This is a genomic window from Nonomuraea sp. NPDC050394 (assembly GCF_044459065.1).
Classification (GTDB): domain Bacteria; phylum Actinomycetota; class Actinomycetes; order Streptosporangiales; family Streptosporangiaceae; genus Nonomuraea.
In genome coordinates, this window is sequence record NZ_JBITIO010000001.1 from 386106 (window position 1) to 441706 (window position 55601).

53 protein-coding genes (2 of these 53 cut by a window edge) are annotated in these 55601 nt (G+C 70.7%); 27 read left to right on the forward strand and 26 right to left on the reverse strand.

The window, feature by feature from the left end:
- From ACIBKY_RS02005 to ACIBKY_RS02025, 5 genes are all read left to right on the forward strand, one after another.
- Positions 1-712: the 3' portion of an ABC transporter permease gene (locus ACIBKY_RS02005; protein ID WP_397093684.1), read on the forward strand. Its footprint begins 428 nt before the window's first position; the window shows 712 of its 1140 coding nt (coding positions 429-1140); its start codon lies off the left edge, out of view; it ends in the stop codon at positions 710-712.
- Positions 709-1989 carry an ABC transporter permease gene (locus ACIBKY_RS02010; RefSeq protein ID WP_397093685.1) on the forward strand — a complete coding sequence of 427 codons (1281 nt, stop codon included), beginning with the start codon at positions 709-711 and terminating at the stop codon, positions 1987-1989. Before ACIBKY_RS02005 ends, ACIBKY_RS02010 begins: the two co-directional genes overlap by 4 nt.
- Complete coding sequence (locus ACIBKY_RS02015; RefSeq protein ID WP_397093686.1) at positions 1989-2384, forward strand: cytidine deaminase; 396 nt, start codon at positions 1989-1991, stop codon at positions 2382-2384. The genes ACIBKY_RS02010 and ACIBKY_RS02015 overlap by 1 nt, the downstream gene beginning before the upstream one ends.
- Entirely contained in the window at positions 2384-3655 is a 1272-nt protein-coding gene (locus tag ACIBKY_RS02020; protein ID WP_397093687.1) for a thymidine phosphorylase, read from the forward strand. Before ACIBKY_RS02015 ends, ACIBKY_RS02020 begins: the two co-directional genes overlap by 1 nt.
- 99 nt (positions 3656-3754) lie before the next feature.
- Positions 3755-4033 (forward strand): hypothetical protein, encoded by a 279-nt coding sequence (locus ACIBKY_RS02025; protein WP_397093688.1) that lies wholly within the window; start codon positions 3755-3757, stop codon positions 4031-4033.
- A 48-nt stretch (positions 4034-4081) separates the two neighbouring features.
- Here the strand turns inward: ACIBKY_RS02025 and ACIBKY_RS02030 are convergent, their stop codons facing one another.
- Together ACIBKY_RS02030 and ACIBKY_RS02035 are read right to left on the reverse strand one after the other, a co-directional pair.
- Positions 4082-4996 (reverse strand): AraC family transcriptional regulator, encoded by a 915-nt coding sequence (locus tag ACIBKY_RS02030; RefSeq protein ID WP_397093689.1) that lies wholly within the window; start codon positions 4994-4996, stop codon positions 4082-4084.
- A gap of 69 nt (positions 4997-5065) precedes the next feature.
- Positions 5066-5458, reverse strand: coding sequence for a MarR family winged helix-turn-helix transcriptional regulator (locus tag ACIBKY_RS02035; RefSeq protein ID WP_397093690.1), 393 nt, complete (start codon positions 5456-5458; stop codon positions 5066-5068).
- An 87-nt stretch (positions 5459-5545) separates the two neighbouring features.
- Here ACIBKY_RS02035 and ACIBKY_RS02040 point away from each other — a divergent pair, with 87 nt between their 5' ends.
- The 4 genes from ACIBKY_RS02040 to ACIBKY_RS02055 all read left to right on the forward strand — a co-directional run bounded on the left by ACIBKY_RS02040 (position 5546) and on the right by ACIBKY_RS02055 (position 8829).
- Positions 5546-6952 (forward strand): MFS transporter, encoded by a 1407-nt coding sequence (locus ACIBKY_RS02040; protein ID WP_397093691.1) that lies wholly within the window; start codon positions 5546-5548, stop codon positions 6950-6952.
- Positions 6953-7010: 58 nt separating this feature from the next.
- A complete protein-coding gene (locus ACIBKY_RS02045) occupies positions 7011-7592 on the forward strand; it encodes a hypothetical protein (protein WP_397093692.1) in 582 nt (193 codons plus the stop codon).
- A 5-nt stretch (positions 7593-7597) separates the two neighbouring features.
- Positions 7598-7948 (forward strand): cupin domain-containing protein, encoded by a 351-nt coding sequence (locus ACIBKY_RS02050; protein ID WP_397093694.1) that lies wholly within the window; start codon positions 7598-7600, stop codon positions 7946-7948.
- A gap of 62 nt (positions 7949-8010) precedes the next feature.
- Positions 8011-8829 (forward strand): NAD(P)H-binding protein, encoded by an 819-nt coding sequence (locus tag ACIBKY_RS02055; protein WP_397093696.1) that lies wholly within the window; start codon positions 8011-8013, stop codon positions 8827-8829.
- A 97-nt stretch (positions 8830-8926) separates the two neighbouring features.
- Here ACIBKY_RS02055 and ACIBKY_RS02060 read toward each other — a convergent pair whose 3' ends face one another.
- On the reverse strand, positions 8927-11854 hold the full coding sequence (locus tag ACIBKY_RS02060) for an ATP-binding protein (RefSeq protein WP_397093698.1): 2928 nt from the start codon (positions 11852-11854) through the stop codon (positions 8927-8929).
- Between the two features lie 22 nt (positions 11855-11876).
- Between ACIBKY_RS02060 and ACIBKY_RS02065 the strand changes: the two genes are divergently transcribed.
- Positions 11877-12956 carry an adenosine deaminase gene (locus ACIBKY_RS02065; protein ID WP_397093699.1) on the forward strand — a complete coding sequence of 360 codons (1080 nt, stop codon included), beginning with the start codon at positions 11877-11879 and terminating at the stop codon, positions 12954-12956.
- Entirely contained in the window at positions 12953-13567 is a 615-nt protein-coding gene (locus ACIBKY_RS02070; RefSeq protein WP_397093700.1) for a PH domain-containing protein, read from the forward strand. Before ACIBKY_RS02065 ends, ACIBKY_RS02070 begins: the two co-directional genes overlap by 4 nt.
- Positions 13568-13571: 4 nt before the next feature.
- On the opposite strand, the gene ACIBKY_RS02075 is transcribed toward ACIBKY_RS02070, so the two are convergent.
- Genes ACIBKY_RS02075 through ACIBKY_RS02085 form a run of 3 tightly spaced genes read right to left on the reverse strand, consistent with a single transcriptional unit; the run spans position 13572 to position 16397 of the window.
- The gene (locus ACIBKY_RS02075) at positions 13572-14297 is read right to left on the reverse strand and encodes an enoyl-CoA hydratase/isomerase family protein (protein WP_397093702.1); all 726 of its coding nucleotides are present in this window, start codon (positions 14295-14297) and stop codon (positions 13572-13574) included.
- Positions 14294-15769, reverse strand: a complete 1476-nt coding sequence (locus ACIBKY_RS02080) for a class I adenylate-forming enzyme family protein (protein WP_397093703.1) — start codon at positions 15767-15769, stop codon at positions 14294-14296. Before ACIBKY_RS02080 ends, ACIBKY_RS02075 begins: the two co-directional genes overlap by 4 nt.
- Positions 15726-16397 carry a TetR/AcrR family transcriptional regulator gene (locus ACIBKY_RS02085; protein ID WP_397093705.1) on the reverse strand — a complete coding sequence of 224 codons (672 nt, stop codon included), beginning with the start codon at positions 16395-16397 and terminating at the stop codon, positions 15726-15728. The genes ACIBKY_RS02080 and ACIBKY_RS02085 overlap by 44 nt, the downstream gene beginning before the upstream one ends.
- Before the next feature lie 122 nt (positions 16398-16519).
- On the opposite strand from ACIBKY_RS02085, the gene ACIBKY_RS02090 reads away from it, so the two are divergent.
- Together ACIBKY_RS02090 and ACIBKY_RS02095 are read left to right on the forward strand one after the other, a co-directional pair.
- Positions 16520-17413 carry a hemin ABC transporter substrate-binding protein gene (locus ACIBKY_RS02090; protein WP_397093706.1) on the forward strand — a complete coding sequence of 298 codons (894 nt, stop codon included), beginning with the start codon at positions 16520-16522 and terminating at the stop codon, positions 17411-17413.
- Between the two features lie 257 nt (positions 17414-17670).
- Positions 17671-18663, forward strand: a complete 993-nt coding sequence (locus ACIBKY_RS02095; RefSeq protein ID WP_397093707.1) for a FecCD family ABC transporter permease — start codon at positions 17671-17673, stop codon at positions 18661-18663.
- A gap of 16 nt (positions 18664-18679) precedes the next feature.
- On the opposite strand, the gene ACIBKY_RS02100 is transcribed toward ACIBKY_RS02095, so the two are convergent.
- The gene (locus ACIBKY_RS02100; RefSeq protein ID WP_397093708.1) at positions 18680-19993 is read right to left on the reverse strand and encodes an FG-GAP repeat domain-containing protein; all 1314 of its coding nucleotides are present in this window, start codon (positions 19991-19993) and stop codon (positions 18680-18682) included.
- 56 nt (positions 19994-20049) lie between these two features.
- On the opposite strand from ACIBKY_RS02100, the gene ACIBKY_RS02105 reads away from it, so the two are divergent.
- Genes ACIBKY_RS02105 through ACIBKY_RS02115 form a run of 3 tightly spaced genes read left to right on the forward strand, consistent with a single transcriptional unit; the run spans position 20050 to position 22238 of the window.
- Entirely contained in the window at positions 20050-20859 is an 810-nt protein-coding gene (locus tag ACIBKY_RS02105; RefSeq protein ID WP_397093709.1) for a MerR family transcriptional regulator, read from the forward strand.
- 1 nt (position 20860) lies between these two features.
- The gene (locus ACIBKY_RS02110; RefSeq protein ID WP_397093711.1) at positions 20861-21754 is read left to right on the forward strand and encodes an RNA polymerase subunit sigma-70; all 894 of its coding nucleotides are present in this window, start codon (positions 20861-20863) and stop codon (positions 21752-21754) included.
- Between the two features lie 4 nt (positions 21755-21758).
- Entirely contained in the window at positions 21759-22238 is a 480-nt protein-coding gene (locus ACIBKY_RS02115; RefSeq protein WP_397093712.1) for a GyrI-like domain-containing protein, read from the forward strand.
- Here ACIBKY_RS02115 and ACIBKY_RS02120 read toward each other — a convergent pair.
- Genes ACIBKY_RS02120 through ACIBKY_RS02135 form a run of 4 tightly spaced genes read right to left on the reverse strand, consistent with a single transcriptional unit; the run spans position 22222 to position 26963 of the window.
- Positions 22222-23883, reverse strand: coding sequence for a phospho-sugar mutase (locus ACIBKY_RS02120; protein WP_397093713.1), 1662 nt, complete (start codon positions 23881-23883; stop codon positions 22222-22224). The genes ACIBKY_RS02115 and ACIBKY_RS02120 overlap by 17 nt on opposite strands.
- Positions 23880-24683: a purine-nucleoside phosphorylase gene (locus ACIBKY_RS02125; protein WP_397093714.1), complete on the reverse strand. Its 804-nt coding sequence runs from the start codon at positions 24681-24683 to the stop codon at positions 23880-23882. Before ACIBKY_RS02125 ends, ACIBKY_RS02120 begins: the two co-directional genes overlap by 4 nt.
- Before the next feature lies 1 nt (position 24684).
- Positions 24685-25989, reverse strand: coding sequence for a M20/M25/M40 family metallo-hydrolase (locus tag ACIBKY_RS02130; RefSeq protein WP_397093716.1), 1305 nt, complete (start codon positions 25987-25989; stop codon positions 24685-24687).
- The gene (locus ACIBKY_RS02135) at positions 25986-26963 is read right to left on the reverse strand and encodes an Lrp/AsnC family transcriptional regulator (RefSeq protein ID WP_397093717.1); all 978 of its coding nucleotides are present in this window, start codon (positions 26961-26963) and stop codon (positions 25986-25988) included. The genes ACIBKY_RS02130 and ACIBKY_RS02135 overlap by 4 nt, the downstream gene beginning before the upstream one ends.
- A 174-nt stretch (positions 26964-27137) precedes the next feature.
- On the opposite strand from ACIBKY_RS02135, the gene ACIBKY_RS02140 reads away from it, so the two are divergent.
- Positions 27138-28379, forward strand: coding sequence for an MFS transporter (locus ACIBKY_RS02140; protein ID WP_397093718.1), 1242 nt, complete (start codon positions 27138-27140; stop codon positions 28377-28379).
- Between the two features lie 100 nt (positions 28380-28479).
- On the opposite strand, the gene ACIBKY_RS02145 is transcribed toward ACIBKY_RS02140, so the two are convergent.
- On the reverse strand, positions 28480-28911 hold the full coding sequence (locus tag ACIBKY_RS02145) for a gamma-glutamylcyclotransferase (protein ID WP_184957863.1): 432 nt from the start codon (positions 28909-28911) through the stop codon (positions 28480-28482).
- A 72-nt stretch (positions 28912-28983) separates the two neighbouring features.
- Here ACIBKY_RS02145 and ACIBKY_RS02150 point away from each other — a divergent pair, with 72 nt between their 5' ends.
- Positions 28984-30378 (forward strand): NAD(P)H-quinone dehydrogenase, encoded by a 1395-nt coding sequence (locus ACIBKY_RS02150; RefSeq protein WP_397093719.1) that lies wholly within the window; start codon positions 28984-28986, stop codon positions 30376-30378.
- Positions 30379-30586: 208 nt separating this feature from the next.
- Here the strand turns inward: ACIBKY_RS02150 and ACIBKY_RS02155 are convergent, their stop codons facing one another.
- The 3 genes from ACIBKY_RS02155 to ACIBKY_RS02165 all read right to left on the reverse strand — a co-directional run bounded on the left by ACIBKY_RS02155 (position 30587) and on the right by ACIBKY_RS02165 (position 34561).
- Positions 30587-31942: an LPXTG cell wall anchor domain-containing protein gene (locus ACIBKY_RS02155; protein WP_397093721.1), complete on the reverse strand. Its 1356-nt coding sequence runs from the start codon at positions 31940-31942 to the stop codon at positions 30587-30589.
- A 113-nt stretch (positions 31943-32055) separates the two neighbouring features.
- Positions 32056-33804 (reverse strand): acetyl/propionyl/methylcrotonyl-CoA carboxylase subunit alpha, encoded by a 1749-nt coding sequence (locus tag ACIBKY_RS02160; protein ID WP_397093722.1) that lies wholly within the window; start codon positions 33802-33804, stop codon positions 32056-32058.
- Between the two features lie 37 nt (positions 33805-33841).
- Positions 33842-34561, reverse strand: a complete 720-nt coding sequence (locus ACIBKY_RS02165) for an SDR family NAD(P)-dependent oxidoreductase (protein ID WP_397093724.1) — start codon at positions 34559-34561, stop codon at positions 33842-33844.
- A gap of 129 nt (positions 34562-34690) precedes the next feature.
- On the opposite strand from ACIBKY_RS02165, the gene ACIBKY_RS02170 reads away from it, so the two are divergent.
- The 3 genes from ACIBKY_RS02170 (at position 34691) to ACIBKY_RS02180 (ending at position 38454) form a co-directional block, all read left to right on the forward strand.
- A complete protein-coding gene (locus ACIBKY_RS02170) occupies positions 34691-34963 on the forward strand; it encodes a WXG100 family type VII secretion target (RefSeq protein WP_184957858.1) in 273 nt (90 codons plus the stop codon).
- Positions 34964-35149: 186 nt separating this feature from the next.
- Entirely contained in the window at positions 35150-36286 is a 1137-nt protein-coding gene (locus ACIBKY_RS02175; protein WP_397093725.1) for a S8 family serine peptidase, read from the forward strand.
- A 116-nt stretch (positions 36287-36402) separates the two neighbouring features.
- The gene (locus ACIBKY_RS02180) at positions 36403-38454 is read left to right on the forward strand and encodes a serine/threonine protein kinase (protein ID WP_397093726.1); all 2052 of its coding nucleotides are present in this window, start codon (positions 36403-36405) and stop codon (positions 38452-38454) included.
- Between the two features lie 44 nt (positions 38455-38498).
- On the opposite strand, the gene ACIBKY_RS02185 is transcribed toward ACIBKY_RS02180, so the two are convergent.
- The 3 genes from ACIBKY_RS02185 to eccCa are packed head-to-tail and all read right to left on the reverse strand — an operon-like array spanning position 38499 to position 43927.
- Entirely contained in the window at positions 38499-39584 is a 1086-nt protein-coding gene (locus ACIBKY_RS02185) for a transglycosylase SLT domain-containing protein (protein ID WP_397093728.1), read from the reverse strand.
- On the reverse strand, positions 39581-39916 hold the full coding sequence (locus ACIBKY_RS02190) for a hypothetical protein (protein WP_379630987.1): 336 nt from the start codon (positions 39914-39916) through the stop codon (positions 39581-39583). The genes ACIBKY_RS02185 and ACIBKY_RS02190 overlap by 4 nt, the downstream gene beginning before the upstream one ends.
- Before the next feature lie 3 nt (positions 39917-39919).
- On the reverse strand, positions 39920-43927 hold the full coding sequence (gene eccCa, locus ACIBKY_RS02195; RefSeq protein WP_397093729.1) for a type VII secretion protein EccCa: 4008 nt from the start codon (positions 43925-43927) through the stop codon (positions 39920-39922).
- 88 nt (positions 43928-44015) lie between these two features.
- Here eccCa and eccD point away from each other — a divergent pair, with 88 nt between their 5' ends.
- Positions 44016-45458, forward strand: a complete 1443-nt coding sequence (gene eccD, locus ACIBKY_RS02200; protein ID WP_397093731.1) for a type VII secretion integral membrane protein EccD — start codon at positions 44016-44018, stop codon at positions 45456-45458.
- A 5-nt stretch (positions 45459-45463) separates the two neighbouring features.
- Here eccD and ACIBKY_RS02205 read toward each other — a convergent pair whose 3' ends face one another.
- Positions 45464-45874, reverse strand: coding sequence for a YbaB/EbfC family nucleoid-associated protein (locus tag ACIBKY_RS02205; protein WP_397093733.1), 411 nt, complete (start codon positions 45872-45874; stop codon positions 45464-45466).
- Between the two features lie 178 nt (positions 45875-46052).
- Between ACIBKY_RS02205 and ACIBKY_RS02210 the strand changes: the two genes are divergently transcribed.
- From ACIBKY_RS02210 to ACIBKY_RS02220, 3 genes are read left to right on the forward strand one after another with little or no spacing between them, the layout of a single operon-like run.
- On the forward strand, positions 46053-46388 hold the full coding sequence (locus ACIBKY_RS02210) for a hypothetical protein (protein ID WP_397093735.1): 336 nt from the start codon (positions 46053-46055) through the stop codon (positions 46386-46388).
- Positions 46388-47290 carry a hypothetical protein gene (locus tag ACIBKY_RS02215; RefSeq protein WP_397093736.1) on the forward strand — a complete coding sequence of 301 codons (903 nt, stop codon included), beginning with the start codon at positions 46388-46390 and terminating at the stop codon, positions 47288-47290. The genes ACIBKY_RS02210 and ACIBKY_RS02215 overlap by 1 nt, the downstream gene beginning before the upstream one ends.
- A 57-nt stretch (positions 47291-47347) precedes the next feature.
- Positions 47348-47785: a YbaB/EbfC family nucleoid-associated protein gene (locus ACIBKY_RS02220; protein ID WP_397093738.1), complete on the forward strand. Its 438-nt coding sequence runs from the start codon at positions 47348-47350 to the stop codon at positions 47783-47785.
- Between the two features lie 4 nt (positions 47786-47789).
- Here the strand turns inward: ACIBKY_RS02220 and ACIBKY_RS02225 are convergent, their stop codons facing one another.
- The 6 genes from ACIBKY_RS02225 to ACIBKY_RS02250 all read right to left on the reverse strand — a co-directional run bounded on the left by ACIBKY_RS02225 (position 47790) and on the right by ACIBKY_RS02250 (position 52072).
- Positions 47790-49154 (reverse strand): hypothetical protein, encoded by a 1365-nt coding sequence (locus ACIBKY_RS02225; protein WP_397093739.1) that lies wholly within the window; start codon positions 49152-49154, stop codon positions 47790-47792.
- A gap of 8 nt (positions 49155-49162) precedes the next feature.
- On the reverse strand, positions 49163-49573 hold the full coding sequence (locus ACIBKY_RS02230) for a hypothetical protein (protein WP_397093740.1): 411 nt from the start codon (positions 49571-49573) through the stop codon (positions 49163-49165).
- Entirely contained in the window at positions 49570-50994 is a 1425-nt protein-coding gene (locus ACIBKY_RS02235) for a WXG100 family type VII secretion target (protein ID WP_397093741.1), read from the reverse strand. The genes ACIBKY_RS02230 and ACIBKY_RS02235 overlap by 4 nt, the downstream gene beginning before the upstream one ends.
- Positions 50995-51007: 13 nt before the next feature.
- Complete coding sequence (locus tag ACIBKY_RS02240) at positions 51008-51298, reverse strand: hypothetical protein (protein WP_397093742.1); 291 nt, start codon at positions 51296-51298, stop codon at positions 51008-51010.
- Positions 51299-51394: 96 nt separating this feature from the next.
- Complete coding sequence (locus tag ACIBKY_RS02245; protein WP_397093744.1) at positions 51395-51703, reverse strand: WXG100 family type VII secretion target; 309 nt, start codon at positions 51701-51703, stop codon at positions 51395-51397.
- A 33-nt stretch (positions 51704-51736) separates the two neighbouring features.
- On the reverse strand, positions 51737-52072 hold the full coding sequence (locus ACIBKY_RS02250; RefSeq protein WP_397093745.1) for a WXG100 family type VII secretion target: 336 nt from the start codon (positions 52070-52072) through the stop codon (positions 51737-51739).
- Positions 52073-52358: 286 nt separating this feature from the next.
- On the opposite strand from ACIBKY_RS02250, the gene ACIBKY_RS02255 reads away from it, so the two are divergent.
- Positions 52359-53483 (forward strand): hypothetical protein, encoded by a 1125-nt coding sequence (locus ACIBKY_RS02255; protein ID WP_397093746.1) that lies wholly within the window; start codon positions 52359-52361, stop codon positions 53481-53483.
- 9 nt (positions 53484-53492) lie between these two features.
- Positions 53493-54269, forward strand: coding sequence for a hypothetical protein (locus ACIBKY_RS02260; RefSeq protein ID WP_397093748.1), 777 nt, complete (start codon positions 53493-53495; stop codon positions 54267-54269).
- 482 nt (positions 54270-54751) lie between these two features.
- Here ACIBKY_RS02260 and eccB read toward each other — a convergent pair whose 3' ends face one another.
- On the reverse strand, positions 54752-55601 hold the 3' portion of the coding sequence (gene eccB, locus ACIBKY_RS02265) for a type VII secretion protein EccB (RefSeq protein WP_397093749.1). It continues 569 nt past the right edge of the window; 850 of the gene's 1419 nt are visible here — the last part of the coding sequence; the start codon falls outside the window, past its right edge; the stop codon is at positions 54752-54754.

Below are 55601 nucleotides of genomic sequence, written 5' to 3' on the forward strand. Positions count from 1 at the left end.
GGTGATCGCCACGATCATGCTCAACTACATCGCGATCAACCTCGCCGCCTTCCTGGTACGCGGCCCGTTCACCGGCCCCAAGCCGGAGGGCCAGCTGACCATCTCGACACCGCCCTTGCCTGAGTCGGCCTGGTTCCCCAACCTGAACTTCATCTTCGAGATGTTCGGCCTGCCCGCCCCCCGCGGCGGCGGCCTGTGGGGCTTCCTGGTCGTGGCGATCCTGCTCGGCGTGGGCCTGTGGATCGTGCTGGAGCGCACCCGGTTCGGCTTCGACGTCAAGGCCAGCGGCCTCAACGCCTCCGCCGCCCTCGCCTCCGGGGTCAACCCCAAGAAGATGGTCATCTCGGCCATGGTGTTGTCCGGGGCGATCGCCGGGCTCATCGGCATGCCGGAGATCCTCGGGTCCACCCACGCGTACAACTCCAACTTCACCCCCGGACTGGGCTTCCTCGGCATCGCCGTCGCGCTGCTCGGCCGGAACAAGCCGGTGGGCATCGCGGTCGCCGCGCTGCTGTTCGGCTTCCTCGACCGTGCGCAGGGGCCGCTGCAGTTCGCGAATGTGCCGCCCAGCGTGATCGTCATCATGCAGGGCGTCATCGTCCTCCTGGTGGTCGTCTTCAACGAGGTCACCAACCGGATGGCGCTGCGCTCTGAGGAACGGCGGGCCGCCCGCCAGCTCGGCACCGACAAGCCTGTTGAGGTGGCAGCATGACCAGGGTCCGCAAGTACCACCTGGCGCTGATCGGCGTCGCACTGCTCATCCTGGTGATGTCGCTGGTCAGGGTGATCTCCGGGCACAACGACATCACCTCGTCCGGGACGTTCGCGGCGGCGCTCGGGCTGGCCGTGCCGATCGGGCTGGCCGGACTCGGCGGGCTGTGGGCCGAACGCGCGGGCGTGGTCAACATCGGCCTCGAAGGCATGATGGTGCTCGGCACCTGGTTCGCCGGCTGGGCCGGATACCAGTGGGGGCCGCTGGCCGCCGTCGTGGCCGGCCTCCTCGCCGGTGCCCTGGGCGGGCTGATCCACGCGATCGCGACCGTCACCTTCGGCGTCGACCACATCATCAGCGGTGTGGCCATCAACCTGCTCGGTCCCGGCATCACCCGGTTCTTGTCCGAGGTCCTGTACAAGGAGGGGACCGGCGCGGCCGAGGCCGGCGCCGGCATCACCACCTCGCCCGCCATGTCGGGCAAGGCGTGGGAGGGGAGCCTGCCGTTCCTGTCGGACCAGACCGACGTGTTCGGCTGGCTGGAGCGGACCCACTGGTTCCTGATCTCCGACCTGGCCGGCATTCTCGGCGGGCTCACCCGCGACGTCAGCGTCCTGGTCATCCTGGCCGTGGTGATGATCCCGCTGACCTTCTACGTGCTCTGGCACACGGCCTTCGGCCTGCGCCTGCGCTCGGTGGGCGAGAACCCGTGGGCGGCCGAGTCGCTCGGCGTCAACGTCTACCGGCTCAAGTACATCGCGGTCGTCATCTCCGGCGCCTTCGCCGGGCTCGGCGGTGTCTTCCTGGTCTTCGTCACCACCAAGTACGTCGAGGGTCAGACGCAGGGACGCGGCTTCATCGGCCTCGCGGCCATGATCTTCGGCAACTGGCGGCCGGGCGGGCTCGCGGCCGGCGCGTCGTTGTTCGGCTACGCCGACGGCCTGCAACTGCGCAGCCAGGGCGCCATCACCACATTCTTCCTGTTCGGCGCGATCCTGCTGCTCATCTACCTGGGCAACAAGATCCGGCTGATGACGCGGCCCGGCCAGCCGGCCGAGCTGGCCGGCCGTACCGCCAAGGACTACACGATCATGGCGGGCGCGGCAGCCGGCGCCTTGGTCCTCATCTGGATGTGGATGGTCATCGACAAGCTGCCGAACGAGTTCGTCTACATCACCCCGCACGTCCTCACCCTGCTCGTGCTCCTGGTCGCCTCGCAGCGCCTGCGCATGCCCAAGGCCGACGGCGTGCGGTACCGCCGGGGGGAACAGCACTGATGAACATCGACTGGGACGGTCTGCGCGACGAGGCGCGGGCCGCGATGCGCAACGCCTACGCGCCCTACTCCAAGTTCCCGGTCGGGGCGGCCGCCGTCGTGGACGACGGCCGCGTCGTGACCGGCTGCAACGTCGAGAACGCCTCCTACGGCCTCGGCCTGTGCGCGGAGTGCGGCCTCGTCTCCGCGCTGCACGCCTCGGGCGGCGGCCGGCTCGTGGGCTTCACCTGCGTCGACGGCCACGGCGAACTGCTCATGCCGTGCGGCCGCTGCCGTCAGCTCCTGTACGAGTTCGGCGGCGACGACCTCCTGGTCGAAACCCCCGACGGCCCCAAGCGCATGGCCGAGATCCTGCCGTACGCCTTCGGACCCGACGACCTGACCAAGGGAGCCTGATGGACGCCATCGAGGTCATCGTCGCCAAGCGCGACGGCCGCGAGCTGACCACCGCGCAGATCGACTGGGTGATCGACGCCTACACCCGGGGCGAGGTGGCTCACGAGCAGATGTCCGCGCTGGCCATGGCCATCCTGCTCAACGGCATGGACCGCCGCGAGATCGCCGAGTGGACCCAGGCGATGATCCGCTCCGGCGAGCGCATGGACTGGTCGATGCTCGACCGGCCCACCGCCGACAAGCACTCCACCGGCGGCGTCGGCGACAAGATCACGCTGCCGCTGGCGCCCCTGGTGGCCGCCTGCGGCGCGTACGTCCCGCAGTTGTCCGGACGGGGCCTGGGCCACACCGGTGGGACGCTCGACAAGCTGGAGTCGATCCCCGGCTGGCGGGCGTCGCTGTCCAACGAGGAGATGCTGGCCGTCCTGCGCGGCGCGGGCGCGGTCATCTGCGCCGCCGGAACCGGCCTCGCGCCCGCCGACAAGAAGCTGTACGCCCTGCGCGACGTCACCGGCACGGTCGAGTCGATCCCGCTGATCGCCTCGTCGATCATGTCCAAGAAGATCGCCGAGGGGACGGGTTCGCTGGTCCTCGACGTGAAGGTGGGCTCCGGCGCGTTCATGAAGACGGTGGAGCGTGCCAGGGAGCTCGCCGAGACCATGGTGGCGCTGGGCTCCGACGCCGGGGTTCGTACCGTGGCCCTGCTGACCGCCATGGACCGCCCGCTGGGCCTGGCCGTGGGCAACGCCCTGGAGGTCGTGGAGTCGGTCGAGGTCCTGGCGGGCGGCGGCCCGTCCGACGTGGTCGAGCTCACGGTACGGCTGGCCCGCGAGATGCTGGAAGCCGCCGGGATCACCGGCAAGGACCCTGAGCAGGCGCTGAAGGACGGCTCCGCCATGGACGCCTGGCGCCGCATGATCTCCGCCCAGGGCGGCGACCCGGACGCGGTCCTGCCGAAGGCGGCCGAGACGATGACGGTGGAGGTGCCGGAGTCCGGTGTCCTGACGAGGCTGGACGCGTACGCGGTGGGCCTGGCGGCCTGGCGGCTGGGCGCGGGCCGGGCCCGGCAGGAGGATCCGGTCTCCTTCGGCGCGGGGATCACCCTGCACGCCAAGCCGGGCGACCTGGTGCGGGCGGGACAGCCCCTGATGACGCTGCACGCGGACGAGACGGCCCGTTTCGCCCGCGCCCTGGAGGCGCTGGAGGGCGGCTACGCGGTGGGCGCGGCCGGCGAGGAGCAGCTCCCGCTGATCATCGACCGCGTCGTGTGACGATCGCACACTGACAGGTGACGGATGCCTATGGGCTCCGTCACGCGTCGCTCGTTACCGTGGCTCTGACCCTCTCGGCGCACGATGGGAAGGAGCACCATGAGAGCATCCAGCCTGGCCGCGGCCTTGAGCGCGGCGGCGCTCGTCGTCTCGGTGTCCGCCGTGCCGGCGCAGGCGGCCGTCAGCGACGCCGTGTGCTTCGACGGGCAGCGGACCGCGACCGGTGGCGGGTACTACGACGTGACCGCGGGCGGTTGCGACGGGCACAGCGGCACGACGGTCACCATCAGGTTCGGCCCCGCGGCGGGCGACTACTCGTGCGGGTGGACGTTCGTGTGGAACAGCCAGCTCGGCGCCCAGAACTGCACGCTCGTCTGAGAAGTACGTGGCCGGTCCTGCACCGCGGGCTGGTCATCTGGCGCGGGTTCATCGTGCGCTGACGCGGTGCTGGCTCGGGCGGATGCCCAGGGTGCGCTTGAAGGCCACGCTGAGCGCGTAGGCGTTGGAGTAGCCGACCCGGCGGGCGATCGCGTCCACGGTGTCGTCGGTGCTCGCGAGCAGGTCGGCGGCCTGGCAGATGCGCCACTCGGTGAGGTAGGTCATGGGCGGCCGGCCGACGAGTTCGGTGAAGCGCTGGGCGAAGGTGGCGCGGGAGGCTCCGGAGACGCGGGCCAGGCCCTCGACGGTCCACGGCCGGGCCGGATCCTCGTGGATGGCCCGCAGGGCCCGGCCGATCAGCTGGTCGGAGTGCGCGGCGTACCAGGAAGGGGCCTGTGAGTCCGGCCGGTCGAACCACTCGCGCAGGCTGGAGACGAGCAGCAGGTCCAGCAGGCGGTCGAGCACGGCCTGCCGGCCCGGCTTGTCGCGGCCGATCTCGGTGACGATCATGTCCATGGTCGCGCACCGGCCGTCACCCGCCGGGACGAGTGCCACGCGGGGCAGGGCGTCGAGCACCCGCCGCGAGACGGTGCCCTTCACCTGGAAGGTGCAGGTGAGCAGGACCGTCGAGCCGAGGTCGCCCGCGTTGCCGCACATCGCCAGGCCCTCGCCGCCCTCGGGCGTGGCGCACACCTCGGCGTTGTGGAGGACGGTCATGGGCGCGGTCTCGGGGCGGTCGGCCACCGTGTACGGGCCGCGTAGGACCGCCACGTCCTGGGTGCCCAGCCGGACCGGCGAACCGCCCTCCGGCGTCACCCAGGCCCCGCCGCTGAACATCGTCAGCAGCGTGAGCGGCGTCCAGTCCGGGAAGCGCAGCGTCCACGGGGCCGGCACGGACGACTGGTCGAACAGCGCCCCCGCGGGACGGACGCCGTGCAGCAGGCTCGACAGCGCGTCTTCCATGGGGCCGAGTCTAGACGCTCGAACATCTTTCCCGGCCTCCCAGCCATCCAGAGTCCGAGGGATCGGGTCCTAGGGGGCCGGAACGGGGGCCCCGGCGTCGGCGAAGATGTCCCGGAGAACCGCGCGATGGGTGGGCAGGGCCTCGGCGTGCCGCCGGCGGCCCGCATCGGTGATCATCACGAAGACGCCCCGCCGGTCGACGTCGCAGACGAGCCTGGTGACCAGATCGGCCTTCTCCAGGCGCGCGATCACCCGGGAGAGCGCGCTCTGGCTGAGGTGGACCTCGCCGCAGAGCGCCTGGACGCGCAGCTTGTCGTCGTGGCGGATCATCCGGTCGAGCACCTCGAACTCGCTGGCGCCCAGATCGTGCTTCTCGCCGAGCTCTCGCTCCAGCGAGCACATGGCCTTCGCGTGGTTGGCCAGGACGTAGTGCCAGGTCCCGACAACGAACTCCTCGTCCATGACGCGGAGGTTACCATCCCGGGAAATCTCATGCAACGGAATTAAATGCTGTTGCATTGAATGCAATTGCATGTAATGTTCCTTCCCATGTCCACTTCCTCTTCCCGTTGGGGCGCGCTCGTCGTGCTCTGCGCAGTGATCTTCCTCGACGCCCTTGACGTGTCGATGGTCGGCGTGGCGCTGCCCGCCATCCAGCACGACCTGGGGCTCTCTACTTCGTCTCTGCAATGGGTTGTCAGCGGATACGTGCTCGGATACGGCGGTCTTCTGCTCCTTGGCGGCAGGACGGCTGACCTGCTTGGGCGACGCAGGGTGTTCCTGGTCGCTTTGGGCGTCTTCGCGGTGGCCTCCCTTCTGGGCGGCATCGTCGACGACGGCGCCCTGCTGATCGCCGCCCGTTTCGTCAAGGGCGTGAGCGCGGCGTTCACCGCGCCCGCCGCGTTGTCGATCATCACCACGACGTTCCCCGAGGGGCCGCGGCGCAACAAGGCGCTGAGCGTGTTCACCGCCTCCGGCGCCAGCGGTTTCTCCCTCGGCCTCGTGTTGTCCGGTGTGCTGACCCAGCTCGGCTGGCGCTGGACGTTCCTGATGCCGGTGCCGGTCGCGATCATCGCGCTGATCGCCGCGCTGAAGGTGCTGCCCAAGGTCAAGGAGGAGCGGGCCGAAGGCGGCCACGACCTGATCGGCGCCGTGCTGATCACCGCCTCCATGCTGCTGCTCGTCTTCACCGTGGTGCAGGCCCCCGAGGCCGGATGGACCTCGCTGCGCACCCTCGGCTCGCTCGCCCTCGCCGCCGTGCTGCTCGGACTGTTCGTCTTCGCCGAACTGCGGATGAAGCACCCGCTGGTACGGCTCGGCATCCTGCGCTCCGGCCCCATCGTCAGGGCCAACCTCGGACTGGTGATCCTGTTCGGCTCCTACGTCGGGTTCCAGTTCGTCGCCATGCAGTACTTCCAGAACCTGCTCAAGTGGTCGGCCATGGAGACCGCGCTGGCCTTCCTGCCCGCCGGAATCCTGGTCGCGCTGACCTCGACCAAGATGGGCGACTTCGCCGACCGCTTCGGCACCGCCCGCCTGATCACGATCGGCTCGGCCGCGCTGGCCGCCGGATACGCCTTCTTCTTCGTCGGCATCTCCACCGCGCCCAGCGTGCTCGGGATGGTGCTGCCCGGCATGGTCCTGCTCGGCATCGCGTTCGCGCTGTCGTTCCCGTCGCTCAACATCCAGGCGACGAACGGCGTCCACGACGACGAGCAAGGGCTCGCCTCCGGCCTGCTCAACACCTCAGGCCAGGTCGGTGGCGCGGTCGTGCTCGCCGTGGTCACCGCGGTGCTCACCTCGGGCGGCACCCTGTCGATCGAGGCGCTGCGCGGCGGGATCGTGGTCTCGCTCATCCTGGGCGTGGTCGGACTCGGCATCGCGCTGACCGGCCTGCGCTTCCGCTCCGCGCCCGCGGTCAAGGCCGACGAGACCAAGGTGTACGAGACGGTCTGAACCAGTTCGTGAAGGGCCCCGCCGGGTGCGGGGCCCTTTCGCTGGGCATACACCGGGTATGCGGCCCACACGCAGCCTCACGGCCCTGCTGTGCCTCGCCGTACTGTGTGGATGCGGTACGGCCCGCACCGGCGGCACCACGGCCACGGCCAGCCCTCCGACCGGCGCGCCCACCACCAGCGCGCCGCCCGCCTCCCCGCAGGAGCCCGCCCCCACCGGCACCGCGGAGATCGACGTCGACCGCACCGGCGGCGAGGCCGCCATCGTGTACGGCGTCCGCTACGCCACCCACGCCAACTTCGACCGCGTGGTCGTCGACCTCAAGGGGAAGATGCCCGGATACACGGTCACCTGGGCGGACGAGCTCATCGAGGACGGCTCCGGCAAGCCGATCGACGTCCAGGGCGGCGCGTACCTTCAGGTGACCCTCACCCCGGCCGACGCGCACACCGCCAAGGGCAAGCCCACCTGGACCGGCGGCCCGATCTTCCAGGCCGACCTCGGCAACGTCAGCAGCGTGGTCAAGACCGGCGACTTCGAGGGGCGCGTGGGGGTGGGCATCGTGCTCGAACGGCGCGCCGGGTTCGAGGTCACCGAGCAGCGCCGGCCCAACCGGCTCGTCATCGACGTGGCACACTGACCTGCGTGGTCAGAAAGATCGAAGGGGCGACCCGGATTCCGGTGCCCGGCGGCAAGGTCATCGACGAGCACGTCGGCCGCGTGAACAGCGGCGACGAGGCGATCTCGATCGCCCACATGGTGGCGCCGCCCGGCTGGGACGAGCCCGCCCAGACGCCCGAGTTCACGGAGTACACGGTGGTCCTGCGCGGCACCGTCCTCGTCGAGCACGCGGCGGGCACCATCGAGGTGCGCGCGGGCCAGTCGATCGTGACGGAGGCGGGGGAGAAGGTCCGCTACAGCTGCGGGCCCGAGGGCGCCGAGTACGTGGCGGTCTGCCTGCCCGCCTTCTCGCCCGACGCGGCGCACCGCGACTAGCGCCCGCTACATCCGGTGTAGCGCCTCCCGAGTGAGAAGGAACAGCTCACCAGGAGGACACCATGACCATTCTCGTGACCGGCGCCACCGGGTCCGTGGGCCGCCACATCGTCACCCAGCTGGTCGAGCGGGGCGAGCGCGTACGCGCGCTGACCCGCGACCCGGCCCGCGCGAACTTCCCCGCGGGCGTCGAGGTGGCCGCCGGAGACCTCCAGGTCATCGAGTCGCTGGCACCGGCGTTCGACGGTGTCACCGCCCTGCACCTCATCACCGTGGGCGGCGAGGGCCTGCCCCTGCTGCCCAACGGCAAGGAGATCGTCGCGCTGGCCGTCAAGGCCGGAGTCGAACGCGTCTCGGTGCTGAGCAGCTGGGACGAGGGCAGCGTCGAGGCGGCCCTGCGTGAGAGCTCGCTGCCCTGGACGCAGTTGCAGGGCGTGGAGTTCATGGCCAACGCCTTCGACTGGCAGGACGAGGCGCGCGCCGAGGGCGTGGTCCGGGTCTTCGGCGACCACCCGGGCGCCTTGGTGCACGAGGCCGACATCGCCGCGGTGGCCGTCGCCGCCCTGACCTCCGCCGGGCACGAGGGCCGCACGTACCTGCTCACCGGTCCCGAGCTCACCACCCCCTCGGAGCGGGTACGGCTGCTCGCCGAGGCCAGCGGGCACGACCTCCGCTTCGAACCGCTGACCGAGGCGCAGCTTCGGGAGCGCATGGCCGCTTGGGGGATGGACGAGGAGACGATCGAGTTCGCCGTCATGCTCGGCACCAACCCGCCGGCCGCCGGTTCCACGATCCTGCCCACGGTCGAACAGGTCACCGGCCGCCCCGCCCGTACCTTCGCCCAGTGGGCCCAGGAAAACGCCGCCGCCTTCCGCCCCTAACCCCCCGCACGCGGGTCCCGGTCGCCGGGGCTCTGGGGGTTTCCCCACGATCTGCGGTAGCTGACGCGGTGCCGGTGGCGGAGCTCGGGTGTTGGGGCTACCAGGTCCAGGTGATGGGGTCCGGGGGCTGGTAGCGGCAGGTGGCGCCGGTGGAGATGCTGGCGCGTAGGTGGGCGGCCAGGGCGGGGTGGCGGTCGTCGAGCTGGCGCAGCGTGTTGCGGATGCGGTTCGTGACGGCCTTGCGGGCCCGCTCCGCCTCGTCGCCCAACCGGCGCGTGCGTCCGCCCAGCCCCGCCGCCTTGCGGAGCTCGGACAGCAGCGCCTCACGTTCGGCGTCGAGGGCGGTGACCCGCTGGTCGTCCCCCCGCACGGCCGCCCGGTCGATCTCGTCGTCCAGGAGCTCCAGCCGCCGCCGGTACTGGGCCTTGGCCTCGTCGTCGAGCACGGCGTCGCCGCCCATGCGCCGCGCGGCCACCGCCTCGGCCCCGCCCGCCGGGTTCAGCAGCTCCACGGCGGAGATGTCGGTGCCCGGACTGCCCATCAGGGTCCTCAGGTCGCGCAGGCCCTTGGCGTCGGGTAGGTGGGCGGTGTGCCCGGCGAAGGTCAGCGTCCACACGTCGCCGTCCAGCCGGAACACGCTGGCCGCGCGTTGCGGCAGCCGTACCCGCATCCCCAGCTCTTCGGCCTCGCGGGTCACGTCGGCGAGCAGCGGTCCCGGGTCCTCGCCGGCGGCGAGGAGGACCTCGGCCAGGCGCGCGCGGGACGTCAGCGACCACGGGCGGGCGCCCAGCCGGTCGGCCGCGCGGTAGGCGGCGGTGAAGCCGTCGGCGGCCGCGCGCCAGCGGCCCTGGGCCGCGTCGAGCACCGCCGCCCAGTGCTCGAACGGGCCGTCCACGACGATGGTCGAGGTCACCGCCCACTGCCCGAGGTGGGGGGCGATGGCCTCGCGGGCGTTCTGGCAGAGTTCGGGGTCCTTGGACAGCGCCGCCGCCTGCGCCTGGAAGCGGAGCCAGAGCGGCGCCATCCAGGTCAGCAGGTCTTCGCCGCCGGCCATGAGCCGCGTCAGGTGGTTCAGCGCACCGTGGGCGTCGCCGCGTTCGGCGGCCGTGACGCCCGCGAAGATGGGCAGGTTGGGGCTACCGGCGGCGCGCATCTCGGCCAGCAGCGCGTCGGCCTCATCGAAGCGGCCCTGGAGCAGGGCGGCCGACAGCAACTGGGTCCAGCGCAGTTCGGCGCCGCTGACGTAGGGCTGCTCGCCGAGTTCGCGAGTGGTCTCCGACAGCGCCCTGGCCTCGTCGAAGCGGCCTTGGAGCAGCGCGTGCCTGGTCCTGATCACCATGGCCTCGTGCTCGAACAGCGGCAGTCCCGAGCGCTCGGCCCGCCGGAGGAAGTCCTGGTCGGCGGCGGTGTGGGCGGGGTCGCCCAGTTCGAGCAGCGCGCTTGCCCGCCAGGACAGGGCGTGGAGCAGGTGCTGGGTGTCGTTCGCCCTGGTGGCGACCTCGGCCAGTTCTTCCGCGAGCGCGACGCGCTCCTCGGCCGTGCCCGGCCGCCAGATGGCCGACAGCCGGGCCAGCAACGTGAACCCCAGCGCCTGGGCGTCACCCGCGTGTCTGGCCCGGTCGGCGGCCAGGCCGCTCAGCTGCTCGCCCACGTCGTCCGCGGCCGCGACCTCGCCGCGCACCAGCCGCCGGTGCGCCTCGCGCACGAAGTCGGGGAAGCCGAGGTGGTACAGCTTGAGCGCCGCGTGCGCGAGCAGCCCCGGGTCGTCGAGCTCGCGGGCCGCCGCGATGGCCGCCTCGATCGCGCGCCCGCCCTCCTCGTGCTCGCCGATGCGCTGCAGCGTCAGCCCGAGGTCGAGCTCGATCCCGGTACGGCGGGCCCGTTCCGCCCCGGGCACCAGTTCCAGCGCCCGCCGGTAGTGCCCCACGGCCTCCTCGTCGGCCAGCCGTGCCTCGGCGTCCTGGGCGGCGGCCAGCAGAAGGGCGGGCGCCTCCGGCACGGCGGCCAGGTACGCGTGGTGGGCCAGCGAAGCGGGGTAGGCCACCACGGAACCGAGCGCGCCGAATGCGGCCAGCGCCGCCGCGTGCCCCGCCCGCCTGCCCTCCTCGTCCAGTTCGGCGTAGAGCGTCTCGCGCACCAGATCGTGCACGAACGCGTGCCGTCCCTCTCCCGCGGGCGCGACCAGCTTGGCCGCCACCGCCTGCCCCAGTGGTACGGCCACGCCCCGCCCCACGCTCGCCCCCAGCACCTCGTCGGCGAACTCCCGCCCCAGCACCGACGCGGCCCGCAACGTCTCCCGCACCTCGCCCGACAGCCGGGACAGGCGGCGCTCGACGGCCGCGCGCACCTCGGCCGGGATCGTGTCCAGCGGGCTGCCGCCCTGCCACAGCCGAGCGGCCTGCTCGACGAAGAACGGGTTGCCGCCGGTACGCCGGTGGATCTCGGTCACCAGCTCGTCGTCCGGCCGCAGGCCGGTGGTCTGGGCGACCAGCTCGCCGACCTCCTCGCGGCCGAGGCCGGACAGGGCGAGCGTCGTCGCCTTCAGCTCCGGTGGCAGGTCCGCCTCGCCCTCCCGGTAGGTGCCGATCACCAGGATGCGTTCGAACCAGGCGTGCCGTACCACGAACTCCAGGAGTTTGAGCGAGGCGGCGTCGGCCCAGTGGAGGTCCTCCAGCACGATCACCACGGGCCGCTCGCGGGAGAGGGCGACCAGCAGGGCGGTCACCGCGTCGTAGAGCTCGAAGGGCGTGCGCGCGGACTCGAAGACGTCGGCGCCGGGGTTCAGCCTGCGCACGACCTGCACCCACGGCCAGTAGCCCGGCGCGCCCTCGCCCTCCCAGCAGGCGGCGCTCAGCACCTGGGCGCCGGCGGCCACGGCGTGCCCGGCCGCCTCGGCGACCAGCGCGCTCTTGCCCACGCCCGCCTCGCCGGTCACCAATACCAGCGAGCCGTGGCTGGTGAGCGCGCGTCCGACCTCGCCGCGCAGAATCGCGGCGGGGTGCTCTCGTCCGATGAGGATGGCCATCAAGGCACATTATGATGGCGAGATGAGCCAGCAGCCGACCCCAGACGAGATCAGGCGCGCGCCGAAAGTCCTGCTCCATGACCATCTCGACGGTGGTCTGCGGGCCGAGACGATCGTCGATCTGGCCCGCGAGTCCGGCTACGACCGGCTGCCCACCAACGACGCGGCGAACCTGCGCGAATGGTTCCAGGAAGCGTCCGACTCCGGCTCGCTCGTGCGCTACCTGGAGACCTTCGACCACACGGTCGGCGTCATGCAGTCGCGCGAGTCGCTGATCCGCGTGGCCGCCGAATGCGCCGAGGACCTGGCCGCGGACGGCGTCGTCTACGCCGAGGTGCGCTACGCCCCCGAGCAGCACACCACCACCGGGCTCAGCCTCGACCAGGTCGTCGAGGCGGTGCTTGAGGGCTTCCGCCAAGGCTCGGAGGGCCGGGGCATCAAGGTCGGCACGCTGCTGACGGCCATGCGCCACCAGGCCCGCTCGATGGAGATCGCCGAACTGGCCGTGCGCTACCGCGACGTCGGCGTGGTCGGCTTCGACATCGCCGGGGCCGAGGCCGGGTACCCGCCCACCCGCCACCTGGACGCGTTCGAGTACCTGCAGCGGGAGAACGCGCACTTCACCATTCACGCGGGCGAGGCGTTCGGGCTGCCGTCGATCTGGCAGGCGATCCAGTGGTGCGGCGCGGACCGGCTCGGCCACGGCGTACGCATCATCGACGACATCACCGTGGCCGACGACGGTTCGGCCAAGCTCGGCCGGCTCGCCGCGTACGTGCGTGACAAGCGCATCCCGCTGGAGATGTGCCCCACCTCCAACCTGCAGACCGGCGCCGCCGCCTCCATCGCCGACCACCCGATCGGGCTGCTGCGCCGCCTCCACTTCCGGGTCACGGTCAACACCGACAACCGGCTCATGAGCCGGACCAGCGTCTCGGAGGAGTTCACCAAGCTGGTCGAGGCGTTCGGCTACGGCTGGGATGACCTGCAGTGGTTCACGGTGAACGCGATGAAGTCGGCGTTCATCCCCTTCGACGAGCGGCTCGCGCTCATCAACGGTGTGATCAAACCGGGGTTCGCGCAGCTCAAGTGGCAGTCATGAAACAGGCCTTCCGCTCCAAGTTCGCCTATGTGCTCGGGTGGGTGTGGGTGGCGTTCGTCGCGGCCAACGCCGTCGACCTGGTCCTGCGCTACTCCGGAAAGTCCTCGATGGTGGCCGGGGCGGTGCTGGGCGTGCTGACCGCGCTCATCTACCTCATCGCGCTGCGCCCGGTCACGCTGCTGCAGGAGCGGGCGCTGACCGTCCGCAACCCGTTCCGCACGACCGTGATGCCGTGGGCGTCGGTCGGCGACGTGACGGTCTCCCACGCCATCACCGTCGCCCAGGCCGACGGCGAGGAGTCCGTGCGGCTCTGGACCCCGACCGCCACCGCCCGCGAACGCGCCAAGGCCCAGGGCCGGGGCATGGCTCCGGCCAGGCGCGGCCGGTTCAGGACGGAGCCGACCGTGACCAAGGCCGAGCAGGCGGCTCAGGAGGCGTTCGCGGGGAAGACCCACGCCGACTGGGTGGGCGACCAGATCACCGAGCGCGCCGAGGCGGCCCGCCGCCGCAAGGAGGAGGCGGGCCCGGTGACCACCACATGGGCGGTCGACTCCCTCGCGGTCGTCGGCGCCGCGCTGGCCCTGGTGGTGGCCGCGCTGCTCGTCCCCTGACCGCTCAGCGGGCGCGCGTGGCGAAGCGCCGCATGCCGTCCTTGGCGATCCCCGACTCCTCCACCTCCCGCGCCGCCTCCGTCTCCCGCGCGAAGGCGCGCTCGACGTCATCGAGCGCGGGCCGCAGCAACCTCAGGTGTACGGCTGTCGCCGTCCCCGGCTCCGTCCAGCGCTCGACCAGGCCGGCGGCCGCCTCCACCAGCGTCTCCGGCGGCACGATCTCGTCCAGCAGCCCGGCGGCCAGGGCTTCGTCCGCGTCCAGCCGGGCCGTGTCCAGCACCAGCCGCAACGCCTTTCCGCCCACGACGCGGTGCAGGAGCAGGCTGGAGGCGTTGGAGATCGACAGGCCGATGCCGTTCTCCGGGAGGAAGTAGCCGGCCGAGGGGGAGCCGATGCGGGAGTCGAAGCACAGCGTCCACTCGGCGGCGCCGCCCACGGCCAGTCCGTTGACCGCGGCCACCACCGGCACCGACGTCTCCAGCACCGCCCTGGTCAGGTCGTGGAACGTCTCGACCTCCTCCAGCAGCGACTTGCCCGCCGCCTCGTGCAGGTCCTCCCCGGCGCAGAAGGCCCGGCCCTCGCCGGTCACCACGATGCCGCGGCCGCCGTGGCCGTGCTCGCGTACCGCCGCCGCCAGCCGTAGCCGCATGTCGGAGGTGAGTGCGTTGAGCTTGTCCGGCCGGCGCAGCGTGATCACCGTCACCTCGCCGCGCGTGCTGACGTCGATCATGTGGTCTCCCTCGGGGTCTCGATGGCGATGGCCCCTGCACGCTGGTCGCGTTCGGGGTGGAGCAGGTGGCGCTTCTCGATGCGCTGGGACGGCGTGTAGGAGAATCCGGTCACGAACTCGACGAAGGCCGGAATCTTGAACCTGGCCAGCCGTTCGCGGGCGTGGGCGATGACCTCGGCGGCCGTGGCGTCGTCCGGGTCGTGCCCCTCGTTGAGGTGGATGAACGCCTTGGGCAGCTCGCCCCACAGGTCGTCGGGGACCGGGACCAGCGCGGCGGCCCGGACCGTCGGGTGCTGGGCCAGGACGGTCTCGACCTCGGCGCAGGAGATGTTCTCGCCGCCCCGCCGTACCATGTCCTTCAGCCGCCCGGCGTGGTGGATGTAGCCGTGCTCGTCGCGGAAGCCCAGGTCGCCGGTGTGGAACCAGCCGTCGCGGAAGACGTGGGCGGTGGCGTCGGGGTGGTTCCAGTAGCCGCGCATCATCGGCCGGCCGCGCACCACGATCTCGCCCGGCTGCCCGTCCTCGGCCAGGACCCTGACTTCCTTGCCAGGCGGCGCGTAGCCCATGGCGCCGGTGCCGACGGTACGGTCGTCGTCCGGGTGGACGAGCAGGTCGGAGCCGCTCTCGGTGGAGCCGTACAGCTCCCGCCAGGGTGCGTCCCAGCGCTCCTCCAATGCGGCGTGCAGCTTGGCCGGGATGCCGGAGCACATCACCAGCCGCATCCGGTTGGCCCGGTCGAGCTCGTGCGGCGGCTGCTTGAACAGCAGCATCGGCATCGTGCCCAGCACGTACGTGACGGTTGCGCCGTGACGGCGGGCGGCCGGCCAGAACCCGGAGGCGGAGAAGCGCGGCAGCACCACGAGCGGCACCCCGCCCACCAGGCACATCAGCGCCATCCACTGCGGATCCATGTACGAGAACGGCTGGGCCACCATGACGACGTCGTCCTCCCGGAAGCCGACCAGATCGGCCATGACCTCCGCGGTACCCGTCCAGTAGTCGTGCGGCAGCATGCACGCCTTCGGGAAGCCGGTGGTGCCCGAGGTGTAGGAGAAGGTCGCGATGTCCCAAGGATCGATCGACACCTCCGGCGCCTTGCCGGTGCGCTCCTCCAGCACCGGCACCCCGGCCTCGCGGATGAAGGGGGCGTAGTCCGGCGAGGTCAGCGCGATCACGGCGCCGGAGTCGCGCAGCACGTGGGCCAGATCGGCCGAGCGGTAGCGGGCGTTGACCGGGACCGAGATCGCTCCGGCCTTCAGTACGGCCAGCCACCCGAGGGGCCAGTCGGGGACGTTGTCCAGCATGATGGCCACGCGGTCGCCGGGCCGTACGCCATGGTCGGCCAGGGCGCCCGCGAGCTGGTCGGTGCGCTCGTCGACCTCGGCGAACCCGAGCGTGCGGTCGGGAAAGATCAGGAACGGGCGGTCCTTATGGAGTCGTGCGGCCTGCCGGAGCAACGCGGGGATCGTCATGGGGCTCCCATGGGTATTCGGGCAGCAGGGTGAGATCAAGCCGCATGGTCACCTGGGCCGGCGAACGGACCGCGGCCAGCCCGATCGTCACGAACTCGGCGCACACCTGCTCCAGCGTGGACTCGCCGTCGGGGCGGTACCACTCGCTGGTTCCGGTGCACATCGACATCAGCGCCAGCCGGGTCAGCTTCTGGTCGGCGACGCGGAAGGCGCCCCGCTGAACGCCGTCGGCCAGCGCGGCCTTCCAGCGCTGCTCGTAGAGGTCGCGCAGGGCGATGATCTCGTCGCGGGCGCTGGAGCCGGCGGTGAGCGAGCGTAGTTCGCCGTCCATGACGCGGGTGGTCATCGGGTTGAGCGCGTGGATGGCGGTGAGCGAGGTGATGAGCGCGGCCAGGCGCTCGGCGGGGTCGCGCAGGCTCGCCAGCTGGCGGTCGGTGGCGTCGATGAGGCCGAGCTGGCTCAGGCGCATGAGGTCGGCGAGCAGGGCCTCCTTGCTGGCCACGTGGTGGTAGATGCCGGCGTTGGTCATGTCGACGGCCCGCGCGAGGTCTCTGATGCTCGTCGCCGCGTAGCCCTGGCCGGCGAAGAGCCGCATCGCGGCGGTTCTGATACGTAGTCCTGTGTCCATGTCTCCTACCGAACGTTTGGTAGGAGCCTAGCCGACCGAACGATCGGTAACCAGTGCCTTTCTTGACCTCTTCGCGGCCATCTGCTTAGGTAAGGCTTACCTAAGCAAGGGAGTGGAAAATCGTGAAGCGCGGACTTGTGGCACTACTCGGAGTGGCGGTGATCGCGCTCGCGGGCTGCGGAAACGCGCAAGGCTCCGCGGCCGCCCCCGCCACTTCGGCCGCCGCGCCGTCCGCGCGCATCGTCCCGCTCACCGGCGACGTCGCCGAGATCGTCTTCAAGCTCGGCCTGGCCGACAAGGTCGTCGGCGTGGACCTGTCCGCGATGGGACTGCCGGAGGCCAAGGGCAAGGCGCAGATCGGCTACCAGCGGGCGCTGGCGGCCGAGGGCATCCTGTCACTCAAGCCCACCGTGCTCGTCGGCACCGAGGACGCCGGCCCGCCGCCGGTGATCGAACAGCTGAAGGGGGCCGGGTTGCGGATCGTCCTGGTGCCTACCGGCGCCGCCTCGGTCGACGAGGTTCCGGGCAAGATCGAGCAGGTGGCCGAGGCCGTGGGCGAGCCCGGCAAGGGCGCCGCGCTGGCCGCCACGACCAAGGCCGAGATCGACGCCGCCAAGGCGAGCGTACGGGCCGGAGCCAAGAAGCCGCGCGTGGCCTTCCTCTACCTGCGCGGCCAGTCCAAGACCTACCAGCTCGGGGGCGCGGGGACACGGGCCGACGCCATGATCCTCGCGGCGGGCGGCGAAGACGCCGGGACCGCCGCCGGGGTGAAGGGCTTCAAGCCGATCACCGCCGAGGCCATGGTGAAGGCGGCGCCCGACGTCATCCTCGTCATGAAGATGGGGCTGGACTCCGTCGGCGGCGAGCCTGGCCTGCTCAAGCTGCCGGGCGTCGCGCAGACCCCGGCGGCCAGGAACGGGCGGGTGGTCGCCCTCGACGATCTGGAACTGCTCGGCATGGGCCCGCGTACCGGGCAGGCCCTCGCCAAGCTCGTCACCGCCTTCCAGCAGCGGTGACGACCTCGAACGCGGCCTCGCGGGCGTCCCACAGCTCCCGCGAAGCCGTAACCCCGGCGTCACGGGACCATTCCCATGAGGCCGACACTCCGGTCGAGCGGGACCATTCCCGCGAGGCCGACACTCCGGTCGAGCGGGACCATTCCCGCGAGGCCGACACTCCGGTTGAGCGGGACCATTCCCGTGAAACCGTTGCCGCACGCCGGGACGGGGCATCTGAGGCACCGCGGTTCGCCGCGTCCCGTCCCGGCCGGGCGGTGCTCAAGCTCGCGCTGATCCCCGCTCTCGCGGTGCTGCTCGCCACGCTGTGTGTCGCGTCGGCGGGGATCGGCGCGGTTCAGGTGCCCTTCGGTGAGGTACTGGCGGCGCTGGTCAGGCCGGGGGAGCACGAGGTGCTGTGGCAGATCCGGTTCCCGCGCGTGGTGCTCGCGGTGCTCGTCGGCGCCGCCCTGGCCGTGGCGGGCGCGGGCATGCAGGGCGTCTTCGGCAACCCGCTCGCCGAACCGGGCGTCATCGGCGTCTCCTCCGGCGCGGCGGTCGGCGCGGTGGGCGCGATCGTCCTCGGCGTCAGCACGTTCGGAGACTGGTCGGTGGCCGTCTGCGCGTTCGCCACCGGCCTCCTCACCACCTTCATCGTGTACGGCATGGCCAGAACCCAAGGCCGCACCGAAGTCGTCACCCTCGTCCTGACCGGCATCGCGATCAACGCCATCGCCTGGGCCATCGTGGGAGTCTTCACCTTCCTGGCCGACGACCAGCAACTACGTTCCATCACCTTCTGGAACCTCGGCACACTCGGCGGCGCCACCTGGCCACTGGTGGGCGCCGTCGCCCCGTTCGTCGTGGCCGGGCTCGCGCTGACCCCGTTGCTGTCGCGCCCCCTGGACCTGCTGGCGCTGGGCGAGCGCGGCGCCCGCCACCTGGGCGTCGAAACCGAGCGCGTACGGCTGGCCGTCATCTTCCTGGCCTCCCTGCTGACCGGCGCCTCGGTCGCCGCGGCCGGGGCCATCTCGTTCGTCGGCCTGGTCGTACCGCACCTGATCAGGCTGGTCGCCGGTCCCGGTCACCGGATCCTCCTGCCCGCCTCCGCGCTGGCCGGGGGCTGCGTACTGCTCCTGGCCGACCTGATCGCCAGGACCGCCGGGGCACCGGCGGAGCTGCCGATCGGGGTGCTGACGGCTTTGCTGGGCGGGCCGTTCTTTCTGGTGCTGCTCCGCCGTACGCGCAGGAAGCAGGGCGGCTGGGCCTGACGACTCAGGAGACGGCTCAGGAGGCGTCGAAGGATGCCACGATGCGCTTGCCGTCGGTCACCTGGATCTTTCCCTCGTCGATGAGGACCACGTCGCCGTCGCCGTCCCCGTCATAGTCGCCGCTGGTCAGCGGGGTGCCTGACGCGCCGGGGAGCGGTTGCCCGGGGCCCAGGCCGTCGGGGCCGCCCCAGTGGACCCTCGGGGGCGAGTCGCCGTCCGCCCGGCCGAAGACCAGGTCGTCGTGGCCGTCGCCGTTCAGGTCGGCCGCGGTCGCCCGGCCGTTGGCGCCCTTGAACCGGCGCTCCCGCCCGTCGCCGTAGTAGACGGTCAGCGTGCGGTCCACCTCGGGCGGCTCGGTCTCCTCGCCCGGCTCGTTGTTACGCGAGCCGTCGTCACCGGCGGCCAGATCCCTGACCCCGTCACCGTCGAAGTCCCCGAAGGCCGCCGCCATGCCGGGCGTGAGCTCGCGCGCCCGCTCGGCGGGCCCGCCGCGGCGTCCGGCGAGCAGCCAGCCTGACCGCTGCTCTCCGTCGTCGCCCTCGAAGGCCACGAGCCCGCCCGGCCACGCGCCGATCCGGTCGGCCGTCATGCGCCAGAACTCCTGCCCGGTGGGCGAAGCCCGGACGACCCGCCGAGCGGGCCTTCCCGCCCGATCGAACGGCCCGAACAACAAGGCCAGCCCCGGACCGGCACCCCTCCCGCCGGACGGACTCGCGCCAGGGCCGGAGGGGCTGGGGCTTGTGCCGAGGTCGGGTGCAATTTCGGGCGGCAAGGCCATGGCGACGTCGGCGGTGCCGTCGCCGTCGAAGTCGCCGGTGGTCGCGCGGTGCGCTCCGGCGCCGGCGGTGACCGGCGGCACGATCGGGGTGGGCAGCGCGTCCGCCGCGATCCCGGCCCTGCCGCCCCAGAACACGCCGGGCACCATCGGCTCGTCCCGCCCCTCCGGCGCGCCGAAGGCGAGCACGTCGCCGAAGCCGTCGCCGTCGAGGTCGGCGTGGAGGCCGCCGTCGATGATCCACGGGACGAACCGGCTGAGCACCGTGCGTCGCGCCGGGTCGAGGCCGCGGCGGGAGCCGTACAGGATGACCAGGCGCTCGCGGTCGGCGATCCGGACCTGGAAGGCCAGGTCGGAGAAGCCGTCGCGGTCGATGTCGTCGGGCCGCGCGGACGCCTGCCGCACGCGCGCGGAGGGCGGCGCCGACGACGGCGCGGCGCTCGTCCGGGCGGGGACGGAGGGCGGCGCGGCGCTCGTCCGCGTGGGGGCGGAGGGCGGCGCGGCCCCGCACCCCGCGAGCAGCAGGATCACGACGAACAGGGAGGTTCGGGGCATGCGGGCATCGTAGTGTTGACCCTGACACCGTGTGAGGGGCTACATCTGGGGGCGTCATGTTCGGCATCGGAGACTTCGCCAGGCTGGGGCTGGTGTCGGTGCGCATGTTGCGCCACTACGACGCGATCGGGCTGCTCAGGCCCGCGCACGTGGACCCGGCCACCGGCTACCGCTCCTACCAGGCCGCCCAGTTGTCCAGGCTCAACCGGATCGTCGCGATCAAGGACCTCGGGTTCACGCTGGAGCAGGTGGGCGCGATCCTCGACGACAAGGTGAGCACGGAGGAGCTGCACGGCATGGTACGGCTGCGCCGCGCCCAGCTGGAGACGCAGATCAGCGCCGACCTGGCCAGGCTGCGCGGGGTGGAGGCGAGACTCCGCACGATAGAGAAGGAAGGGCACATGCGCACCGACGAGGTCGTGCTCAAGAAGGTCGCCTCCATACGGATCGCCGAGCTCAGCGGCCGGGCGGCCAGCTACGACGGCGAGGACATCGGCCCGGTCGTGCAGCCGCTCTACGCCCAGCTCATGAAGCGGCTCTGCGAGGCGGACATCAAGATCACCGGATCGGGCTGCGCCTACTACCTGCCGGAGGACGACGGCACCGTGATGGTCCACGCCGCCGTCGAGGTGGGGGTCTCCGAGGGCGCCGACGTCGACTTCCTGACCCTGCCCGGCATCGAGACCGCCGCCACGATCATCCACACCGGCTCCATGGAAAACGTCGGCCCGACCATGCAGGCTCTCGCCCACTGGATCGAGGACAACGGCTACCGCGCCCTGAGCCTGTCGCGCGAAGTCTCCCTCCACTGCCCCGACAACCGCGACGAATGGGTCACCGAGCTGCAGATCGAGGTGACTCGCTGACGTGGTCGAACTGGAGCGCCACCGCAAGGAACTGGCCGGGTACTGCTACCGCATGCTCGGCTCCGGCTTCGAGGCAGAGGACGCCGTCCAGGAGACCCTGACCAGGGCGTGGAAGACGTTCGACCCCGAGCGCGGCGCGCTGCGCCCCTGGCTGTACGGCATCGCCACCAACGTCTGCATCGACATGCTCCGCAGCGCCCAGCGCCGGGCCCGCGCCATGGACCTGGGCCCGGCCGCCGAGCCGGGCGATGGACTGGGCGCGCCGATCGCCCACGAACGCTGGGTCTACCCGATGCCCGACCAGCTCATGGACCCGGCCGAGCTGGCGGTCTCCCGCGAGTCGGTACGGCTGGCCTTCGTGGCCGCGCTCCAGCACCTCCCGCCCAGGCAGAGGGCGGTCCTGATCCTGCGCGACGTGCTGGCCTGGTCGGCCGCCGAGGTGGCGAACCTGCTGGAGACCAGCGTGGCCTCGGTCAACAGCGCGCTCCAGCGGGCCAGGGCGGCCCTGCCGGCCACGGCCGAGCCGCGCCTGGAGGTGGACGAGGACCTGCTGGCCCGCTACGTGGACGCGTTCGAACGTTTCGACGTGGACACGCTGGTCGCCCTCACCCACGAGGACGCCGTCGAGTCGATGCCGCCGTTCGCCTGGTGGCTGTCGGGCCGCGCGGCCATGCACGAGGTGCTGGTCGCCTCGGGCGGGGAAGGCTGCCGGGGCAGCAGGCTGGTGCGGGCCGGGGCGACCACGTTCGGCCAGTACCTGAACGGGGAGGCGTTCGCGATCGTGATCCTGGAGACGTCAGGCGGCCTGATCAGGGGTACGACCACCTATCTCGACCCGAGCCTGTTTCCGTTGTACGACCTGCCGATGAGTTTCGGGGGTCCCGGCCGTAAGTAAGAGCATGGACATCATCGAATTTCCCGAACGGCACTACGTGGCCGTCCGCAGGACCATCACCCTGAACACGTTCGGGGTGGTCGGCGACCGCATCCCGGAGATCTACGGCTGGCTGGTCGCGAAGGGCGTGGCCATGGAGGGCGCGCCGTTCTTCCGCTTCCACGTCATCGACATGGAGGGCGATCTGGACGTCGAGGCGGGCGTGCCGGTGGCCGGGCCGGTCGAGGGAGAGGGCGACTTCGTCGCCGCCACCCTGCCCGCCGGACGCTACGCCAGCGTCCGCCAGGTCGGTCACCCCGACCAGCTCTTCCCGGTCATCGAGAAGCTGCGCAACACCCCCGGCCTCGACTTCGACATGACCGAGGAGGCCGACGGCGAGCACTGGGGTTCGCGCCTGGAGATCTACCACACCAACCCGGCCGAGCAGCCCGACATGAACAAGTGGGAGATCGAGCTGCAGTTCAGGCTCAGAGACCCAGCGTGACCTTGAGGTCGGCGGCCAGGGCGGCCAGCCCCGCGGCTGCCCTGGTCCTGGCCGCCGCCACCTCATCCTCGACCGGCACCACCACTTCGAGGTAGCACTTGAGCTTGGGTTCGGTGCCGGAGGGGCGCACCACCACCCGCGCCCCGCCCGCCAGCCGGTAGCGCAGCCCGTCGGTCGGCGGCAGCCCGCCCTCGCCCTTGGCCAGGTCGTCGATGCCCTCGACCACGCGCCCGCCGAGCTCCTTCGCGGGCTCGGCGCGCAGCCGCGCCATCGCACCCGAGATCAGCGACACGTCCTGCACGCGCACCGACAGCTGCGAGGTGGCGTGCAGGCCGTAGCGTCTGGCCTGGTCGTCCAGAAGGTCCAGAAGCGTACGCCCGGCCCGCTTGGCCTCCGCCGCGATCGCGGCCACGGTCAGCGCCGCCCCGATCCCGTCCTTGTCGTGCACGGGCAGGCCGGCGTCGGAGCCGACGCTGTAGCCCAGCGCCTCCTCGTAGCCGTAGACCAGGCCTTCTCCGGCCCGCATGATCCACTTGAAGCCGGTCAGCGTCTCGGTGTAGCGCACCCCGTGCGCCGCGGCGATCTTGCCGAGCAGGGTGGAGGACACGATCGTGGTCGCCACCAGCCGGTCGCCGGTGGTGTTGGCGATCACGTACTCGCCGAGCAGGGCGCCCACCTCGTCGCCGGTCAGCATCCGCCACGAGCCGTCGCCCACCGGCAGGCCCACCGCGCAGCGGTCGGCGTCGGGGTCGTTGGCCAGCACGAGGTCCGCGCCGACCTTGCCGGCCAGCGCCAGCGCCAGGTCCATCGCCCCCGGCTCCTCCGGGTTGGGGAAGGCGACGGTCGGGAAGGCCGGGTCGGGGTTGCGCTGCTCCTCGACGGCCATCGGGCTGGCGAACCCCGCCGCCAGGAAAGCGCCGGTCAGCGTGCCCGCGCCCACGCCGTGCAGCGGCGTGTAGGCCACCTTCAGCGTGCGCGCCGTGCCCAGCGGCAGCGCGGTCACCGCCTCGATGTAGTCGTCGAGCAGGTCCTCGCCCAGCTCGGTGAAGGTTCCGGGGGCCGCGTCGAGCCCCCTCTCCTCGTACGGCGCGCCCAGCGGCAGCCCGTCCACCCGGCCCACCGCGTCGATGGCCGCGGAGATCTGCCCGTCGACGGGCGGCACGATCTGGGAGCCGTCGTTCCAGTAGACCTTGTAGCCGTTGTCCCTGGGCGGGTTGTGGCTGGCCGTCACCGTGACCCCGGCGTCGGCGCCCAGGTGGCGTACGGCGAAGGCCAGCACCGGCGTCGGCAGCGGCCGGGGCAGCAGCGAGGCGTGGATGCCCGCGCCGGTCAGCACCGCCGCGGTGTCGCGGGCGAACACGTCGGACTTGTAGCGGGCGTCGTAGCCGATGACCACGTGCTTGCCGGGGCCCAGCACCGCGGCCAGGCCGGCGGCCGCGCGCATGACCGTGACCCGGTTCATGCGGTTGGGTCCAGCGCCCAGTTCGCCGCGCAGGCCGGCCGTACCGAACTCGAGTTTGGCGCCGAAGCGGGCCGTCAGCGTGCCGAGGTCGGCGCGCTCGATGAGGTCGGAGAGCTCGGCTCGGGTGTCGGGGTCGGGATCCTGGGCCAGCCACGCGCGGGCCTGCTTCAGCAGGTCGCTCATACCCGGTCGACCACCTTGGCCAGCAGGCCGCCCATGCGCGCGGCGGTGGCCTTGCCGACCTGGAGTACTTCTTCGTGGTTGAGCGGCTCGCCGGCCAGGCCCGCCCCGGGGTTGGTGACGAGGGAGACGCCGAGCACCTCCAGACCCGCCTCGCGCGCGGTGATCGCCTCCAGGACGGTGGACATGCCGATCAGGTCGCCGCCCATCGTGCGCAGCATGCGGATCTCGGCGGGCGTCTCGTAGGTCGGGCCGCGGAAGGCGACGTAGACGCCTTCCGCGATGGCCGGGTCGATCTCGCGGACCAGCGCGCGCAGCCGCTTGCTGTAGACCTCGGTCAGATCGAGGAAGGTCGTGCCGGTCAGCGGATTGGCGCCGGTCATGTTGATGTGGTCGCTGATCAGGACCGGATCGCCCACGTTCTGCGTCTCGGGGCGCAGGCCGCCCGCGGCGTTGGTGAGCACGACCGCCCTCACCCCGGCCGCGGCGGCCGTGCGGATGCCGTGGACCACCTTGTCGACCGGGCGGCCCTCGTACAGGTGCGTGCGCCCGAGCAGGACCAGCGCGTGGCGCCCCGCGTCGGTGCGGACGACCCGGATCTTGCCGCCGTGCCCGGCCACCGCGGGTGGCGCGAAACCGGGCAGGTCGGTGAAGGCCACCTCGGTGACGGTCTGTCCGAGCGCGTCGGCGGCGGGAACCCAGCCGGAGCCCATCACGAGGGCCACGTCGAAGGTGTCGACGCCCGCCGCGCCCTTCAGCGCGGCGGCGGCGTCCTGTGCCAGGGTGTAGGCGTCGTTGCTCACCTCAGTAGTTTAGGAGCAGCCTGTCGAGCACCCTCACACCGAACTGCAGGGCCTCGACCGGCACCCTCTCGTCCACGCCGTGGAACATCGCGGCGAAGTCCATGTCCTTCGGCAGCCGCAGCGGCACGAACCCGAAGCCCCGGATGTTCAGGTCGGCGAAGAAGGTCTTGTTGTCGGTCCCGCCCGACATGCAGTACGGCACCGCCCGTGCCGTCGGGTCCTCGGCCTTGAGCGCCGCGATCATCGACTCGACCAGCGCCCCGTCGAACGTGGTCTCCAGCGCGATGTCGTGGTGCACGAACTCGCGGCGTACCTTCTCCCCGATCAGCGAGTCGATGGTCTTGAAGAAGTCCTCCTCGTGGCCGGGCAGGAAGCGCCCGTCGACCACGGCGGTGGCCTGGCCGGGGATCACGTTCGACTTGTAGCCGGCGCCGAGCTGGGTCGGGTTGGAGGTGTGGCTCAGCGTCGCGCCGACGAAGCGGACCAGCGGCCCGATCTTGTCCAGCACGTTCTGCGGGTTCGCCGGGTCGAACGGGATCTGGAAGGCGTCGGCGACTTCGGTGAGGAACGTCCGCACGGTCGGCGTCAGCGTGATCGGCCACTCGTGGGCGCCGATCCTGGCGACGGCCTTGGCCACCTCGGTGACGGCGTTGTCGGAGTTGAGCATGGAGCCGTGCCCGGCGGTGCCGTCGGCGATCAGCTTCATCCAGGCCAGGCCCTTCTGGGCCGTCTCGATCAGGTAGAGCCGCAGCGACGGGTCCACCTCCAGCGAGTAGCCGCCCACCTCGCTGATCGACTCGGTGACGCCCTCGAACAACTCGGGGTGGTGGGCGGTCAGGTACTTGGCGCCGTAGACGCCGCCGGCCTCCTCGTCGGCCACCCACGCGAAGACGATGTCCCGCTTGGGCTTCCTGCCCTCGCGCTTCATCTGCCGCAGTACGGCCAGCATCATGGCGTCCATGTCCTTCATGTCCACCGCGCCACGGCCCCAGATGTAGCCGTCGCGCACCTCGCCGGCGAACGGGTCGACCGACCAGTCGGCGGCGTTGGCCGGCACGACGTCCAGGTGCCCGTGGACCAGCAGCGCGGGCAGGCTGGAGTCGCTGCCCTCCACGCGGGTGACGACGTTGCCGCGGCCCGGCTCGCTCTCGATGTAGGTGGACTCGATGCCGGCCTCGTCCAGCCTGGCCATGACCACTTCGGCGGCGGCCCGCTCGCCGGGGCCGCTGCCGTCACCGTAGTTGCTGCTGTCGACGCGGATGAGCTCCACGCACAGGTCGGCTACTTCCTTCTCAGCGGGCGTCATGTTCTCTCCAATGTGAGCAGACCGGACTTGCGGAGGTGCCCGCGCTTGTGGGCGCGGGTGATCAGCGTGACGTTGACGTCGGTGACGTCGTCGATCGGGCCGACGACGTTCGTGAGAAAACGGTAAAGGTCGGCCTCGTGCGCGGCGACCACCTGGACGATGACCGAGTGGGTGCCCGAGGTCGCGGCGCAGTAGCGCACGTCCGGGTGGGCGGCCAGCGTCAGGCCGACCTGGTCGAGCCCGTGCGGGCGGACCTTCAGCCAGATCTGCGCCTCGACCTCCAGGCCCAGCAGCGCCGGCTCGATCTCGGCGCGCATGAGCAGAAGCCTGCGGTCGAGCAGGGACGCGGCCCGCCGGCGCGCGGTCGGCAGCGAGACGTCCAGCCGCTCGGCGATCGCGGTGAACGCCGCCCGGCCGTCGGCGACCAGCAGTTCGGCGATCTCCTTCTCCAGCGGCGAGAGCCCGTCCTGGTCGGGCAGCGGCCCCGCGCTGTAGACGGGACGCAGCTCGGCGACCTCCTCGGGGGTGAGGAACGGCGCGTGCCACTCGGCCACGGTCGTGAACGTGTGCAGGACGACCTGGGTGCGCGTCTGCAGGACGCCGCTGATGTCGGTGACCTCGGAGGAGACGATGTCGTGCAGCATCTCCCTGCTCGGGGCGACCAGCTCGCAGCCGAGATCCGCCTCGCCGGTCAGGGAGTAGACCGAGCGGGTGTCGGGGCGCTCGCTCAGCGCCGCCGCCACCTTGGCCGAGGCGCCGGGCCGTACCTGGACGTGCAGATGGACCGGACGGCCGTGGCCGGTGCGCAGATCGTCGTAGATCGCGGTGACGCGGACCATGCCCTCGTTGATGACGCGCTGGAGCCGGCGCGCGACCGTGCGCTCGTGCTCACCGACCACCCGGCCGATCTCACCCCAGGACGCGCGCGGGCTGACCTGCAGGGCCGCGATCAGGCGCCGGTCGAGAACGTCCATTGAGAACCGTTTCTATGTCGGGTTTGTAAATAAATCTCTGGATGTTTGACTATTTCGGTCGTCCACTTGCACAGTAGGGCACCACCTGACCTGTAAGCAAAGGAGCCCCTGGTGGCTATCTCACCTGCGACTGAGTCGCCGCTTGGCATCCCCAGAAGCCGTGTCCGCCAACTCATGGCCGCCAGCATCGGCAACGTGGTGGAGTGGTACGACTGGTACGCCTACGCCGCCTTGGCCGCATATTTCTCCGTCCAGGTCTTCCCCAAGAGCGCCGACGCCTCCCTCGTGCCCCTGCTGGCCACGTACGGGGTCTTCGCCGTCGGGTTCTTCATGCGGCCACTCGGCGGCCTGCTCGTCGGCTCGTTCGCCGACCGTTTCGGCCGCAAGGCCGCGATGACCTTCACCATCGTGCTGATGGGTGTCGGCTCGCTCATGCTCGCTGTCACTCCTACCTATGAGGCGGCGGGCGTCCTCGCCCCGATCATTCTCACGCTGGCCCGTCTCATCCAGGGCCTGTCGGTCGGCGGTGAGTTCGCCGCCGCCACCACCTTCCTCGTGGAGTCGGCCGGCCCCGGCCGCCGCGGCCTGTTCTCCAGCTTCCAGTACGTCAGCACGACCATCGGCCAGCTCCTCGCTCTGGGCCTGGCCGCCGGGCTGGGAGCCATGCTGGCCGAATCCGACATGAACGGCTGGGGCTGGCGCATCCCCTTCGTGATCGGCGCCGTGCTCAGCCTCGTGGGCCTGTGGATCCGCAAGGGCGCCGACGAGACCTCGCACGTCGCCCAGGAGATCCAGGAAGGCAAGGTCGAACGGCCCAGGCTCTTCGACTTCCTGCGCAACTACCCCAAGCAGGCCGCCCTCATCGTCGGCATCACCATCGCCGGCACCGTGGCCTACTACACGTGGACCACGTTCCTGCCCACCTACGCGAACATCACCGTCGACTTCTCCAAGACCGAGGCGCAGCTCGTCGGCACGATCTCGCTCGTCTTCTTCATGATCCTGCAGCCGCTGCTCGGCATGCTGTCGGACCGGATCGGCCGCAAGCCCCTGCTGATCACCTTCGGCGTCGGCTTCACCCTGCTGCCGGTGCCGCTCCTGGGCATGCTGGACAACACCTTCGCCAGCCTGCTGCTCATCCAGTGCGTCGGCATGGTCTTCCTGGGCTGCTTCACCTCGATCTCGGCCGCGGTGAACTCCGAGCTGTTCCCCACCCGGGTGCGGGCCGCGGGCGCGGGCTTCCCGTACTCGCTCACGGTCGCCCTCTTCGGAGGTACGGCTCCGCTCATCGGGACCGCCTTCATCGACGCCAAGAACCCCGGGGCCTTCCCCTGGTACATGTCGGCGCTGGCCCTGGTCTCGACGCTCGTCTACATCTTCGCCCTGAAGGAGACCAAGGACCAGCCGCTGCGCTGACCGTCCTCGTGACACCCGGGCGTGTTCACGCGCGCCCGGGCGTGTCGCGGGCCGGTGCGGGTCGCCGGCAGGTCGTCGCGGACCTGCCGTCGCGTACCGGTCAGAGGGACGTGCAGGGGCGGCCGCGCAGCTCCTTCACGTAGTCGTCCGGCGCGCCCGCCTTCTCGGCGGCGTCGGCCAGGAAGCCGAGGTAGCGGGCCGGCGGAAGGCCGCCCTCATAGGCGTCGAGGACGTAGAACCAGGCGACCAGCTCGCCCTCAAGCGTCTGCACCCGCAGCCGCACCTTGTGGTAGACGCCGCGCGCCGCGCCCTCCCACTGGTCGAGCGAGTCCTCGTCGAACTCGGGCACGTCGTAGAGCACCACGAAGACGTGCTCGTCGGGATCCTCGACGATCGTCGCCAGCGCCTCCGGGCCACCGAACGTCAGGCGCCAGCCCTGCAGCCAGCCCGCGCTCCGGACTGGAGAATGCGGCGCCCGCAAGGCCATCTGCCCAGGGTCCAGGTTGCTGCCGTATGCGGCGTAGACAGGCACAGCAGCTAAGACTAGCGCCCCGGCCCCCGCCCCGTTCGCCTGCTGCTCAGGACATACGGAAGAATGGGACACGTGACTAGGATCGTGATCATCGGTGGCGGACCAGGCGGCTACGAGGCGGCGCTGGTGGCCGCGCAACTTGGCGCGGAGGTCACGATGGTCGAGCAGGACGGTCCGGGCGGCGCGTGCGTGCTCACCGACTGCGTGCCGTCCAAGACGCTCATCGCGACCTCGGTCCGCAAGCAGGCGCTGATGGACGCGCCGTCGCTGGGCGTCTCCTTCTCCGGCGGGCTCGACGGCGACGCCGGTGTGGCGCAGGTCGACCTGCCGCTGGTCAACAAGCGGGTGAAGGAGCTGGCCCAGGCGCAGTCCATGGACATCGAGACCAGGGTGGCGGCCGAGGGCGTCGAGATCATCAAGGCGCACGGGCGCCTCGTGGATCCGCAGGTCGTCAAGGCGGGCGAGCGGACGATCAGGGCGGACGTGGTCCTCGTGGCCACCGGCGCTACCCCGCGCATCCTGCCCGGCGCCGAGCCCGACGGCCGGCGCATCCTCACCTGGCGCCAGCTTTACGACCTCGACGAGCTGCCCGAGCACCTGATCGTGGTCGGCTCCGGCGTCACCGGCGCCGAGTTCGCCGGCGCCTACCGCTCCCTGGGCTGCGAGGTCACGCTCGTCTCCAGCCGCGACCGCATGATGCCCAACGAGGACGCCGACGGCGCCGAAGTGCTGGAGGAGGTCTACCGCAGGCGCGGCATGAACGTCATGGGCCGCTCCAGGGCCGCCTCGGTGACGCGTACGGCCGAGGGCGTCCTGGTCACGCTGGAGGACGGCCGCGTGGCCGAGGGCTCCCACGCGCTGATGACGGTCGGCATGGTCCCCAACACCACCGGCATCGGCCTGGCCGAGGCCGGGGTCCAGCTCGACCGCAACGGCTTCATCAAGGTCGACAAGGTCTCCCGCACCTCCGCGCCGGGCGTCTACGCCGCGGGCGACTGCACCGGCGTGCTCATGCTGGCCTCGGTGGCCGCGATGCAGGGCCGGATCGCCGTCTGGCACGCGCTGGGCGAGGCCGTCCAGCCGCTCCGCCTGGCCACGGTGGCCTCCAACATCTTCACCGACCCGGAGATCGCCGCGGTCGGCGTGGCACAGCGCTCGATCGAGGCGGGCGAGATCGAGGCCAACGTCGTCAAGCTTCCCCTGGCCACCAACGCCAGAGCCAAGATGTCGGGCTTCAACGACGGCTTCGTCAAACTCTTCTGCCGCCCCCACACCGGAATCGTCCTGGGCGGCGTGGTGGTGGCCCCGCGAGCCTCCGAACTGATCCTGGCGGTCTCGGTGGCGGTCCAGCAGCGCCTGACGGTGGACCAGCTGGCCCACACCTTCGCCGTCTACCCGTCGCTGTCCGGCAGCATCACCGAGGCGGCCCGCCGTCTCATGCAACCGGAAGCGGCCATCGGCATCTGACGCGGTCTTCCTCTCACCCGGTCGAGGTGGGCCGTATCGGCGGCGCGTTCGTCCGGCGTGAGAAGCGATCCCCACGATCGGCGCCCGCGCGGGTCGGCGGGTGGCGTGGGGGCGGCTTGCCGTAACGGCTGGAAGGCTCTCAACGCGACGGGCGCGTCCTCCAGGGAGGACGCGCCCGCAGTGTCTGTCAGATGGAACGAGAGACGGGTTACCAGTCGCCGCCGCCGAAGTCGCCGCCGCCGAAGTCGCCCCAGCCGCCGCCGCTGTCGCCGCCGCCGAAGTCACTTCCGCCACCGCCGAAGTCGCCGCCGGCGCCCGCGTCGGAGTAGCCGGCGCCGTAGCCGCCCATTCCCCAGCCGCCCATCATGCTGCCCATCATCGTGCCGATGAACATGCCGGTCATGATGTCGCCGAAGCCGCCGTAGTAGCCGTAGGCGTACGGCTGGTAGGCCGGGCCCGCGTCGTAGTACGGGCGGCGCTGGCCGTCGACCATGACCTCGCGCATCTGCGGGTCGAAGCCGCGCTCGACCGCCTCGGCGTCCTGCGCGCAGGCCGGCACTTCGCGCACGGCGCCGTTGGGCGGGGCCCAGCTGACGTCGCGGACGGACGGGCCGTGCTGCGGGTTGAAGAAGCAGGGCGCGCGGCGCTCGGGCACCGGCTGGTTGTTGACCTTGGCCTTGACCACGGCCAGCGAGTAGCGGCCGTCCTCCAGCGTCTGGGTGACCTCGCGGATCTGGTCGGACCGCTCGATCGTGGCCAGCTGGGTCTTGGCCTTCTCGTAGGAGTCGAGCGCGTGCTGCCACTCGTCGATGTGCCGGCCGCCCTCACCCGCGAGGGTGACGTCGGTGTCGAGCGAGGTGATCTCCTCACCGAACTTGGTGACGTCCTCGTCGACGGTCGTCTTGACCATCGCGAGTTCCTTGGCCTGCTTCTCGGCGAGCTTCTTCTTCTTGTTCTTGGAGTAGAGGAAGTAGCCGCCGCCACCCACCAGGGCGATGGCGCCGAGACCGATCAGCGCGCCGGTGCCGCTGCCGCCACTGCTGGGCGAGCCGGACGACAGCGCGGACTTGCTCTTGCCCTCGGCCAGCAGGTTGATCCGGTTGACGAACTCGTTCATGCCTGCGGCGATGTCGGAGTTGTTGCGCGTCGACAGGTTCGCGATCTGACCGGTCCTGCCGCTGCCGAAGTTCGATCCGGCGAACAGGGTCTTGCCGTCGAGGACGGCGACGGTCACGCGGGCGTTGTTCTTCGCCGCGGCCGTCGCGTTGCCCAGGGTGGTCAGGTAGGTCTTCACGTCGGTGACCGAGCCATCGGGCAGCGCCGCGACGTAGATGTCGCTCTTGGAGTCCTTCAAGGCGGACCGGATCTCCGACTGCTGGTCGGACGTCAACGCGGAGCCGTTCTCCACGTAGAGCGGATCCTTCTTGTCCTTCCAGTGGGACAGGATGGTCTGGGCGTCAGGCGGCGCCGCGGCGTGTGCAGCGGGGGACAGCGCGAATACAGCGAGTAGACCGGCGATCAGAGCCGCGGTCGCGGCCCCCGCCCGGCGCAGCGAGTGGGTCATGGGCAGCTAGCCTCCTTCGCCCTTCAGGACGAACGGGCGGTCGGGAAAGTTCCTCATCTCGCACGTTACCCGTCCGGAGGGCATCGGATGGGCGTTGGGAGGGCTTGGAGCCCTCAGGCATCCTTGATCTCGCAGATGGTCGCTCCCGAGGTCACCGTCTGCCCGACGGCCGCGGCCAGGCCGGTGATGACGCCCGCCTTGTGCGCGGTGAGCGGCTGCTCCATCTTCATGGCCTCCAGCACGACCACCGTGTCCCCCTCCGCCACGGTGTCGCCGTCACCGGCCACGACCTTGACGATCGTGCCCTGCATCGGGCTGACGAGCGCGTCTCCGCCTGCCGCCGCCTTCTTGGCGCCGCCCGCGCCGCGCTTGGGGGCCTTGGTGTTCGCCGAGGGCGTACTGCCGGCAGCGCCGAGACCGGCGGGCAGGACCACCTCCAGGCGCTTGCCCCCCACCTCGACGGTCACCGTCTCCCGGACGGGAGCCTCACCGGCGGCGATTTCCCCCGAATACGGCGGGATCGTGTTGTCGAACTCGGTCTCGATCCACCGGGTGTGGACGGCGAACGGCTCGGCGGTGAAGGCCGGATCCTCGACGACGGTCCGGTGGAAGGGCAGCACGGTCGGCATGCCGTCGATCTCGAACTCCGCCAGCGCCCGGCGCGAGCGCTCCAGCGCCTCGGTACGGCCCCGCCCCGTCACGATCAGCTTGGCCACCAGCGAGTCGAACGTCTGGGGCACCGTCATCCCCGCCTCGTACCCGGAGTCGAGCCGCACGCCGGGCCCCGACGGCGCCCGCAGCACGGTCAGCGTCCCGGGCGCGGGCAGGAAGTTGCGCCCCGCGTCCTCGGCGTTGATGCGGAACTCGAAGGAGTGCCCGCGCAGCGCGGGGTCGTCGTAGCCCAGCGCCTCGCCGTCGGCCACGCGGAACATCTCGCGCACCAGGTCGATGCCGGAGACCTCCTCGGTGACCGGGTGCTCGACCTGGAGCCGGGTGTTGACCTCCAGGAAGGAGATCGTGCCGTCCTGGCCGACGAGGAACTCGCAGGTGCCCGCGCCGACGTAACCGGCTTCGCGCAGGATGGCCTTGGAGCTGGTGTAGAGGGTCTCGACCTGCTCCGGGGACAGGAACGGGGCGGGCGCCTCCTCCACGAGCTTCTGGTGGCGGCGCTGGAGCGAGCAGTCGCGGGTGCTGACCACGACCACGTTGCCGTGGGTGTCGGCCAGGCACTGGGTCTCGACGTGGCGCGGGCGGTCGAGGTAGCGCTCGACGAAGCACTCGCCGCGCCCGAACGCGGCCACGGCCTCGCGGACCGCCGACTCGTAGAGGTCGGGGACCTCCTCCAGGGTGCGGGCCACCTTGATGCCGCGACCGCCGCCGCCGTACGCGGCCTTGATGGCGATCGGCAGGCCGTGCTGTTCGGCGAACGCGACGACCTCCCCGACCCCGGAGACCGGGTCCTTGGTGCCGGCGACCAGCGGCGCGCCCACCTTGGCGGCGATGTGCCTGGCCTGCACCTTGTCGCCCAGCGCCGCGATGGCGGCGGGCGGCGGGCCGATCCAGGTCAGCCCGGCGTCGATGACGGCCTGGGCGAAGCCGGCGTTCTCGGCCAGGAAGCCGTAGCCGGGGTGGACGGCGTCGGCCCCGGACTCCGCGGCGATCCGCAGCAGCTTGGCGATGTCGAGGTAGGTCTCGGCGGGAGACTGGCCGCCGAGCGCGTAGGCCTCGTCGGCGGTCTTGACGTGAAGGGCGTCGAGGTCCTGCTCGGCGTAGACGGCGACGCTGGCGATGCCCGCGTCCTTGCACGCGCGGGCCACCCGTACGGCGATCTCGCCCCGGTTGGCGATGAGAACCTTGTGCACCGGTGTCTTTTCCTTCCTCGACAAGCTGGAACGGAGTTTATCGACCGAGGTAGGCCCCTCCGTTGACGTGGACCACCTGCCCCGTCAGATGTCTCGCACCGGGCGAGGCCAGAAAGAGTACGGTCTCGGCCACGTCGGCCGGTGTGGCGGGTCGGCCGTTGCGCGTGTTGTTGACCCTGGCCCTGATGCCGTCGTCGGTCAGGCGGCCCCTGAAGAACTCGGTGTCGACGACCAGGCCGGGGGAGACGACGTTGGCGGTGACGCCGCGTGGGCCGAGTTCGGCGGCCAGGTCGGCGGTCCACGACTCGACGGCCGCCTTGGCCGCGCCGTACGAGCCGGAGCCGGTGCCGCGGGCGGCGATGGAGCCGATCGAGATGATCCGCCCGCCCTTGCCGAAGCGCGGCAGCAGCGCGGTCGTGACCAGGACGGCGGACAGCAGGTTGGCGTTGAGGTTGGCCCACCAGGCCTCGGCCACGTCCGGGAGTTCGCCGGACGGCTCGCGGTCGAGGTTGGTGTTGCCGCCCGCGTTGTTGACGAGCACGTCCACGTGCCCGGGAAGGCGCGGCGCCGCGTCCTTGACCGCGAGGGGCGCGGCGGCGTCGAAGGCCACGTGCGCGGCGCCGAGCCGCTGGGCCGCTTCCTTCAGTACGTGCTCGCGGCGGCCGGTGATCGTGACGCGGTCACCGAGCGCGACGAACGCGGCGGCGATCGCGTACCCGATGCCGGTGCCGCCGCCGGTGACGACAACCTCGCGCATGGGGACGAAGCTCCTCCAGGTCAGAACAATCCTCTGGAAGACCATAACCGCTCGGCATAACTGGGGGCGATGGGCCCCTCTGATGCCTATGGTGAGGGCGCTCTCTCGTCGCGACAGCAGGAGGCAACCATGAGTCAGGGTCTGCTCGGTGGCAACCCCGCGGAAATGCAGCAGATGGCGACCCAGTTCACGCAGCAGTCGGAGACGGTGCGGGCCACGATGGCGGCGCTGGACCGCGAGGCTGCCAAGGTGGGCACGGCCTGGACGGGTCCGGGCGCCGACCGCTTCAACGGTGCCTGGCAGACCTACCGGGCCTCCTTCCAGCGGATGGCCGAGGAGCTCCAGGAGGCGGCCCGGGTGATCAACACCTACCGGGGCAACATCGAGTCCGCCACACGCTGACCCGCCACGGCTCCGCGGTCCCGGGCCGCGGAGCCGTACCGCGCGGCCGCCCGAGGCGGGAGCACCGCGTGGCCGCCCGAAGCGGGAGCACTGCGTGGCCGCCCGAGGCAGGAGCGCGGACTGCGAGGCTGCCCGAAACCCGGACTGAGGGGTCGGGCAAAACGTGACCGGATAGGGTAAACGGCCATGATGGGTCGCGCCTTTCTGGTCAGCCTGGTCGCGCTGCAGTTCCTCGCCGCGCCCGCCGCCGCCCAGGCCGCGCGCGACGACTGCGACCCGGAGAAGGGCAACTTCCAGCCCGGCGTCTCGTGGGCCCAGCAGCGCATGGACGTGCGGCGGGTGTGGCCGCTGACCCGGGGCGACGGCGTCAAGGTGGCCGTCATCGACAGCGGCGTCGATCTGACCCACCCGCAGATCCCCGTGTCGGGAAAGGCGGACCTGACCGGCAAGGGCTACCGCGACTGCGTGGGCCACGGCACCGCCGTCGCCGGCATCATCGCCGCCCGCGACATGAAGGGCGTCGCCTTCCACGGCATGGCGCCGAACGTGAACCTGATGTCGTTCAAGCAGTCGCACGACGGCAAGGGCGAGCTCAGCCTGCTGGTGCGGGGCATCAAGGCCGCCGCCGACCTCGGCGCCGAAGTGATCAACATCTCGATCCAGGCCGAGCACCACCCCGCGCTGAAGGCCGCCGTCGACTACGCGCTGGCCAAGGACGCGGTGATCGTCGCCGCGGCGGGCAACATCAGGAAAGAGGACCGCACGGAGAGCGCCGCCTACCCCGCGGCCTACGAGGGCGTGCTCGCCGTCGGCGCCGCCGGCAGGCAGGGTGCGCGCTCCGACTTCTCCAACTCCAAGACACCGGTGGCCGTGCTCGGCCCCGGCCAGGAGATCACCGCGACCTGGCCCGGCAAGTCCTACCAGGCCGATCTCAACGGCACGAGCTTCGCGGTGCCGTACGTGACGGGCGTGGTCGCGCTGGTGCGCGCGCGTTTCCCCCACCTCAACCAGGATCAGGTACGGCGGCGCGTCATCGCCACCGCGGAGGGCTCCACCGGCAAGGGCACCGGCGCCGGCATGGTCAACCCGATGCTGGCGGTGACGATGGTCCTGCCGTACGAGCCGGTCAACGCCCCGGTGGTGGCCCCGCCGCCGCCCGCGCCGATGGGCAGGGACGTGGTGGCCAAAGTGCCGCCGGTGGACCACGACGCGATCGCGAAGGCCGGGATCATCGCGGGGGTGGCCACGCTCCTGGTGGTCCTCGTCATCACCGCCCGGGTTTTCCTGCCCATGGGCAGGAAGCGGGCCCGGGGTCCGATTTAGTGTCAGTACGGCGTCTTGACAGTGAAATGTCGGATCGTAACCGAAACTACTGATGCATATGGGGCTTTTTTGGTTCAATGTGTCTCGATCATGACTACTCATGAAAGAGACGGCCAATGACGCCTTTGCGGCCGGAGGACCCCCCGCAGATCGGCGAGTACACCCTCATCGGCTTCTTGGGTGAGGGACCTCGCGGGGCCATGTATCTGGGCCGGGCGGAGGACGACGCCCCCATCAGGGCGATCAAGCTGCTGCCGCCCGAGCCCGAGGTCACACCGGAGGCTCTCGCTCGATTCACCGCGGCCAGGCGGGTCTCGAGCTCCTATATCGCGCGCGTGCTCGACTCCGGCTGGCACGAGGACCGGCCGTACCTGGTCCGCGAGCACGTCGAAGGCCGCAGCCTGGCCGAGACCGTGGCCGAGGACGGCCCGCTGGCCGAGGACGCGCTCGAACGGCTCGCGCTCGGCATGCTCACCGCCCTGTCGGCCGTGCACCTGGCGGGCATCGCGCACCGCAGCCTGACTCCGCACAACGTGATCATGGGCGCCGACGGTCCGAGGGTCACCGACGTGGGTCTCGGCGACCCCGTCGGCGAGGTCGGCTACCAGGCGCCCGAGCAGATCAACGGCCTGCAGTACGGGCCGTACGCGGACGTGTTCGCCTGGGGCGCCGTCGTGGCCTTCGCCGGCAGCGGCGAGCCGCCGTTCGGCCAGGACGGGCAGGCCGTGCTCAACGCCGAGCCGCACCTGCCCTTCGACGCCGAGCCGCTGCACCGCGTCGTGCGGGCCGCGCTGGCCAAGGGCGTGCACCAGCGCCCGACCACCTACACGGCGCTGCTGCAGCTGCTCGGCGACACCGGTCCGGCCAGCGGGATGATCCCGCCGCCGGCCGTGCGCCCGGACGCCGAGACCATGGTCCACCAGGAGCAACCCGTACAGGGGGTGCCGGTGCAGCCGGGGCCGGTGGCACCGCCGGCGCCGCCGCCGCAGCAGCAGGGGCCCTCGTGGGGACCGCCGCAGATCCCGAACCAGCAGCAGCCGCCGATCAGGATGGAGCCGCTGGCCGGCAGCGCCGTGGGCGCCGAGCGCCCGCGCAAGCGCTTCCCGCTCGCCCTCGTGGCCGGACTCGGCGTCATCGCGCTGCTGTCCGGCGTCGGGCTGTGGGGCGCCGGGCAGTACGCGGAGATCCAGCCCGTCGCGCAGTCGGCGACCGGCGGCAACAACGTGGTGAAGATCCCGTCGGTCGCCGGCGAGTCGGGCACCGGGACCGAGGGCGTGCCATCGGCCGGTGTTCCCGCGGACGGCCAGGGGCAGCCCGATCAGCCGCAGCCCACGGTCACGGTCCCGTGGGCGGTCACCTCCCCGCCGCTGGACGACGACGGCGTGGGTCCGCTGGTGCTGCCGACCGAGTGGCCGTCGGCCAGTGGTACGCCGTCGGTGCCCGAGCTCACCGCGCCGCCGACGCCGACCAGTGCACCCTCGGTGCCCGCCGTGGCCACCACGCAGCCCACGACGCAGCAGCCCACGGCGCAGCCGACGACCGAGAAGCCGCGCAAGGGCTCGGGCAAGCCGTCGCCGACGGCCACGGTGACCAAGACCGTGGAGCCGACGGACAAGCCCACCCCGACGCCCACGCAGAAGCCGACCGAGGAGCCGAAGCCGACTCCGACGCCGACCACCGAGGAGCCGAAGCCCACCCCGACGCAGAAGCCCACGCAGAAGCCGACGGAGGAGCCCAAGCCGACGCCGACGCAGAAGCCCACTCCGACGCAGAAGCCCGAGCCGGAGAAGCCCAAGCCGACGCCCACGCAGAAGCCCGACCCGCCGAAGCCCGAGCCGGAGAAGCCGAACCCGCACACGCCGACCGCGGCCTGCGGCGGCGGATTCTCCGTCCAGCGCAGCCAGTCGTTCGCCGGCGGCGTCACCTACCAGCTGTACAACAACAGCACGGGTGAGAACTGCGTGGTCACGATGAAGACCGTCAACGTCGGCAAGGCCAGCCCGGTCAGCGCCACCCTGGAGGTTCAGGGCGGCGGTTCCAAGACCGACAGCGGCAACTTCGAGTACTACGCGGGTCCGGTGAAGCTGCCGGCCAAGGGCAAGTGCGTGCGGTTCTCCGGGAGCGCGGGCTCCGGGAGCACCAGCGCGGGCTGGGCCAACTGCGGATAGCGGAAACGAAGGCGCCCCCGGGAGGAACCGGGGGCGCCTTCCTTTTAGTAGCCGCTGTATCCGGCGCCGGTCTTCATGCCGACCACGCCGGGCACGTTCGAGACCGATCCGTACCTGCTGACCGCGTAGCGGACCCCGGCGATGATGTTGTCCACCGGGTCGTAGATGTTCGTGTGCCCGGGCAGCGCGTAGGAGTTGAACGTCGGGTCGATCGTCTGCATCAGGCCCTTCGACGGGTGCCCGGCGGAGGCGTTGGAGTCCCACAGGTTGATCGCGTGGGGGTTGCCGCCCGACTCGTGCTGGATGATCATCCAGATGTCGCTGGCGTTCATGCTCCCGACCGGTACGCCGTTGGCCCTGAGGATCTCGATGGCCTGGTCGATCCACGCCTTGACCTGGCCGGTCGGCGCGGGGCCGCCGCCCGCGGGGGGTGGCGGGCCGCTGGGGCCGTAGCCGCCGACGTTCCGTCCGCCGCCGCCGCCGTCGGGGCCGCCCGCGCCGCCGCCGTTCTTGCCGTAGCCCTCGGTGGGCTCCCAGACGATCGTGCGGCCCTTGGCGGGCGTGAACTCCTCCTTGGCGACCTCGGGGATGGCGGCGAAGGTGAGCGGCCGGCCGTCCAGGAAGCCGCGGATCGCCGTCTTCGCGGCGCTCACGTCCTTCTCCGCCTTGTCGACGTGCACCTTGGCGTCGATCTCCGCCTGGTCGATCAGCGGCTTCGTGCCCGCGTCGCAGCCCACCTCGGTGGCGTCCTTGTTGTTGGCGAAGTAGGTCGTGTGGTGGTTCGTCATGTCGGTGATCAACTTGGTGGCGATGCCGTCCACGCCCGACTTGGCGGAGCGCAGCGAGGACGCCGCCGTGTCGAGGGAGGACGCGGCATTGGACAGCAGCAGGTAGAGGCCCTCGCCGGCCTTGCCGTACTTGCGCATGTACTCCACGAACGCGTCGGCGGAGCGGCCGTACCAGGCCTCGTCCACGGTGTTGACGGCGCGGCCCAGCGAGCCCACGTAGTCGTCGGTGTCGTCGGAGATGCCCCGCCACGACTTGGCGATGGCGTCGAGGGCCGCGGGGTCGCCGCTGACCTTGCGCTGGAGCGCGGCGATCCGCTCCGGTACGGCCGGCGTCGCGCTCATGACGTCGCCTTGTGCGCGTCCTTGATGTTCTGCTCCACCGCGCTGAGCCCGATCTCGACGTCGTGGAGCTTCCTCTTGGCCTGGTCACCCTCGTTGATCAGCGTCGACCAGACCTCGTCCACGATCTTGACCAGGGCGGCGGAGTCCGTCAGGTGCCCGGCCGCCTCCGCCGGGGTCGCCTTGCGCCGGATCTCGACCTTGCCCTCCTTGTCGTAGGTGGGCTCCTTGCCGTCGTTGTTCTCCAGCCGGACGTCACCGTACTGGTTCTTGGCCTTGTAGATGGCAGTACGGCACTGGTCGAGTGCCTTGTAGTGGATCTCGAGGTTCGCCATTTCCTACTCTTCGGGGTCCGGTGGGCTGAGGAAGGCGGTCTGGATGAGGCGCGTGCCGAACTTCCTGTCGACGAGGGTGCCGCGTCCGGGAGGCAGCGGCTGCGCCCGTACGTTGTTGAACAGATAGCCCTCGTCCTTGCTGCCCGACATGATGAGCGCGGGGCTGGCCATGTCCTTCATCCGCTGGATGACGGGGTCGAACATCGCCCGGCCCGCGCCGCCCATCTGCCGCGAGATGATCACGTGCAGGCCGATGTCGCGGGCCTGCGGCAGCAGGTCCACCAGCCCCAGCAGCGGGTTGGACGAGGTGGCCACCAGGTCGTAGTCGTCGACGAAGATGTACAGGTCGGAGCCCGCCCACCAACTGCGCGAGCGGAGCTGGTCGGGGGTCAGGTCGGCCGGGGGCAGGCGGCTGAGCAGCGCGCCCTTGGCGTCATTGATGATCTCGGCGGCCGCCGCGCTGGAGGCGGCGTAGCCGATGCGGTGGTCGCCGACGGCCGCGTCGAGCAGCGCCCGGCGGTAGTCAATCATGATCATCATGGCCTGGGCGGGCGTCTGCCTGGCGACCAGGCTCTCGGCCACGAGCCGCAGCAGGTTCGACTTCCCGCTCTCGTTGTCGCCCAGCACGATGAAGTGCGGGTCGTTGTCGAAGTCCAGCAGCGCGGGCTGGAGCGTCGCCTCGTCGATCCCGATCGGGATCTGGTGCGGCGCCGCCTGATCGGGACCCGGCAACGTCGCGGCGGGCAGCACGGCGGGCAGCAGGCGTACCACCGGGGCCTGGGGGCCCTTCCAGGCCTCGCGTACGGCCTGCACGAGGCCGCGTACCCCGTTGGCGAGGTCGTCGGGGCTCTGCACGCCGTCGATGCGCGGCAGCGCCGACAGGAAGTGGAATCCGTCCTTGGTGAGGCCGCGGCCCGGGACGCCCTCGGGCACCGCCAGCGCCTTCTTCCTGTTGACCTCGGACTCGTAGGAGTCGCCGAGCCTGAGCTCGATCCTGGTGCCGAACAGGTCGCGGATGCTGGGGCGGAACTCCGACCACTTGTTGGTCGAGGCGATGACGTGGATGCCGTAGCCGAGCCCGCGCGCGGCCAGGTCGGTGATGGTCGGCTCCAGGCCCTCGAAGTCCTGGCGCAGCGTGAGCCAGCCGTCCACGAGCAGGAAGACGTCGCCCCAGCCGTCGCCCTCGATCGTGCCCTCCGCCAGCATCCGGCGGTAGGCGGTGATCGACTCGATGCCCTGTTCGGCGAAGCCGCGCTCGCGCTGCTCCAGGATGGTGGAGATCTCGGCGACCGTGCGGCGTACGCGGTCGCCGTCCAGGCGGGTGGCGACGCCGCCCACGTGCGGCAGGCCCTCCAGGGAGGCGAGCGAGCCGCCGCCGAAGTCCAGGCAGTAGAACTGCACCTCGCGGGGCGTGTGCGTGAGCGCCATGCCCGTCACCAGCGTGCGCAGGGCCGTGCTCTTGCCGCTCTGGGTGCCGCCGGCCAGGCCGACGTGGCCGCCGCCGCCGGAAAGGTCCAGCCAGAGCGGGTCTCGGCGCTGCTCGAAGGGCTTGTCGATGATGCCGACCACGGCGTGCAGCTTGCCCCTGCCCGGCCAGTCGGCGGTGGACAGGCCGAACTCGGGGGTGACCGTCAGCGGCGGCAGCAGGTGCGCCAGCGTCGCCGGCTCCGCGAGCGGCGGCAGCCAGATGCGGTGCGCGACCGGGCCGTGCTCGGACAGGCGGCTGACGACGACGTCCAGGAGGCTGTTCTGGCCGCCGCCGGCGGGTTCCTCCTGCTGGTCCTTCTCTTCCGGTTCCGGCGCGGGCGGCTCGTCCTCTTCCGGGAGGGGGACGAAGGCGGTGCCGTACTCGAAGATTTGGTGGGAGGGCGCGCGGCCGTCGGGTGTGACGGCGCCGGAGGGGTCGGCGACGTAGGCGCCGGAGACGTAGGCGGCCTTGAAGCGGGTCATGCCGGTCGTGTCGAACTTCAGGTAGCCGTTGCCGGGCGCGGACGGCAGCTCGTACGCGTCGGCCACGCCCAGGACCACCCGGCTCTCCATCGCCGAGAAGGTCCGCAGGCCGATCCGGTAGGACAGGTGGGTGTCCAGGCCGCGCAGGCGTCCTTCTTCCAGGCGCTGCGAGGCCAGCAGCAGGTGCACGCCGAGCGAGCGGCCGAGACGGCCGATCATGACGAACAGGTCGATGAACTCCGGCTTGGCCGACAGCAGCTCGCTGAACTCGTCGAGCACGACGAACAGCGTGGGCATCGGCCGCAGGTCGGCACCCTGCTCGCGGGCGCGCTCGTAGTCGCGCAGCGAGGCGTAGTTGCCCGCCGAGCGCAGCAGTTCCTGGCGGCGCACCATCTCGCCGTGCAGCGCGTCGTGCATACGGTCGACCAGCGGCAGCTCGTCCTCAAGGTTGGTGATGACCGCGGAGACGTGCTTGAGGGTCTCCAGGCCGAGGAAGGTCGCGCCGCCCTTGAAGTCGACGAGGACGAAGTTGAGGATCTCCGAGGAGTGCGTGATGGCGAGGCCGAGCACCAGCGTGCGCAGCAGCTCCGACTTGCCGGAGCCGGTCGCGCCGATGACCAGGCCGTGCGGGCCCATGCCGCCCTGCGCGGACTCCTTGATGTCCAGTTCGACCACGCGGCCGTCGGCGCCGAGCCCGATCGGCACCCGCAGCCGGTTGCGGCCCGCGCGCGGCTGCCAGGTCACGGCGGGGTGCAGCCTGCTGGGGTCGCCGACGCCGAGCAGGTCGGTCAGCGAGGTGTTGACGCCCAGCACGTCCTGGGCCTCGCCGCCGCCGGACACGGCCGAGGCGCGCAGCGGCGCGAGCTGGCGGGCCAGGCCCTCGGCCCGCAGGAAGTCGAGCGCGTCGGGGTCGCCGAGCCGCGTGGTGGACCGCTTGCCCGCGTGGTCGATCTTGACCATGTGGAACCCGTCCGCCTGCACGTCCAGGCGGAGCATGCTGCGCTCCTCGACCACGCCCGTGGACTCCGACAGGTCGATCACGGTGACGCCCTGGATGGCGTCGGTGCCGAGCTGGGAGTCGTGCGGCACGGTCCCGCCGTCCACGATCACGACGTGGTACGGCAGCGCGTCCGCGGGACTCCCGGCCCGGAACCTGGCCCGCTCCTTGAGCTCGTCGCCCACCATCTGGTCGAGTTCGCCCATGTTGTCGGTGATCAGCCTGACCTGGCCTGCCCCGTCGCGCGTCTCCGGGTGGAGGGCGTGGGGCATCCACTTCACCCACTCCCAGTGCGGCATCCACTCCTGGCCGGCGCAGACCATGATCCGCATGTCGTCGGGGGAGTGGAAGACGGCCAGCTGCGCGATGATCGCCCTGACCAGCTCGCGGACGGCCACCGGGTCGCCGCTGAGGTGGATGCGGGCGAAGGAGTTGAGCGCCACGGCCACCGGAAGCTGCGAGACCGTGGAGTGGGCGCGGACGAACCTGCGCAGCGCGCCGGCCGACAACGCGTCGAGGTCCTCGACGGGCTTGGAGTCCGGCGGGACGAGCTGCACGGCCAGCTTCTGGACGCCGGTGCCGAGCCGTACCGTGCCGAAGTCGTCGTCGCGCGGACGGCGTTCCCACAGGCGCGGGCCCATGGCGACCCACCACAGCGAGTCGGGCGCGGGGCCGCTCCATTCGAGCGCCTCGCGCTGCTGGACGGCGGCCTTGCGGACCTTGCGGCGGATCTGGGCCAGGTAGCGGAAGTAGTCGCGGCGCAGGCCGTTGAGGCGGTTCTTGCGCTCGCCGGCGTTGCGGCCCATCTGGCCGATGGACATGCCGAGCATCGAGACGGCGAACAGGCCGCTGGCGACGTACATGAGCGGGCTGGAGTTGCCGCCCGCGGTGAACATCAGGCCCATCGCCGCGCCTCCGGCGAGCATCGGCACCCAGGTGAGCATGCCCATCAGCCCTGCGGGCTGCACCTCGGGGATCTCGGGGGGCGATTCCAGCAGAATCTCCCCCCGGGGAGGCTGCGGGCTGGGCCGGCGTTCCGGGCGCCGTACTACAACGATGCTCACTGGCGGTGAAACCTCCTGTCGCAGATCACCTTCATACCAGATGCAATGTCCCGATATGTTCGGCCTGTCCCTTGGAGGAGGAACGGTCGTGACTTCGCTTGCCCATCAGCCGATCCCGCAGCCGATGCAGCCCATCCAGCAGGGTGCGTTGCCGCAGGCCCCGGCCCCGCTGACGCCCCTTTGCCATGTGACCGTCGTCGCCCCGCGCCGCAGGGCCGACCTCGCGCTCCCCGCGGACATCCCGCTGCCACACGTGATGCCCGGCCTGTTGCGCGCGCTGGGGGAGGCGGGCGGAGAGGCGGCCTCCGACCCCGGCTGGGTGCTGCAGCGCCTCGGCGGCGCGCCGCTCGACCTCGGGCAGTCGCTGGGCGCTTTGGGGGTGCTCGACGGGGAGATCCTCTATCTGCGTCCCCGGGAGGCGGCCATGCCCGCCGCCCTCTTCGACGACGTGGCCGACGTGGTGGCCACCGGGGTGAAGGACGGTTCCGGACGCTGGGAGCAGCGCCACACCAAGGCCATGGGCGTCGGGATGGCCACCGGGCTGCTCGCGCTGGGGGCGCCCGCGCTCATGCTGGCCGGCGGGTCCGCGGTGAGCCTCGCGGTCGTGTCGGGGATGCTCGCGCTGGTGCTGCTGATCGTCGGCACGGTGCTGTCGCGGGCGGTGGGCAACTCCTTCGCCGGCGCGCTGATCGGCTACACGGCCCTGCCGTACGCCTTCCTCGGGGGTCTGTTCGCGCTGAGTTCGGGGGTGGTCGGCGCGCCGCAACTGCTCGCCGCGCTCGCCTGCACCGCGCTGGTGGCCACGCTCGGCGCCGCGCTCACCTCCGACGGCGTCGCGGGATTCCTGGGTACGGCCATCGCCACGGTCGTGGGCGCGATCGGCGCGGCCGTCGTCATGATCTTCGACGTCCCGGCGGCGGGCGTGGCCGCGATCACGGTCACGCTGCTGATCGCCTTCAGCCCGATGGTTCCGGGACTGTCGTTCAAGATGGCCAGGGTGCCACTGCCCGAGCTGCCGACCAACGCCGAGGAACTGCGCGCCGACAACCAGCGGCTCGACAGCGCGGCCGTGCTGGAGCGGACCGGGCAGGCCCGCCGCTACTCCACCGGAATGATCATCGGCCTCGCGCTGACCGGGGCCGGGGCGCTCGTGCTCCTGGTCATGGAGTCCACGTGGATGGCCGTGGCGATGGCCGCGGTGCTCTGCCTGGCCCTGATCATGCGCTCGCGGGTCTACCACGGGCTCGGGCAGCGCGTCTGGTTGCTGGTCACCGGCGTGGCCGGGCTGGTCGCGCTGGGCGTCGGGATGAGCGCGGGCATGGGGACGGTCGCGGCGGCCGGGCTGGCGCTCGGGCTGCTCTGGGCCGCGCTGCTGGCGCTCGGGCTGGGGCTCTGGCTGCCCGCCGGGCGGCCCTCGCCGTTCTGGGGCAGGGCTGGGGACATCGTGGACGTCGTCCTGATCGTCGCGCTCTTCCCGCTCGCACTGGGCGTGCTGGACGTTTACTCCTGGATCCGGGGGCTGTCCGGCTGACCCGCCTACTCGTCCCGGTCGCGGGTGCGCATGCGCTGGAGACGGTCGACGCGGTCGTCGCTCTCGCGGGAGAAGCCGTCCTGGAGGTCCTCGAACTGCCGCATGATGTCGGCCGGGCCGGCGTTCTCACCGGGCGGCAACAGGGCGCGGGTGGCGCGGTCGAGGTCCTCCTGGGCGGCGCTGACGGCCTCGACCACCTGCTCGGCCAGCTCGGCGGAGTCGAGCCGCATCGCGCGGGCCTCGATCTTGAGCTTGCTGATCCGGCCGTCGGGGCCGACCGCGGCGTTGATCATGCCGCTACGGCTCTCGCCCACGCCCGAGGCCTCCTTCAGCCCTTCCATGGCGTCGAGCAGTTCGCGCATGCCGCGCTCGCTGGCGCGGACCAGGTCGTCGAGGTCGTGTTCGCTGTACTCCATGAGGGGAAGGCCACCGGCGGCGGGTTAACCGATGGCGAGCGCCGGTTGACGCCTCGCTGAACCGATCATGAAAACCGGCGCTATCGGCAGGGATGGCGCTGAATGTCGGGAAGAATCCGGATTTGTGGCAATAAATCAGCCTGGCACCGCGACGAACACAGTGAACACAGCGAACACAGTGAGCACGGGGACGAACGGCATCGCCGCCATGCCGAAACAGGAGATCTACGTGACCTCCACGGCCATCACCCACCTGCGCGGCCGGGTCGACAACGAGCTCGCGGTCGCGGTCGACTTCGTGCGCGGTCTGGTCGGCACCACCCAGGTGGACGGGCTCGGCTTCGGGTTGTTCGGCGGGCTGATCATGGGCGGGGCCTACGAGGAGCTGCGCACCTGGGCCGACACGACGCTCGGCGAGGCCGGGGGCGCCGTGGACGGCTGGTCGGCCGGGCTGGAGCAGGCCAGGCGCAACTGGCGCACCGCCGAGGAGGCCAGCAAGGTCAGGTACCGCTGATGAGCTATCCGCCGCCGCCCAGCTATCCGCCGCCGACGCCGATCCCGAGTTATACGCCGTCCACCGCGGTGCCGTTCCATGCGGGCAATCCCTACGCCTCGCCGACGTTCGGCCCGCCCGGCACCGGGCCGGTGGTGCCCGCCTCTCCGCCCCCGGCGGCCGAGCCGTTCGGCGCGAAGGTGCACAGGTACCTGAAGAAGGTTGGCAAGATCGGGCTCGGCCTGTCGCCCGCGATCATCATCTCGGGCGGCATGATCGCCAACGAGCCCGGCATGGCGCAGGCCGCCAGCAACTGGAAGAGCGGCGTCGCCGCCCGGCTGGACGACGGCATCAAGCAACTCCTCCCGCAGCTCATCAGCACTTCCAAGGACGGCTGGATCGCCCGCGACCGCGAGGAGTTCGAGCGGGTACTGTGGATCTTCCACCGGGAGATCGGCGCGCTGCGCTCCACGCTGGGCGACGTCGGCGGCATGATCGACGAGGTGGCGGCCAGCTACCGGAGCTTCTGGCTGCGGATGGCGAACCTGGGCGTCGCCGCGGTGGGCCTGCTGATCTTCGCCAAGCGGCTGCAGATGCTGCCCAACACGATGGTGGCGGGGATGCTGCTGGAGAAGTTCGTGACGCTGGGCGTCAACGCGACGACGGCGATCCTGACGATGACGTTGTCGTCCACGCTGAAGGCGGCGGGCGAGGTGATGACGACGGTGCTGAAGAAGCGCCACCAGTTCGGCTACGTGACGCCGGGCGGCGATGCGGCCATCGACTTCAAGAGCATCACCTTCGACAGCGGCAAGTACCCGTCGTTCAAGGCGCCGCCCAAACCGGGCGTGCTGCCGGACGGGCACGAGAAGTTCGACTGGATCGAGCCCAAGCAGGTCCCGGCCCCTGCGGGCAAGCCGTGAACCTCCGGGCCCGCCTGAAGTAGGCTTCTCCGAAATTTGATCGTTTGGAGGGGCTTCATGGAAGAAGCGGAGTTCCGGGCCGAAGACCTGGACAAGGTCATGCGATCGGCCGAACGCCAGTTCGCCAAGGTGGGGGAGCTCCAGCAGACCTTGTCCGAGCTCGTCGGACGCGCGCAGGACGAGGACGGGCTCGTCTTCGTCGAGTACACCAGCGCGGGCCTGAACGAACTCACGCTCCACCCCAAGGCCATGCGGCTGAGCTCGGGCGAGCTCGCCGACCGCATCAAGCTGCTGATCTCCGAGGCCATCGCCCACCTCCAGAGCCAGATCGCCGAGGCCATGGACAAGGCCTTCGGCGACCAGAACCCGATGCGGCACGCCAATGACCCCGACGGCATGCTCGCCGAGGTCCGGATGGCGGAATCCGCCTACAACCGCGTGGTCGAGGATGCCATGGGCGAACTCGACCGGATCCGCGATCGGATGGACATGTGACGGCTCAGCCGATCCGGTCCGGGCTGAGCTGGTGGGGAACGGCCCAGACGTCGCCCTCCGGGTCGTAGATGTCCCGGTCGCGCTCCGAGCCGCCGCCCTCCGCGCCTCCTGCCGCCGGCATGAAGGGCATGAACGGTGAGCCGGTGCCGGGCGTACCTCCGCGAAGGACCGCGGGCGTCGCGCCCGGACCACCCGTCGAGCCGGTGCCATAGCCCGTGCCGGGCGGCGGCTGCCCGTTGGTGATCACCCCTGTCGGGGTGAGCGGGTTGCCGGTGGTCGTCGGGGTGACCGGAGTCGTGGTCGGCGTGGGGGTGGGCGTCTGCGTCTGGGTCGTCGGCGGGTTGTTCTGGAAGTCCGACAGCTCGGTCTTCGGCTCGCCGCCGATCACCGGGGGCACGCTCTCCTGTTCCTGGCCGGGCTTCTGGTCCGCGGGCTTGTCATCGCCCGGTGTCTTGTCATCGGGGTTCTGGTCGCCCGGGTTCTGCTCGCCGGGGTTCTCGTCTCCGGGCTTGCCGTCTCCGGGGGTGTCGCCGCCAGGCTTGTCGTCTCCGGGCTTGTCGTCGCCCGGTGTCTGGTCCCCCGGCTTGTTGTCACCGGGTGTCTGGTCGCCGGGCTTCTGGCCGCCGTCGTTCCCCGTGTCCCCAGTGCCGCCGGTGCCGCCGGTGCCACCGGTTCCCCCCGTGCCTTGGTTGCCTTGGTTGCCGCCCTCCCACGTCCCGTCCTTGCCGGTGGGCACGTTGGAGCCGCCGCTCGGGTCGATCTTGGTCGACTTCCGGGTGGCCACCTCGATCGGCGTGATGGCCGGGAAGTCGAAGGCCAGTCCGTCGGCGAACTGACCGTTGTAGGTGATGATCTCGTCGTTGAGCGCCTTGAGATGCGCTCGCGCGGCCTCGTCGGGCGTCTTGGGGGTGTTCGTCTCCGGATCGCCCGTCGTGCCGCCGACCTCACCGGTCTTCTCCGGCGTCGCGTTCGAGGGCATGGTGGTGCGGTACTGGCGCAGCGTGTGCGCGTAGGCGGACAGGGGCGCCGCCGTGTGCAGCATGGCGTCGCCGATCGCGCCCGCGGTGGCGTGCAGCGCGCGCAGGGTGTTCTGCGCGGTCGTCGCGCCGTCGTCGCGCCACACCTTCGCCAGCTCCGTGGCGGCGCGGGTCAGCGCGCCCTTGAGGCCCGCCTCCGCCGCGTTGGGGTTGCCGTCGGGCGGCCCGACCAGCTCCATCGCGGTCATGAACGCCTGGCCCGCGTCGGCGACCTTGTCCGGGTCGGTGGCCTGGAGGAGCCGGTCGATCTCGTCCCTGGTCAGCGTGGTTTCTTCGAGCTCGCCCAGGTAGTCGTAGATCCGGATGGGCTCCCAGCCCTTGTTCTCAGCCATTGCCGATCCTAAGCACTGCTGTCCTGGTGGCCTTTTTCATAGTTCTGCACAGCTTTCTCGATGCCTTCGACCAGTTTCTCGACATGGTCGATGAGCATCAGGTACTTGCCGTTGAGCACCTCGTGCGCCTGCGTGGCGTTCTGGCCGAAGTAGTTGGCGACATCCCACTTGCCGGTCTGCTCCGGGCCGATGTAGCCCGCGGTCTTGAGGTCGGCGGGGGTGCCGCTTCCCCCCGCGCTGAGCTCGCCCGCCTTGCCCTTCAGCGCGCCCAGGTCCTCCCTGAGCGCCTTGAGGATCTGCTTGACCCGCTGGTGGTCGATGTGCGGGCCGTCGTGGTCGCCGTACCCGTCCAGTCCTGGCCAGTTGGGAGTGAGTTCGAGCGAAGGGGGCGCCTGGCCCCAGTCGTCCGGGGGCCTCATGCCTTGCCCTTCGACTTGCCGTTGATCAGCGGGGTGGTGGTCTTCTGGTCACTGGTGAACACGTCGTCGTCCTCCAGCAGCCAGGTGCTGCGCTCCCGCTCCTCCTCTTCACCCTTGTTGCCCGCGCCGGTCATGGGCATCATCGGCGTCATCGAGCCCGCGCCGCCGTACGCGCGCATGGCCCCCATCGCGCCGTTGCCGCTGGCGTTGCCGTTGCCCATGCCGCCCGGCGGGCCGCCGGCGCCCACTCCGCTGTTGCCGTACGTGGTGGCGGGATTGCCGCTGTTGAAGGTGGACAGCTCGGGGTTGTACCCGGCCAGGGTCGTTTCGGGGCCGCCCTTGCCGTTGGGGGCGCTGAGCGCGTTCGGGTCGAAGCCGGGCGTGCCGGGCAGGTTCCCGTTGGGGGCGCCGCCGTTGAGGTTCCCGTCGCCGTTCATGCCGTCGCCGTTCATGCCCTTGCCGTCGAGGCCGGAGCCGTCCATGCCGGGCAGGCCGGTGCCGTTGGGGTTGGCGCCGCCCGGCAGCTTGCTCGACGGGTCGAACGCGTCGAACCCGGGGATCTGGCCGGGCTTGCCGGCGTTCAGGTCTCCATTGAGGTTCGGGTCGAAGCCCTTGAGCGCGTCGGGGTCGAAGGCGACGTTCGTCCCGGTCGGCAGCCCGCCCGCGGTGGGCATCTGCCCGTTGTACGGGGACAGCTCCGGGCCCTTGAACGTGAAGTCCCAGTCGGGCGTGTTGGTCTTGAGCGTGTCGGGGAACAGATCGTTGTTGATCTTGGTGAGCTCGCTCAGCTTCTTGATGTGCTCCTTGGCGAGCTTGCGCTCCTTCTCCTCCTTGGACTCGCCGAACAGGTTGGCGAAGGGGGTGTCGGAGAACAACGACGTGATGCCGCCGATGATCGAGCCGGTGACGGCGCCGATCACGGCTCCGGGGACGGCGCCCACGCCGCCGACGAAGAAGCCGACCCCCGCGCCCACCGCGGTGCCGGCCGTGCCGCCCTCGAAGGCGGCCTCCAGGAAGGAGATGTCACTGCCCGGATCCTTGGGCACGCTCTTGCCGCTCATCGCGGTCAGCACGGTCGCCTGCGAGACCAGCGCGGGAGCCACCCCGAACGCCTTTCCACCGGACTCGTACGCGATCGCCTTGGAGACGTTCTCCGCCGATCCCTTGAGCCTGCGCAACTGGTCCTTGACCATCGTGGCGTCCTGGCCGGCGGGCCAGGACGTCTCCAGCGCGGCGAGATGCCTGTCCAGGACGGCGACCAGGTTGTCCAGCCGCTTCTTCGCCGACGAGAGCTCGGCGGCCGCCAGCTTCACCTGCTCGGGTTTGTTGTTCTTCAGCGCCTCGCGGAGCATGTCGAGCGTCGCGCCGTCGAACTCCGTGCTGGTGATCTGGAACTTGATGGCGTTTTCTTGTTCGGGCACGGACCCCCCTTCCTCAGACCTCCGCCTGGCCGGGTTTGCCCGCTCCACCGGTCTCGAAGGCGTCGAGGTTCTTCAGGACTTGCGTGAACAGGTCGATCGCGTTGCCCACCTGCATATTGATCATGTTGTAGGAGGACGACACCTCCCTGACCGCGTTCGCCGTGCTCGTCTGGAACCCGGTGGCGGCAGGCCAGAAACCGGCGAGCGCCTCCCCGTGCGCCACCTTGGCCGCCTCGCCGCCCTGGTGCAGGACCTGCTGCATGCCCGGCGCCGGAGTCCCCTTCTCGAGCGTGGGATCGAGCATCCCGAGCGCTTCTTCCAGGTCGGTCCGCAGTGCTCTGATCGCTTTACGGCTTACGTCTACGCCGCCAGAATCTGCCACGATCCCCCCTGGACCGGACTAGCGGCCGTCGAAGATCTGGGAGTTGACCTTCTCGACCTGCCGCATGTTCATGCCGGTGATGTTGATGTTCTTGGCCAGCAGGTCCACGAACTGCGCCAGGTCCCTGGCCTCGGTGTTCCAGGTCTGCTTGACGCTCTCGTAGACGACCTTGGACTCGCCCTGCCAGATCGCGGTCTTCTTGTCGAGCTCGGTCTGCAGGGTCTCCAGCGTGGTGACCAGGCTCTTGAAGGCGGTGCCGAACTCGGTCTCACCCTCGGAGAGGCCGCCGTAGTTGATCTTTGTGACGTCGTAGATGTCGTCGGACACGTGGTCTCCAGTCTCGGGAAGTCAGAACGGGGTTCAGCGGCTGGCCGGTGCCTGGTTGATCAGGTTGGCGATGCTGTTCAGCGCCTCGGTCCGCTCGCGGTTGAACTCGGCGTAGTTCTTGCCGCTTCCCTGGATGCTGGCGGCCAGGCGGCGCAGGCTGCCCAGGATGACGTCCATGCGCTCGTGCCACTTGATGTGCACGGCGTTGAAGGCGGCATGCGACTCGCCGACCCAGTTGGTCTTGAGGGAGGCGCCAGCCATGTCGAGATTCAGCTGAATCTTCCGGATGTCCTCGGCCGCCTTCTCGATCAGGTGGATGGCGGCGGTCAGATCGGCTTGGCTTACTTGAGTCTGCGGCTCGGCTCCCACGTTTCTCCTTCAGCTGGTTCCCGGTTGCGCCTTGACGTGACCTGCTGACATACCACGTCAGACAATGTCGGCGCTTTGGTCACATTAGTCACCATACGTCGCACCTTGCCGGGAAGATCAGGTTAACTCTCCATAACAATTATGCGTCGATGTGGAGTTGTGCCAGCTCAGTGGGTTTTAGGCCCACAAAGTGTGCTCTCGGCGACATGTCCAGAAGTTTCCTGTACGGCACGCGTGGGATCGGCGTAACGTATGGGATGGATGTGATCAGCTGTTTGGGGGCGTAGTGGCGGAATCAGGGAGCTCCAGCGCGTCCGACCCGTTCGCCGGCCTGACCATGCCCGGAGCGTCGGTCGTCGACCCCGCGACCAAGGACCGCGGGTTCGAGATGAACACCAAACTGGTCAGAGATCTCGGCACCAACATCGGGAACCGCGGGACCGACCTGACGGGCCTGAGCGAGAAGACCAGAGTGATCGACATGCCGAGCGGCACCTTCGGGTACATAGGCGGCGGCATCAACGTGGCCCATCGCAACACCGTCGACAGCGCCGCCAAGGCCCTCTCCGACGGCAAGGAAGTCCTGGACTCCTGGAAGAAGGCGCTGGGCGACGTCGCGCAGCATGTCGATGACGCCCACGAGAAGAGCAAGCCCCCGCCCAACGCGGGGCCTGACCCCAAGGGCGGGCCCCAGATGCCGACGGGCGCCGGCTTCGACCCGTCAAGCCTGAAGACGGGCGGCCCCGGCGGACCGGGCGACAAGCTCAAGATGCCCGGTCCCGACGACATCAAGGGTCCCGGCGACCTCGGCAAGAAACCATCCGACCTGGACGACCTGAACCTGAAGGAACCCCCCAAGGATTCCGACAAGATCGACACGCCGAAGCAGCCTGACTACGGCGACCTCGGCAACCGGCCGGGGCCGGGAACCGACACCCCGAGCCCCAACATGCCCACCCCGAACCTGCCGACGACCAACACCCCGAATCTCGACACCGGCGACCTGGACAAGAGGCTGCAGGACGCCAAGACGGACCTGGCGGGCGTGGATCCGAAGGTGCCCGGCCTCAACGACCTGGCCAATCGGAACCCCACCCTGCCGGACGGCCGGTTCACCGGCACACCCACCGGCGCGCCCACCAGCACCGGCACCGGCGGCTTCTCCGGCGCCGACAACGGGCTGGGCAGGGGTGGTGCGGGCGGTGGCCTGGGCGGGGCCAACGGCATGGGCAGCATCGCCAAAGCGCTCAACGGCGGCGGCATGCCCATGATGCCGATGGCGCCCATGGGCGGCGCGGGCGCCGGCGGCGACGGAAACCAGGACCGCGAACGCTCCACGTATCTCGCCGAGGATGAGGGCGTCTGGGGCGGCGACGAGGACATCGCACCGCCCGTACTCGGCAAGGAGTGACCGACCGGCATGGCTTACGAGGACGACTTCGAGCGCTTCCGCAACGCTTTCGCCGAGGTGACCGCGGCCTCCGTGGTGCTGCCAGAGGCCGCGCCGATCGCGGCGATTCTCGGCCTGATCATTTCCGATCCGGCCGCGATGAAGAAGGCCTCGCAGGAATGGCTCAGCGTGGCCACCACCTCCATCGACGACCAGTGCCCGTCGTCGTCCTCCATCAAGCTCCTGCGTGAGTCGGTACGGACGATGGCGGTGAACGCTGGCAAGGACAAGATCTGGACCGGCGATGCCTACCAGGCGTTCATGGGCAAGGTTGACCTTCTCGACAAATCGCTCGACGAGATCGACCGGTGCGGCCAGGGTGCCGGCCGGACGCTTGACACCTCCGCTTCGGTCACCCACTTCCTGTCCTGGCTGGTCGGAGCGTACGCCTTCGTCATCGCCATGATCGCGGCCTACGTGCTGGCGTCCACGGTGTACCCGCCCATGCACGCCCAGGCCCGTGTCGCCGCTTCCAGGGCCGTCTTCGGCCTCTGGAAGGGCCTGAAGGAAGTGTTCGGCAACCACACCAAGTTCATCTGGAAGGCCTCGGCCGTCGTGGCCATCGCCGGCGCCGCCTTCGGCCAGTTCACACGGATGCTCCCCATGTTGTCCGCGCTGAACCAGAGCGCGCCGAACCTGATCGAGGCCAAGGCCGTCTGGAATCCGGCCGAGCTGACGATCGGCGATGACCCGATGCCCAAGATGAAGGAGCCCGACACCAGCTTCCTGCCCGAGGTCGGCATCTAGCGGTCGACTGGGCAGGGTTGCCGGGCTTCGGGCGGGTGTCCTTGTAGATCTCCGGCAGGCGTCGCCGTACACCTTCTGGCTACGTCGGCGAGCGAGCCGCCCAGAAGGCCACCGGCCTGATCGCCTTGGTCTGATCGCCCCTGCCGGATCGCCCACTGCCTGATCGCCCCTGCCGGATCGCCCACTGCCTGATCGCAGCTGGCCAGGGCCGCACCCACGCTGGACTCCTCGCGCTGCGCAAGACCCCTGCAACGGCGTCACGCCTCGGGAAGTACGTGGTTCCCCGCGCAGGGCTCGAGTGACCAGGGCCTCCCTGCGGCGACCGCCCGCAATCCGAACATCCGGATCAGCGCGAAAGTCGCCGGCAACCACGGTTCGCTCCTGCGTAAGGACTATCACGCCATGGCTCCAAGGTCGGCCACGGCCTTACCGGCCGGTCACGGTTCAACTGGCTCGCCATGGTTCTACCGGCTCGTCATGGTTTACCGGCTGGCCACGGTCAGGGGGGACAGGGCGGTGGCCGGGTCGAGGGTGGGGCCTGTGGGGATCTGCTGAAGAAGGTTGCCGGGGAGCGGGGCCACGTCGCCGGCCTCGAAGCCGAGCTTGGCGATCTGGTCGCCCGACTGGAGCGGATAGCGGACACCCTGGTCGCTGATCAGGAAGTAGGTGGTGATCGAGCCGATCTGTCCGTCGCCGGGCAGTTGCCCCGCCACCACCGCGCTGCCCGGGGGCAACAGGATCTGGTCCACCCGGTCCTGGCCGCCGCTCGACGCCGGGATCGGCAGGGCCAGCGAACTGCCCCCGGTGATCCTGGCGGAGAAGGAGCCCTTCAGCGTGTCGCCGTACACCGAGCACAGCGGCGACGTCGCGGGCAGCGTCATCGCCTTGGGCAGGGTCTCGGGCAGCCCGGCGCCGGCGATCTGCTGGCGGGACGGGGAGGCGTTGGCGGAGGCGGCGTCGATCTGGATCGGCTGGGCGCTCCGGTTGCCGTACGCCTTCTTCGTGGCCGGGTCCTCCAGCAGGAGAAGGGCCTGGGTCTCGGTGATCGCGGCCAGGCCGTCGGTCAGGAGGACGTACCAGCGTGAGGGGCCCCCGGTCATCGACGGCACCTTGAACACCTGGCCGACGATCGCGGCCACCTTGCCGTCCGGGCCGCGTACCTTCTTGCCGCGTTCAGCCACCTTCGGCCCCGCGAAGTCGACGCCGACCCTGACCGCGTTGAGCCACGAGGCGGGGACCTTGCGTGGTTTGGCGTTGAGCGCACTCACACCGGAGTCGTTGATTCGCATGCGCTGGTTGTTCCAGATCGCCCACTTCTGACCGTGGTCGTCC

What these genes read in the sequence shown, in the direction of transcription:
- ACIBKY_RS02180 (WP_397093726.1), top strand. Translation starts at nt 36,403, where the DNA reads ATGACGCCTTTGCGGCCGGAGGACCCCCCGCAGATCGGCGAGTACACC.
- ACIBKY_RS02115 (WP_397093712.1), top strand. Translation starts at nt 21,759, where the DNA reads ATGGACATCATCGAATTTCCCGAACGGCACTACGTGGCCGTCCGCAGG.
- ACIBKY_RS02035 (WP_397093690.1), bottom strand. Translation starts at nt 5,458, where the DNA reads ATGGACGAGGAGTTCGTTGTCGGGACCTGGCACTACGTCCTGGCCAAC.
- ACIBKY_RS02205 (WP_397093733.1), bottom strand. Translation starts at nt 45,874, where the DNA reads ATGGAGTACAGCGAACACGACCTCGACGACCTGGTCCGCGCCAGCGAG.
- ACIBKY_RS02120 (WP_397093713.1), bottom strand. Translation starts at nt 23,883, where the DNA reads ATGAGCGACCTGCTGAAGCAGGCCCGCGCGTGGCTGGCCCAGGATCCC.
- ACIBKY_RS02105 (WP_397093709.1), top strand. Translation starts at nt 20,050, where the DNA reads ATGTTCGGCATCGGAGACTTCGCCAGGCTGGGGCTGGTGTCGGTGCGC.
- ACIBKY_RS02135 (WP_397093717.1), bottom strand. Translation starts at nt 26,963, where the DNA reads ATGGACGTTCTCGACCGGCGCCTGATCGCGGCCCTGCAGGTCAGCCCG.
- ACIBKY_RS02185 (WP_397093728.1), bottom strand. Translation starts at nt 39,584, where the DNA reads ATGAGCGCGACGCCGGCCGTACCGGAGCGGATCGCCGCGCTCCAGCGC.
- ACIBKY_RS02055 (WP_397093696.1), top strand. Translation starts at nt 8,011, where the DNA reads ATGACCATTCTCGTGACCGGCGCCACCGGGTCCGTGGGCCGCCACATC.
- ACIBKY_RS02060 (WP_397093698.1), bottom strand. Translation starts at nt 11,854, where the DNA reads ATGGCCATCCTCATCGGACGAGAGCACCCCGCCGCGATTCTGCGCGGC.
- ACIBKY_RS02260 (WP_397093748.1), top strand. Translation starts at nt 53,493, where the DNA reads ATGGCTTACGAGGACGACTTCGAGCGCTTCCGCAACGCTTTCGCCGAG.
- ACIBKY_RS02020 (WP_397093687.1), top strand. Translation starts at nt 2,384, where the DNA reads ATGGACGCCATCGAGGTCATCGTCGCCAAGCGCGACGGCCGCGAGCTG.
- ACIBKY_RS02240 (WP_397093742.1), bottom strand. Translation starts at nt 51,298, where the DNA reads ATGCTCGATCCCACGCTCGAGAAGGGGACTCCGGCGCCGGGCATGCAG.
- ACIBKY_RS02065 (WP_397093699.1), top strand. Translation starts at nt 11,877, where the DNA reads ATGAGCCAGCAGCCGACCCCAGACGAGATCAGGCGCGCGCCGAAAGTC.
- ACIBKY_RS02130 (WP_397093716.1), bottom strand. Translation starts at nt 25,989, where the DNA reads ATGACGCCCGCTGAGAAGGAAGTAGCCGACCTGTGCGTGGAGCTCATC.
- ACIBKY_RS02025 (WP_397093688.1), top strand. Translation starts at nt 3,755, where the DNA reads ATGAGAGCATCCAGCCTGGCCGCGGCCTTGAGCGCGGCGGCGCTCGTC.
- ACIBKY_RS02045 (WP_397093692.1), top strand. Translation starts at nt 7,011, where the DNA reads ATGCGGCCCACACGCAGCCTCACGGCCCTGCTGTGCCTCGCCGTACTG.
- ACIBKY_RS02225 (WP_397093739.1), bottom strand. Translation starts at nt 49,154, where the DNA reads ATGGCTGAGAACAAGGGCTGGGAGCCCATCCGGATCTACGACTACCTG.
- ACIBKY_RS02175 (WP_397093725.1), top strand. Translation starts at nt 35,150, where the DNA reads ATGATGGGTCGCGCCTTTCTGGTCAGCCTGGTCGCGCTGCAGTTCCTC.
- ACIBKY_RS02030 (WP_397093689.1), bottom strand. Translation starts at nt 4,996, where the DNA reads ATGGAAGACGCGCTGTCGAGCCTGCTGCACGGCGTCCGTCCCGCGGGG.
- ACIBKY_RS02080 (WP_397093703.1), bottom strand. Translation starts at nt 15,769, where the DNA reads ATGACGATCCCCGCGTTGCTCCGGCAGGCCGCACGACTCCATAAGGAC.
- ACIBKY_RS02155 (WP_397093721.1), bottom strand. Translation starts at nt 31,942, where the DNA reads ATGACCCACTCGCTGCGCCGGGCGGGGGCCGCGACCGCGGCTCTGATC.
- ACIBKY_RS02085 (WP_397093705.1), bottom strand. Translation starts at nt 16,397, where the DNA reads ATGGACACAGGACTACGTATCAGAACCGCCGCGATGCGGCTCTTCGCC.
- ACIBKY_RS02170 (WP_184957858.1), top strand. Translation starts at nt 34,691, where the DNA reads ATGAGTCAGGGTCTGCTCGGTGGCAACCCCGCGGAAATGCAGCAGATG.
- ACIBKY_RS02190 (WP_379630987.1), bottom strand. Translation starts at nt 39,916, where the DNA reads ATGGCGAACCTCGAGATCCACTACAAGGCACTCGACCAGTGCCGTACT.
- ACIBKY_RS02075 (WP_397093702.1), bottom strand. Translation starts at nt 14,297, where the DNA reads ATGATCGACGTCAGCACGCGCGGCGAGGTGACGGTGATCACGCTGCGC.
- ACIBKY_RS02140 (WP_397093718.1), top strand. Translation starts at nt 27,138, where the DNA reads ATGGCCGCCAGCATCGGCAACGTGGTGGAGTGGTACGACTGGTACGCC.
- ACIBKY_RS02230 (WP_397093740.1), bottom strand. Translation starts at nt 49,573, where the DNA reads ATGAGGCCCCCGGACGACTGGGGCCAGGCGCCCCCTTCGCTCGAACTC.
- ACIBKY_RS02215 (WP_397093736.1), top strand. Translation starts at nt 46,388, where the DNA reads ATGAGCTATCCGCCGCCGCCCAGCTATCCGCCGCCGACGCCGATCCCG.
- ACIBKY_RS02040 (WP_397093691.1), top strand. Translation starts at nt 5,546, where the DNA reads ATGTCCACTTCCTCTTCCCGTTGGGGCGCGCTCGTCGTGCTCTGCGCA.
- ACIBKY_RS02220 (WP_397093738.1), top strand. Translation starts at nt 47,348, where the DNA reads ATGGAAGAAGCGGAGTTCCGGGCCGAAGACCTGGACAAGGTCATGCGA.
- ACIBKY_RS02015 (WP_397093686.1), top strand. Translation starts at nt 1,989, where the DNA reads ATGAACATCGACTGGGACGGTCTGCGCGACGAGGCGCGGGCCGCGATG.
- ACIBKY_RS02070 (WP_397093700.1), top strand. Translation starts at nt 12,953, where the DNA reads ATGAAACAGGCCTTCCGCTCCAAGTTCGCCTATGTGCTCGGGTGGGTG.
- ACIBKY_RS02100 (WP_397093708.1), bottom strand. Translation starts at nt 19,993, where the DNA reads ATGCCCCGAACCTCCCTGTTCGTCGTGATCCTGCTGCTCGCGGGGTGC.
- ACIBKY_RS02165 (WP_397093724.1), bottom strand. Translation starts at nt 34,561, where the DNA reads ATGCGCGAGGTTGTCGTCACCGGCGGCGGCACCGGCATCGGGTACGCG.
- ACIBKY_RS02010 (WP_397093685.1), top strand. Translation starts at nt 709, where the DNA reads ATGACCAGGGTCCGCAAGTACCACCTGGCGCTGATCGGCGTCGCACTG.